A 55441-nucleotide genomic window follows, 5' to 3' on the forward strand; every position below is an offset into this window, starting at 1 on the left:
TTATATTTCTGATCGATCACTTTCTGGAATAGCGCAGTCAGCTCTTCCTTCGAGCATTGCACCCGCTGTGCCGCGGTTACTGCTGTCTCTATGGCTTCCATAACAGCCTCCAGCCGATGGCGATCCAACTCCTGCTGCTCAACGCGCGCCACATAGGTTCCTGTTCCTTGCCTCGTTCGAAGCAATCCCTCCGATTCCAGATCCTGATAGACACGCCTAACGGTGATCACACTGCATTTCAGCATTTGTGCAAGCTCTCGAATGGAAGGCAGCAGCGCACCCTCTTCTAATTGCCCACTCACAATCAGCGATCGCAGTTGTACTTCAATCTGATAATAGAGCGGCTCAGCGCTTTGTTCGTTAATCTGTATCGGCAGCCACACGGCCTCACCCTCTTTATTAAAATGCTATGACAGCTGGTTAATTGAAATAGCTTCGTCTCTCAAGTCGTTTCCTGATAGCCGCATATCCGGCAACCATCGATATCCCGCAGAAGAGAGTAGAGGCTGCTGTATACCACCAATGCCCGGCTTGCAGCTGATTGAGTACTCCATGCACGAAGCTCACGCCTGTTAGCTTCAATACGATGATTATTATGGCAAACACAGGGATGATCGTATAGCAGAATAATGAGTAGTATTTACCCGAGTAGCCAAGCTCCCAATACACATATATCACAGCCATGCCCAATGCATAGAAATACCAGAATAGTCCGAACTCCACATATACTGCTGGCGGTACTATCTCTCTCATATTGGCCATCGTTGCATATTGCACTCCAAAAAAAATAATCATGACAGGAGTAAGAATGATAACAAGCTGTATAAGTCTCCCGAGCGTCAAATGATTCAATGGAATAGGCATCGCACGCCATTGCGCCAGCTTACCGCTAATCGTATCCTCACGCCACATCCGGAATGTAGTCCGGTTCATGACGAACGCTAAGCTCGGGAACGTCATGACAAATATCAAATCCAAAGCCCATGTTGTCGCCGCAGCCAATGACTCATCATCGAAGTCATATACACCTGTTGTGATAATAGAAATATATAAGCAGAACAGCAGCGTGAATATGAGTCCGAACTTATCTCTCTGCAGCTCATGCTTCGCTATATGCCAAGCACCTTGCCATACATTCAACAGTAACCACCCCTTCCAGCCAAGTCATTATACTGTATATATCTTTATACACAGTATAGTCACACCTATTTGAGATGTCAACAACTTCCATGGAAAAAGCTTGCGGCTGCCCCGGAGCTCCATCCTACTCGTAATGCTGACTATTGTGCAACATTACGCGGGTTCCAGCGCTCCTCCAGCTCATAATGTTGACCTTTTTGCAACATTCAGCTGGTTCAGGGGCTCCTCCAGCCCATAATGCTGACTTTTGTGCAACATTATCGGTGTTCCAGCAGTCCTCCAGCTCATAATGTTGACCTTTATGCAGCATTCGGCGGGTTCCGAGAGCAGGTTATTTATGATTTAGTGAAACTACAGGGTGTGAGCCTAAGCGGTTTTGGAACTACTTTTATACCCGTCCCTGCCCTGGTCCTAACAAAAAATCACCCTACGACAAATCGCAAGGTGATTGCTTAGCATCTCTTCTATTACAATCCAAATATCGCATCAATCATGGGCTTCGTATGACCGCCCGGATACATCAAATAGAGCAAGATATAGACGGCAACTCCTGTAATGGCAGTGAAGAACCAGATGACAGAGGTCACGCGTCCCCACTTCATATGCTTAGCGAACTTGCTCTTGAAGCCGAGAGTGAGCGTTGTAATACCGAATACAGCAGCAACAGTCGCGAGCGTAATATGGAACAGTAGGAATGTTAAATAATAGGGCTTCAAGCTGTCTGGTCCACCCCAGGAGGTGTTGCCGACTAAGATCGTACGCGAGGAATAAATAATGAAGAAAATAATCGCGGCTATCGCCGCGGCAATCATCATTTTCTTATGTGCGTCCAGCCTACGTTTAATCGCAAGTCTCCATCCGAGTGCAACCAGTATGGCGCTGATGACAATAAAAGATGTGCTTACTGTTGGGAAAATCATATACATATCCAACTTCTATCCCACCCATATCCAATAGTTGATTATCGTTATACCGTGCTAGTATTCGGATTCGAATCTCGCACATCATCATCCTTATGCTCGCGTTTGAACCACTGGGAGAAGATATAAGCAAGAATAATCCCATACATCAGCTCTTGCACCAGCTTCATCACAATTCCTCCAAGCTGCTGGTCCTCTACAGCTTCCATCAGGTTGAAGAACTGAGGCCCTTCGAATAGATCCAGCAATCTCGAAGGATCACCAGATACACAATAACCCATTGCCTGCACCCATACTAGTGGATCACTATAGGTTGCATACATTGGAGCAGATGCAAAAATAATTAATGCGCAGGCCGGCGTCAATAGAACTCCATTAGCGAACACATAGGCCATTCTCTTCAGATCAGTTAATCGATTCCACTCTGGAACCGGACAAGCAATCTGCCACCACATCATGACTGATGTCACGAGCAGAATGAAATAGTAGAGACGATGAACAGTGAAATTCGTCATCACGTAATCATGTACGACTGGCACATGATAGATTGAGAATAGTACATTGAACAGCACTAGTGTCACGATCGGATGCATCATGAATTTAAGCTTGGACCACCACTTGGCAGCGAACATCTTCCTCCAAATAAACGCTGGAACAGACAGCAGCAGCATTGGCGGTACAATTAAATACGATACCGACATATTAACCATATGAAAAGTAAACATCATATGACCAAGCATGCTGGAAGGCCCTCCATGCACGAAATAGAATAGAAATGCCGCTGAGACGAACATTACTTTTTGCAGGAAAGTAGCCTTCTCCTCACCCGGTGCATGCTTCTCTCGCCATGGTCCAATTAAGTAGAAATAGAGAATAATTAACGCAATAGTTCCGAATAGGAACCATGGTGTCCACAATTCTTCGAAGCTGAAATATTGTAAACCAAGCATTTGTGGAATCTCCTTTCAGATATCTGCAAAAGAGGAGGGACCCACCTGGGGGACCCTCCTCTTTTCAATTGTAAGACCTTGTTACCACCATGTCCAATACTCTGCCATAATGACGCAGGTGAGTACAATGAATACGCCAAACACAATACCGATAATAGCGAATGCGTGACCGCGGTCTTTCATGTGCATCCAGAACGCCATTTGTACGAATACTTGCAGTACCGCACAGCCTAGCAGAATCAGGTAAATGAAATCCTTATTGATCTCGCCGCCTGCTACTGCAGCGAACGCGATTACCGTCAGAAGAATCGACAGGATAAAGGATATGATATGCTTCTTCGGTCCTTCAACCTTATGACGGACTGGGTTTTGTTCTTCCGTAGAGACATGATTGCTCGACATGGATTAAACCACCTTTCCCATCAAATAAACGACGGTGAAGATAAACACCCAAACAACGTCGATAAAGTGCCAGTATAACCCTGCTACATAAGCTTTGGGAGCTGTTACGACCGTTAGGCCCTTCTTAGCCAGCTGCCCGATTATGAGCGAGATCCATACGATACCTAAGGCTACGTGAGCCCCGTGGAAGCCTACCAACGTGTAGAAAGAGGAGCTGAATGCGCTCGTTGTGAAGCCATGACCTTCGTGAACATAGTGCACGAACTCATAAATTTCAAGGACTAGGAAGCCTAAACCTAACAGTACGGTAACGGTAAGCCAGCCCATCAAGGCCTTCACATTATGCTGGTGCAGCGCTTGTGTAGCGAACACACTTGTAAGGCTTGAAGTTAACAATATAGCTGTTGCTGCTCCTACAAGAGGCAATGAGAATAATTCATGTGCCGGTGGTCCGTCAAGAACCTGGTGGCGGAGTGCCAGGAACACTGCGAACAGTGTTCCGAACAATACCGTTTCACCACCAAGAAAGAGCCAGAAACCAAGTACTTTATTGCGCCCCTCAAGGGTCGCCTTTTCGGGCTCATGAGGCAGTTGCCCTTCTACATGCGAGTGTGCACTCATGCTTTTACCCCCTTGTCTTGCAATTCTTCCGGCTCAATATGGAAGCCATGATCATCGAACAACGAACGTAGAATCATACATCCGAACGTAATCAGCAAGCCTAATCCACCAACTACATATCCTGTATCAATACCTGCAATCTTGCCCCACTCGCCGTGAGAGTACATCAGGCCGAAGCCCGTGATGAACAGTCCAACTGACATAAAGAATGGCAGTATGGAAGGCGATGGCATATGAATCGATCCGATTGGCTCTGCAGGAGTCATTCCTGTGTTGCCATCCATCTTCTCTTTCCAATAAGCATCATAACCGCGAACGAGCGGTGTTTGCTTGAAGTTATATTCTGGTGCAGGAGATGGAATTGTCCACTCCAGCGTACGGCCATCTTCCCATGGATCATTAGCAGCATTCTTCTCTCCGAAGGCCGTAACGACGACGTTCAGCAAGAAGATAATCGTACCAACACCCATAAGCATAGCTCCGACTGTACTGATCAGGTTCATTTCATTGAAGCCAAGTCCATCCAGATACGTCCAGATACGACGCGGCATCCCCATCAGACCAAGGAAATGCTGGATGAAGAATGTTAAGTGGAAGCCGATGAAGAATGTCCAGAACGTCCATTTGCCAAGCGTTTCACTAAGCGCACGGCCGAACATCTTAGGCCACCAGTAGTGTAGACCAGAGAATATACCAAGGACCAGACCCCCAACGATTACGTAGTGGAAATGGGCAACTACGAAATAGGAATCGTGATACTGGAAGTCAGCAGGTGCTGCTGCCAGCATGACACCGGTAACACCACCCATAACGAAGGTTGGCACGAAGCCTACAGCGAACAGGTTCGCAGATGTAAACTTAATGGATCCGCCCCACATCGTGAACAGCCAGTTGAAGATCTTGATACCTGTTGGAACTGCAATTAGCATCGTTGCAATGGAGAATAGCGCATTCGCAACGGGTCCAAGACCTGTCGTGAACATGTGATGCGCCCAAACCATGAAGCCAAGGAAGCCGATTAGGATGGTAGCGAATACCATCGAGCTGTAACCGAACAGTCTTTTACGCGAGAAGGTACTGATAACCTCGGATATAATACCGAAGGCCGGCAGGATGAGGATATAAACCTCAGGATGCCCGAATATCCAGAAAATATGCTCCCATAGTACAGCGTTACCGCCGCCAGATGGGTCGAAGAAGTTAGCTGCGAAGATACGGTCGAACATCAATGCCGCAAGGCCAACCGTCAGCGCAGGGAAAGCGAACAAGATGAGCGCTGATGTAATGAATGCGGACCATGTGAACATCGGCATACGCATGAAAGTCATACCTGGTGCACGCATGTTGATGATCGTTACGAGGAAGTTAATTCCCCCAATTAGAGTACCGATACCCGCTATCTGAAGACCAATAACATAATAATCTATCCCGTGGTCACCGTTATAGGTTGTTCCTGCCAGCGGCGCATATGCGGTCCAGCCTGCATCAGGAGCACCTCCTGTGAACCAGCTTATGTTCAATAGGACAGCTCCGAAGAAGAATGTCCAGAAGCCTAGTGCGTTAACAAAAGGAAAGGCTACGTCACGTGCGCCAATCTGCAGCGGGATAATCGCATTCATAAGCGCGAAGATCAATGGCATAGCTGCAAGGAAAATCATTGTCGTACCATGCATAGTCAGTAGCTCATTGTATGTATTCGCGCTAACGAAGTCATTGAGCGGTTTCCATAGCTGAACCCGGATGAGGAGCGCTTCCAGGCCGCCGACGAGGAAGAAGAACCCCCCGGCAATTAAATACAAAATACCGATTTTTTTATGGTCAACCGTTGTCAGCCAATCCATCAGGCCGGAGTAACGTTTAACCGCATGTCCACTAGACAAGGTAGGTACCTCCTTTAAACACCGATGATTTATTGTTCATAGTCAAGCGTCAATTCTGACAAATATTTGGATATGCCTTCTAGCTCTTGTTCTGTCAAGTCAACAGTAGGCATTCCATTGCCTGGTTTGACAGCTTGCGGATCTTCAAGCCAACGATACAGGTTGTCATAAGTCGAACCTTCGTTGGAATATTCCGGATCATCAGTATTAACGAGAATACCACCGACAGTCTGACGGCTGCCGATACCTGTCAAGTTAGGATATGCCGGACCGCCTTGATCGCCTACAGCGTGGCAAGTCAAGCATTTGCTTACGAATGCTTCTTTGATCGCAGGATCGCTAGGGAGCGATACTGGCGCCCCAATAGCCGCTGTCCAACGGTCGAACGAGGACTCGTCCACCGATTTCACTTTAAAGTCCATAAGTCCGTGAGAAGGTCCACAGAGCTCTGCGCATTTACCCAAGTAAACGCCTTCTTTTGGAGCTGAGAAATACATCACATTAACGTTAGCGCCAGGGTTTGTATCGATTTTGCCTGCGAGCGACGGAACCCAGAAGGAGTGAAGAACGTCTGCCGATTTGGCTTCAATCGAGATCGTCTTGCCCGTTGGAATAATTAATTCCTGCGCAGTCTTAATACCAAGCTCAGGGTACTCGAATTCCCACCAGTACTGATGTGAAGTCACGATAACTTTAACCGCATCTGGATCTTTAGTGTAATCCTTTGATAGATTAAATACCGATTGCACTGTAGGAACACCAAGAATGATAAGCAGAATTATTGGAATAACAGTCCAAATAATTTCAAGCTTATGGCTTCCTTCCACTTGTTTGGGAATCGTTTTGTCTCCAGGACGTCTACGGAAACGAATTATTACATAGAAGGAAATTGCAAACACGACGACAATCACGATTAACATGATTGAGATCGCCAGCTTCATCAGTCCGAACTGCTCTTCCGCTACAGGACCTTGGGGATTCAGCGTGGACAAGTCTTCGCGTCCGCATGCCGATAGCACCAACACCATCAAGGCCAGAAGCGGCGTAAGCCGTTTTAAAAACTGCCACCGATTCATCAATAATCAACCCCACTTTTGACTTTTTCGCAGCTTGTGAATATCGCGTGAAATTGCGGCAAACTGCGTGTTTTCACAGATGTTCTTTTACAACTCCTGCTAGTTAAATCACTTAATTAAATATAAAGTTGAACCCCTTATTTGTCAATGTTCCACAGAGAGTTCACAAATTGTTCGCAAAGCTGTCAAAAATGCTGTTTTTCAAGGGTTTTGAGCTCGCTTTGGCTTTCCATCTTTCGACTTCTATATCCTACATTGTGCACCAAATACATGGTCAATTATGTATGCCCTCCAAAGAGTATATTTCAGCGCTCCTGACAAACCCTATTCCTATATAACCGCTCGAATGGAGGCTGACACTAAAATGAACAAACGAGCAATAGCAGCATTACTTCTTTCCTTTACATTATTAGCTGTATCACCAGCCTGTAACTATGAACAACGTGTGCAAAACAGTGACCTTGACTATGGAAGCCGGGAAGCCGGCGATCCAAAGATGCTCAGCGGCAGGATGTATGGCTCGTCTTCCGCTCACCCTAATCCTAAGCAGCATGACAATCTTTTTTTTGAATACAGCAACAAGGTGTCCAATAAAGTGGCCGATCTAGGCGGCATCGCCTCCGCTATCGTTATGCTAACTGACAAGAATGCCTATGTCGCTCTGATGCTTGATTGGACGGCAGTCGGGACAAAAAGCTCTGGCGGTACAGATGAACAAAATAACGGAGGGATGGGAGCAGGTGTGTATAACCACGCCACAGGGAGCTCACACTGGGACAATCGTCAGTTAGTTACACCTTATAATTCATACTTCTCCGTCAATGACCACAGTCAGCTGTCAGAGGAGCTCAAGCAGACGGTTGCTATTCGTGTTAGGGAGCTCGCTCCTATGGTCCAAGAGGTTCATATTTCGGCGAATATGGATTATGTGAATCAAATGAACGAATACGCCAAGCAAGCTTGGATGAACCATTCTCTAACGCCGTGGGTAGAGGATTTCAACAACCTGGTCAAATACCATTTCTCCAATGGACAAATCATGCCTGCCGAGATCGAGAAGTATGAGAAATTGCGTGCCCAATACAAAAATGGACAGTCCATTATTCCGACGCATTGAGATAGAAAAATACAATCAAAAAAAATCTCTTCCTATTATATAGGAAAATAATTAACTACTATTAAAAGGGGACCGGGCTGCGCTTATCATCAGCTCGATCCCCTTGTTATGTAGGCTCCCTAAATCTAACGCATAGGCGCGAATCCACTTATTTCAGATAAAATAGTATCGGCACGAGCAATCACATCAGCTGTCAGCACGAGATCAACCGCTTTCAAATTTTCCTCGATTTGCGAAATGCGGCTTGAGCCGATAATAGCAGAGCTGACGTTCGGCTGACGCAATATCCATGCAAGGGCGAACTGTGACAAGGAAGCATTGATCTCAGCCGCAAGGCTCTCTAGCTTCTGTACACACAACAGTACATCTTCGCGCAGGTAGCTGTTAATTACACCATTCGTTCGATCATTCGCGGCGCGGCTATCTTGGGGAATAGCTTGTCCTGGCTTGTACTTGCCTGTAAGAACACCTTGCGCAAGCGGAGAGAATACGACTTGTCCCAGTCCCTCTCGAACACTTACCGGAATAACCTCCTTCTCAATATAGCGCTCAATCATGTTGTAGATGGGTTGATTAGATACGAGCGGCCGAAGGCTTAGCCGCTTGCTGATACCTGCTGCCTCAGCAAGCTGAGCCCCTGTCCATTCACTCACGCCAGCGTACAGTACTTTACCGGATGCTACGAGATCATCAAGCGCACGAAGCGTTTCCTCAACTGGCGTCTCCTCGTCAAAGCGATGGCATTGATACAAATCAATATAGTCTGCGCCTAGACGCTTCAGGCTCGCATCACATTGCTCCATAATATGTTTGCGCGACAAGCCACGATCGTTAGGACCGTCTCCCATTGGAAAATAGAGCTTCGTAGCCAGCACGTAGCTGCTGCGGCTATACTCCTTCAGGACAGCTCCCATTACCTTCTCTGCCTCACCGCGGTTATACGCATTCGCCGTATCGAAGAAATTGATACCGCTCTCATAAGCGAACCGAATACAATTCTCTGAGGTTTCCCTAGCTGTTGCATCCCCATAAGTCAACCAGCTTCCTAGACCGAGCTCGCTGACCTTCAACCCGCTTTTACCCAATTTTCTATATTTCATTGTATCGTTCCTCCTCTACTTCATTCGGGTGTTATGCAGATGAGCATAACTCTAGTGTAAAGGAGTTGCCGACGATTTAGAAGAAGAAATTGGGTGTTCATTCGACTTAATTTGGTTTCATCGCTGTTTTGAGCTGCTCAATGGCTTGCCTATAATCATATTTATCATCATTCGCCGCGAATCGCTCCATTAAATGAAGCTCAGCCTCATATTGAGCGAACAGCTCTTGGATGTAATCCTTCGGCTTCGTCTGCTTGGGCCCTTCGAAGCTTGCCTTGCCGGTCTGCACAGACAGCTCACCTTTGGAATCGATTTGCGCGAGCAATACGTCCTTGCACTTCATCTGCTGCTTGCTAAGCTCTTTATTCAGCCAATTCAGATCCTTACCCGATACTTCTAGGGCATGATTCATGATCTGTCCATCCATGATTACAGTCTGTGGCTCATTCTCCTTAGGCAGCTTCCACCCAAGCATTTCAGCAGTTATAGGCTGATGTTCCTTTTTGAGCAGCAGATTAATTTCCCCGCTCTGCTCCATGATAGCGAATTCCACATCCGCAACCCGGTACACATCTTTTTTACGCAGCTGCTCGAGCAGTTCATCAATTGTAATTCGCTCTTTGCGAAGATTCTTTTTGGAGAGCACTCCTTTTTCTATTAAGACCGTTCCACGTCCATCTATGACATCCCGAATTTTTTTGCTCCGCAGCGTTATGAATTCAGCCCCTACAGACACAGCAACCCACACAATAAGGGAAACGAAGCCCAAATACCATTTGCTATCCAAATCCAGTGAAATATAGCCTGCAATGTTCCCCATCGTGATGCCTGTTATATATTCAAATAAGGATAACTGCGAGATTTGGCGTTTGCCAAGCAGCTTCGTTATCGTGAATAAAATAACGACTGATGATAAGGTTCTTAGTGATATCTCAATCCATTCTGGCAACTTCATTCTCCCCTTACCTTACCTGACTTTTTAGATCTTCTTCACCTATAGTCTCCAGTTACCTTAAACTCATTCGTATGACTGTTTTTTCCTTTTACTTGCTTTCTTCATCTAAAAGAGTTATACTAATGACATTGTGTTATATTTAACCCCTGTAATATCCCTCATAGAAAACTCAACGTTTTCCTCGGATTTTGATTTTCTTTTCTGTTAATTTCCAATCCTATTCGTGCAGTAAGTTCTTTGATTCACACTGGCGCGGTCATCGGAGCCGCAAGGACGGAAGAGAGGTAGGGCTTTCGTTGTTTTAGAGGTATGCTTACGAACCAGCTTTGTCCACGTACAAAGCACTAGAGTGCAAGATAATGCGATCTTGCTACAACAATTAACAAGGGATATTGATGAACGTCCTTCCTGTTGCTGGAAGGAACGGTTAAATATACGTTACACAACCAACGGCATCCGCTAATCGGATGCCGTTATCCAATTCTCCCCCTTACACTCATACATCACTGACAGTAGTCTTGCTGTATTCTCGCAGACATAAATAGACACAGAGCAGTAGGAATAGTACATACAGCAACGCGCTTGTACTCCCATATATTCCTCTTAGATGTCCGAATATAGAACCAAAAATGATGGATGCAGAGCAGCCGGCTATTGCGAGCCACACTCCTTTGCCATAACCGCTCCCTGTTCGTTTTTCCTTAATCAGAGGGGTCTTCCGCTTGTGTAAGCTGCTCGCGATCAGCAAGCTTAAGAAGTAGATAAGCTGTACCGTGAAGGTGATCGGGATGAGTCCATAATTCGCGAACTGCGTAACCTCGCCCGAATTATTGAACATAATATCTGTGAAGATCGCCATAGCTAAGCCCGTTAGAACATTCGCGAAATTGTAGCTTTTATGCTTCGTATAGGACGCAATGCCTGTAAGAATTGCGAAATAAATCACAGCAAATTTAATCAATATCACAGGAATATACATAGACATGATGATCAGGTCGACCCGGTCCAGGAAGTCCGTAATATGAATCTGCTGTACGAGTATCCATCCAATATAGATCAACCGTGTTGCAAGAATGGGATTGATGACACTTATAATCGTGAATATCCATACTGTTAGCAGAAGAGCAGACAGAATGACACCCACTTTGACCGCAAAATAGATATCCCTTGGCTTCTTCACATGATGAAGAAATGCACCAATTGCAATTAAGTCCCCGAATGAAGCGGTCGCCATTATACCACTCTTAAGCGGCGGCATAATACCGCTGCTAAAAAGAGGCTCCAGGTTATTAATCCCAATCTCATTCAACAGCAATGCCGGCAGAAATATGTATGAAGCAAATAGGGTAATCAGAATCACGTTCGCTCTCGCCAAATGCTCCATTGTCCCACTTGCGAAATAGATAAGCAGAAGCACCGTCAGCAGAACAATATATTCAGGCGGGGTTTTCAGAAGTATGGAAGAGCTGAAGAAATCACTGAATAAGCGTAAATTCGTGATTAAATCTACACTCAGGTATACAATTAATAGTAAATTCAGTAGCCCCCCCGCAAAATGACCGAGCAGCGAGTGAGACATGTCGAATATATTCTTCTGAGGATTCGCCCGCGCTAATCTATAGAACAGGTAAGCAAGTCCAATGCCATAAGGAATCGGCATAAAAAAAGCGAACCATGCATCCTGCTTAGCAACCTGCGTAAGCCCCATAGGTAAGCTGATCATATTAGACGCAGCAAGCATCGAGGTGACAAGCATCGTGAGCTGAAGGGTTGAGATGGTCATATTGTCTTTCACTAGCCCGTCATCCTTTCATTAACCTCGTGATGGAAGAAACTATTCGATATAGGGCCATGCTTTCTATTAACGATAATTCGGTACTCATTCCGTACAGCACTAATCCGCCTGAACACAGACAGATTAGTGCGAAGAATATCATTTTACTGCGAATGCATTTCATGTTCTTCCAATTCATTATAGCTGTAAAAACCATTAGCGATACAATGAGGATCACATAAGAATGGTCCATCTCTATTCCCCCTTCTTAGCTAAGTTCTGATTACTCATACCTACACGGTATAGGTTCGCTGAAGCCTCAACTTCGAATGTCGCTTTCTCGAATACACGCTCCCACTCCTCCTTCCACTTGTTTTTCCAGTGATCAGGATATGCTCTATTGGCATATTGTCCGAAGCCGATAGCATCACAGTTATATTGCTGCATGATGGCAAGGGTGCTCTTGATGTCCTTTATTACTTTTTTTTCTAATTGCTCCTCTATATATCGTCTCTGCCCAATATCATCGTAGTTCCGCTCCATATCTGCATCTTCATTAATGCTTGACTTAATATCGGCATTAATGTGGAAGCTAAGCTCATCATTATCTTTGAGCACCGGCTTGATTACAACTTTCGCTTGATTGATTGCGACGCTAATAAAGGTGTCATCCACCTTCAAGCTTTGACGTACTGGTCTGAACTTGCCGCTGAGCAGCTTGATGCCAATGGCTTCGCCATCCTTGGCAGTTGTAAGCATTCTGCCCTCATGGGTTAGCGCGAACCCCGATATCTCAATATCATCAGACTCATGTCCCTTTACTCTAGTCTTTATCTTTTCAATATAGGGGATGATCGCATCTGAGCCGACTGTAATGACTTCGCCTATTACATCCTTGATCGATATTCTTATACTCGTCTCTGATTGGAGCAGCTCCCGTATCGATTCAGCAGAAAATCTCTCCAGTCTGGTATCTGCAGTCAGAACATCAAGAGCAGGGCCTTTGGTAACCGCAACAAGTGCCGTTAACCGATTCTCTGGCATCCTCGTGACGCTATCCATAATCAAAGAGACATTCTGTTTAGCTAGAGACTCCCCGATCAGAATGACACGACGATGCCCGTAAAATAACCGCCTAGGGAGCCGCCTCTGCAGCTTGTCATTAGCCTCGCGTACATTGTGACCTGTCTCTGTTTTAATCGTGAACGACTTGGTTCCCCCTTCTGTCCCCCCGCCGCTCCCCCCTGATCCTGTCCCCATATTCCCAGGAAGAGGAATTAGGACACTCATACGGACCCCTTCTTTGTCCAAATCAACGGCGCTTGCTACAACGAACGCAACATCATTGATTTCGGTGCGGTCCCAGCAGCCGGTCAACAGTATCGACATCGAAAGCCAGATTAGAAGTACAGCTGTACTTCGCTGTGTTTTCATCATCTCGAACCCTCACCTGCTCTCTTCGATGTATCACTCATTCGATTCTGATCTTCAGGAGAAATATAAGTCGGTCTGCGACGCATCTTCCACAGCGGCGCACGCAGCAGAATATCCTTCCAATCCGCGAGAGACACTGGTGCTACGGGAGCCAGATAAGGAACGCCGAAGGAAGTAATTCTAGATACATGGCTGAGAATCGCAATAAAGCCGATAACGATACCCAGCAGACCGAAGACCGATGCAAGCAGCATCAAGGGAAAGCGCAGCATACGCACAGCAATGGCAGCATTGTAACGCGGTAGCGTGAACGAAGCTATTCCGGTTATAGAGACGATAATAACCATTGCAGCTGACACGATACCTGCCTGAACAGCTGCCTGTCCGACAACCAGCGCCCCTAGAATACTTACTGCCTGACCAACTGTCCGGGGCAGCCGAATGCCTGCTTCACGCAGCGCTTCGAATGATATCTCCATGATCAGTGCTTCAACAACCGCCGGAAAAGGGATGGCTTCCCGCGATGCCGCGATACTCAGCAGTAAGCTAGTCGGAATCATCTCCGGATGATAGGTCAAAGCGGCAATGTACAGGGCAGGAGAGAGCAATGCTATGAATAAGGACATCAACCTCAGCAAGCGCAAGATAGAGCCAATCATGAACTGCTCATAATAGTCCTCACTCGCTTGCAGCCACTGCCAGAAGCCGAATGGGGCAATGAGTGCGAAAGGTGTTCCATCAACTAAGATACAGACACGCCCTTCGAGCAGAGCTGCGGCCACGACGTCCGGACGCTCTGTATTCTGAAGCTGGGGAAAGGGGGACAAACCTTTATCTATAATGAGCTCCTCGATGTACCCACTTTCCAGTATTCCATCGATTTTAATCGCACTAATCCGCTCTTCCACCTCAGTGACAAGCTTCTGATTAGCGATTCCTACGATGTAAGTAACAACAACGTTCGTGTTAGTCTCGGTTCCAATGACGAATGATTTCATCTTCAGACGAGGCGACTTGATTTTCCTTCTAATTAGCGCTGTATTTGTTCTTATGCTTTCAGTTAGGCCTTCTCTTGGTCCCCTAACAACTGTCTCGGTGGTTGGCTCCGATACGGATCGATGCTCAGCAAATCGTTGGCCCATGCATACCGCTGTTTTGTTGCCATTAATGAACAGAGCACAATCACCTGACAGCATATTAACAAGGAGCTCAGAGTAATGCTGAACTTCCAGCGTCTGCGCTACAGGCAGCGTCTGCGCGAGTATGCCATCGATCGTACTGGCGTTGCCCTCAAGTACCATGAGTGCCTTCATTGCAGCTTCTACAGCGAGTGATGAGGTTAATCCATCAATGAAGCATAACATTGCCTTGGGACCATTCTCGATCTGAAAATCACGAATAACCATATCAGAGCTGTCGATGAACAGCTCCTCCATCATCTTGCGATTCACTTCTACGTTCGAATCAACCGGAACATTCTTGAACTGATTGATCGTATGATTGTCTAACCGTTCTTCTCCCCGTCGCTTCCCCTTCGCACGCATAGCTGTTACCTCCGCTCATCGTTTTAGGTTAGATTTTCCTTCACAGCCGAAAATATGCATGCCAAAAAGGACTGTCCTCGCATAGAGGAACAATCCTGACTATATTCACTATCTTTCTTTCATTTTTTCACCTATGCTACAATTGTTGAGAAGGAGTGTGTGAATAATGTATGTCTTATCGATTGTCCCGGCAACAGATGCGGATCTGCATGTCCTTATTAAGAAGCTGGATGTTGAATTACTGGCGAGATATCCTGCAGAAGAAATATTCGGAGTGGACTTCCATGACCCGTCGGTGAAGGAGATGCTGTTCGTCGTCGCCTACGACGGAGACCTGCCTATTGGCTGTGGCGCCCTTCGTGCATTGGATGCTTCCACAGCTGAGCTCAAGCGCATGTTCGTCGATCTCCATTACCGGCAGAAGGGCGTCGCTTCAGCCATACTGCGGTTTCTTGAGGATCAGGTACTCGCACAGAATTACACCGCCATCCGTCTTGAGACAGGTGCTCCGCAATATGAATCCATCCATTTGTACACGAAGCGCGGCTATGAGCCTATTGATAGATACGGTGAGTATGTAAGTAATGAGTCCAGTCTTTGCTATGAAAAAGAATTAAGCTAATTATTTTTTTGAATTATTAGACAATTCACAATTTAGACATTGTTTTTTTGTCCAAAGTCGCATATGATAATAGCAGTTAAACATTGTGAATCATTTCACATATCTGCATTGGATTGTGAAAATAATCACATATTAGATTGGAACACAGCAGTCATGCTATATGAGTTACTCATTACATGCGAGAGCAATATTCTACCTGAAGCAGAAGCTGCTTCACTAAACCTCAGGAGGCGTCCATTATGAAAATTGTAGTCATCGGTTGTACACATGCAGGAACAGCAGCTATTACCCAAATGGCCAAGCTTTACCCAGAAGCACAGATTAATGTCTATGAAAGAAACGATAATATCTCTTTCCTATCGTGCGGGATTGCTCTTCATGTTGGGGGCGTCGTCAAGCAGGCAGAGGATTTGTTCTACTCGTCGCCAGAGAAGCTGGCTGCGTTAGGTGTTAACACTTACATGCTTCATGATGTAACAGCAATCGATACGGATGCCAAGGAACTGCGGATTCGCAATCTCAATACGGAAGTGGAATTTACCGATACCTATGACAAGCTCGTTATGACGACTGGCTCGTGGCCGATTATACCGAAGATGGAAGGTATGGAGCTCGGCAACATTCTTCTCTGCAAAAACTACAATCACGCTCAGACCATCATCGAGAAAGCGAAATACGCAAGCAACATTGCCGTTATAGGAGCAGGCTATATCGGTATTGAGCTAGTGGAAGCGTTCGAGGAGCTCGGCAAAAAAGTGACCTTGATCGATAATATGGATCGTATCCTGTTCAAATATTTAGACCGTGAATTCACGAATATGACTGAGATGGCTCTCGCTGAACGTGGTATTAAGCTGGCGCTGCGCCAGACTGTAACAGCATTCAAGGGAAATAACGACGGCGCTGTTGAACGTATCGTAACGAATCATGGTGAGTACATGGCAGATATGGTTGTCCTGTGCATTGGCTTCCGTCCGAATACAGAGCTGCTCACAGGCCAAGTTGATATGCTTCCGAATGGCGCTATCATTGTCGACGAATATATGCGTACGAGCAAGCCCGATGTGTTCGCGGCTGGTGACAGCTGCGCAGTGAAGTACAATCCGACTGGCGAGCATGCTTATATTCCTCTCGCGACCAATGCAGTCCGAATGGGCACACTGGTTGCCAAGAATCTGGTCCAGCCGAAGGTGAAATATTTGGGTACGCAGGGCACATCGGCTATCAAAATTTACGATTATAACATTGCTTCGACCGGTATGACCGAAACAGCTGCAATTGCTGCGGGATTGCTTGTGAAATCTGTCACAATCGAAGAGAATTATCGTCCCGAGTTTATGCCGACCTATGAGAAGGCTACACTAAAGGTCGTCTATGAAGAGGCAAGCGGAAGAATTGTCGGCGCGCAGGTACTGTCGAGAGCAGACCTGACCCAGTCGATTAACACTCTCTCGGTCTGCATCCAGAATCAGATGACGATGGATGAGCTCAGCTTCGTCGACTTCTTCTTCCAGCCGCATTACAACAAGCCTTGGAATCTGCTTAACCAGGCTGGCTTGCAAGCCATCTAATTACAATAGTCCCAAGCGATGCTGCTCCTAGCACATCACTTGGGACTATTGTTGTTCATCCTTATTATTGCTCAGGGCAGCCGCTGACTTCACCGACCAAATGGCCGGAACGATTAATCTTGGTCTGCAAATATTTCTGGTTGTATTCGGACACATCGCCCCACAGCGGTATTCTTGCCGTTACATCAAGCCCTGCATCACGCAATGCATCCAGCTTCTTCGGGTTGTTCGTAATCAGCGTAACGGGCTTCTTCCTGAGGGTACCGAGCACTCGGATGGCATCGCTATAGTTGCGGGAATCATCCACGAAGCCCAGCTTCAAGTTAGCCTCCACCGTATCATAGCCATCCTCTTGCAGCAAATAAGCCATCGCTTTGCTGAACAATCCAATGCCTCTGCCTTCATGGTTAGCCAAGTAGAACAAAGCTCCTGCACCTTGATCGGCTATCATTCGCAAGGATTGATGGAGCTGGAATCCGCAGTCACATCGCTTGCTGCCGAAGATATCTCCCGTATGACAAATACTATGCATGCGGATGAAGGCCTCCTCCGACTGTTCGAAGTCCCCATACACGAGAACACTGGACTGCTGCATCTCTGCCAGATTAGCCTCTGACAGCTTGTCGATAATCTGTTCCAGCTGATCGGTGTCCTCTTCACATAGAAGCCAGCAATACCACTCGAATATGGCTGCCTCCTCCTCATCTAATTGGATCGGAAGCCGGATAGGCCCCACCAGGTAGATTTCTCCTGAATCACCGTGAATATGACGGATCTTGTCCTCCAATATCGACCTTACTTTATCGTTCACGCACATGCTCCTCTGGTATCATGGTTGAGCATAGTTTACGTCAGCAGCTGCGTTGTTATGCTAGGGTTGCCTCATAGCAAGAATCAATCGATGGCGACTACGAATGGTACGATGAAGCTTGTGCCATTGCGTTGGAATTGCCCCCAGATTTTATAGACGCCCGCTTCTGGGAATGTCGTCATGAACGTCGCATTCGGGCCGCTTCCCTTCTCATCCAGCGGATGAACATGCAAATACTGCTCTAGATCAGCACTCACAATGACGACATGTCCGATTGCGCCCAAGTAGGGCTCTAGATCCTGTATTGGCTCACCGCTTGCTTCCTCAGTGAATTGGAAGGTCAGGGCAGACTCTTCACCCGCGGTAGTAGAGGATAAGGCTAGTGTAACCTGATTCCCGCTCTTCGATTGGACAAGCTTACTGTCGGGCGCTAAGGTCACCTCATCAGCAGCAGGTCCCTTTACTTCAACCTGTGTATTTAATGTCGTGGAGCCTTGTCCTGTTGGAACGAAATCCGCAAACAGCTTATAAGCTCCTCCCGCGGGGAATGCTATTGCTGCTGTGAATTTGCCTCCGCCTTCATACTCGGGATGTATATGATTGAAATAGCTTAAATTGCTGCTGACAGCGATGAGATGGAGCTTCTTCTCATGACTGATATCGAAGCTCTCGATCGGCTTGCCGTCTAGATCCGTAATGGTAAGCTCCAATCTCGTCGTCTCTCCCGCTTGCGGCTTGCCTGATGGATAGCTGAAGCTAATCGCCGCGTCGGAGCTCTCTTCAGCAGACTCATGATTGCTGTGCTCGTTATACTCATGCTCATCATGCCCTTGCGCAATTGCAGGCTCGGAAGCGGCTATCTCCCCCATCTCATGACTCCCATGCTCCGTATTCCCACTCGCGCCGCAGCCAGCGGATAGGATCACGATTCCAAGCAGTATAGCTGCTGAAGCTAAGCTTTTTTTCCATTGCTTCCCTGAAGACATATTGGTTAATCCTTCCTCATGCAGTTTTTTACTACTATACCCTAATGGCAATTGGCATAATCCCTGATAGCTGTTGTAGAGTGTACAAAGGCTGCCCCTACGTTCCTGGGACAGCCTTCATTAGATCCTTATTGAACGATGTCATAGCCCTGCTCTTCAATTGCTTCTTTGATGCTGTCCAAAGAAACCTTCGCCTCGTCATACTGCACCGATACTTTACCGCCTGCAAGATCGACAGATCCTGTTGCCCCCGCACTAGTCAGAGCCTTCTCCACCGAGCTCACGCAATGGCCGCAGGACATACCCTCTACCTTCAATGTAACGTTAGTCATGTTATTAATCCTCCTCAAATTGTTATTTCATTAGCTTATTAACCGTTACGAGCAGCTCATCAATAACTTCACTCTCACCGGCTTGAATGCGCTCCATCACACAGCTCTTCATATGCCCCTCCAGCAATAGCTTGCCAACGCTGTTAAGCGCAGATTGCACAGCTGCTATCTGATTCAGCACATCATCACAATACGTATCCTTCTCAATCATCGCCTTCACACCTCGAACCTGTCCTTCAATCCGGTTCAGCCTCGAGATAAGACTAGATTTCATTTTATCCGAATGATGACTTTTTCTTGCCTCCGCAGGCTGTCCTTCTCCTGCAACGCTTGCATCATGACAAGTGGGACCTGTTAATTCATTCGCCATAAAATACCTCCAGGGGGTATATTATTTATAACCCTATCCTATCATACCCCCATAGGGTATGTAAAGAGGGCATTGCTCATACTGCCGTTTTGACGCTGCGCATAAGCCTATTGTACAATAGTACCCGACATTTCTTGTCCAGTTATTGGCAGCTGATAGCTGAGAATGACATGACTAGCCTTTTCATTTTTTTGTTGATATTAGGCTAACAATCGTTCGGTATAGTTACTTTATTACATATGACTAATAGAAGAGAGGAAGAACACTCATGACTAAGCTTATCAATTACGCACACAGAGGTGCTTCCGGCTATCGGCCGGAGAACACAATGGCTGCATTCGAGCATGCCCTCGCGCTTGGAGCTACAGGGATCGAGACGGATATCCAGATGACCAAGGACGGCAGACTCGTCCTCATTCACGATGAGAGCCTGAAGCGTACAGCTGGATTAGACGCATTAGTGGCTGCGGTGGATTATAACGAGCTGCAGCAGCTCGATGCTGGAGGCTGGTACGCTCCTGAATTCAGTAAGGAACGTGTTCCTGCGCTGGAGCAGCTGCTTGAGCTTGCCCAAGGCACCGATACGATCCTGAATATCGAGCTTAAGAATGGCATTATTCGTTATCCAGGCATCGAGCAGAAGATTATAGATACCGTGCGTGCATACGGTATGAGTGAACAAATCATTTTGTCCAGCTTCAATCATTATTCCTTAGCAGAGTGCCATCAGCTTGCTCCGGAGATTGCTACTGGCATTCTATATATGGAAGGGCTGTATCGCCCTTGGGATTACGCGCGAACAATCGGAGCTACTTATCTTCATGCGAATCATTATGCCGTCATTCCGGAATGGGTCACTGAAGCTTCACAGCACGGCATTCACTACAACCCGTTCACCGTCAATGAAGAGCAGACCATGAGCCGTCTCATTGCCATGGGAGTCGCTGGTATTATTACCGATTACCCGGATCGTCTGGCTGCCTTGCTATAGGAGATTCAGGAGAGGAGCTTGTCATTCATGAAAAAAACGTGGCTGCTTGGCTTCGGATTTTTTAGCATCAGCATTACTTGGGCTCTGTACAATGCATTCGTACCTTTCTTTCTAGATAAATTTCTAGCGAGCACCGCATTAATCGGCTTCATGATGACAATCGATAATTACTTCGCCCTGTTCCTCCAGCCATGGATCGGCAGCCGCAGTGACCGTTCGGACACCCGCTTCGGCAAAAGAATGCCCTACCTGCTCATCGGCATGCCGCTCGCAGCGGTATTCGGAGCACTAATTCCCTGGTATACCAGTCTGCTGACGCTTGTGTTGTTCATGGTACTGATGAATCTCTCGATGAGCCTCTATCGTTCGCCTACTGTCGCGCTAATGCCCGACATTACACCGGAGAGCAAGCGGACACAGGCGAACGGCATCATTAACTTCATGGGCGGCATCGGCTCCATCATTGCGTTCGGAGCAGGATCTATGATGTACCAAGCACATCCTTCGCTCCCTTTTCTAGCAGCTTCGATTCTGACATTGCTGTGTCTGTTCATCTTACTGCGAACCATCAAGGAGAAGAGAGATACCCTCTCCTACAGCGTCTCGGATAAAACCACATTCTCCCTCCGGGGAGAATGGAATCGACCGACGATATTCCTGCTCGCGGCGATCTTCTTCTGGTTCCTGTCCTATCAAGGTGTAGAGGCCTTCTTCACCTTATATGGCAAGCATCATTTGGGGCTGTCTGAGAATGACTCGGCATTCTCGCTTGCTTTTTTCTCACTGGCGTTCGTACTAGCAGCTATTCCTGCTGGCTTACTCGGCAACCGTTTCGGCAAAAAAGCAATCATCGTATGCGGTGTGGCTGGCTTAATTATCGTATTCGGCCTCATTACTACAGTAGAGTCGCTGTTAACGCTGCGACTAATGCTATTGGCAGGCGGAATCTGCTGGGCGCTTATTAATATCAATTCCTATCCGTTCATTATTGGCCTTGGCAAGCCAGACAGCATCGGCACACGCACAGGCATGTATTATTTCATCTCGTCCCTTGCAGCAATCGCTTCTCCACCGCTGATGGGCAGATTGATCGATTTATTTGACTATTCGATTCTATTCTACTGCTCTACTGGCGGTATGGTGCTCGCTCTGCTGCTAATGATAGGTGTCAATGATAGTGGACGCACGAAGGCCATTCCTCCGCAGGAGCAGGCTTCGAGCGTGTAATCGAACGCACAAAGGTCAACCAGCATAGCTCGCTGGTTGACCTTTGTGTTATACGATGAATTAATGTATTTCTTTCTTCGCAAAATTGCCGCCTAGTACGTCCGATACATGCTCAATAGCAATGAACGCCTTCGGATCGATATCATGTACGATGGACTTCAGCTTCGCTACTTCAAGTCGGCTGACTACGCAATAGACCATCTGCGTTTCCTCGCGTGAGTAACCGCCTCTTGCTTGAATGAAGGTCGTGCTGCGGCCCAGACGCGTCATAATCGTCTCGGAGATTTCATCATACTCTGGAGAAATAATCGTGACCGACTTCGATTCCTCGATACCTTCTACGACAATGTCCATGACCTTGGTCGCTATGAAATAAGTGACCATCGAGTACATCGCAGAATCCCATTCGAACACAAAGCCCGATAGAATGAAAATAAATACGTTGACGATCATAATAATCTGGCCGACAGGCATCTGGAATTTCTTCGATGCTAGAATCGCCACGATCTCTGTACCGTCGAGTGATCCGCCGAAGCGGATAACGAGGCCTATGCCTCCACCGAGTATAATTCCGCCGAATAAGACAGCAAGCAGCTTCTCATCGGTGAACACTTCAACATGATGCAGCATCTGAGTTGTGAATGACATAACAACGATACCGTATAAGGTCGATATAGCAAAGGTTTTACCGATCTGCTTGAAGCCTAAGAACAGGAATGGCAGGTTGAGAATAAGGATAAAAATACTGATTGAGGTTCCGAGCAGCTCTGCTGCCATAATGGAAAGACCGGTAATTCCTCCGTCAATAACGCTGTTCGGTACGAGGAATAGCTCCAGTGCAACACCCATCATTATAGCACCAATAGTAATGAATAAACCTCTCTTTAAAATCTCTAAAACTGTTAACTTCTTGTGTGCCTTTGCCATCCTTAACCTCCGTGCTTTTTTAATTAGACTAGCACAATAATTCATCTTTTTCAAAAGTAACATGAGGATAAAAGAGGCAAAAGCAGAGTAAAGCGCTTTCTATTTCTTCACCGTTTAGAGGGGTTTCCCCCTCTATCTGCAGTACTCAAGTGGAGCTGGAGATGCTATTGATTTCTACAGCTGTAATGGAATCTGCGTCAGTAATCGCATCCAGCTGCTTCGGCAGCTTCTTGCGCTGCATCCAGCGGATCGTAACGAGCAGTGTGCGATATGCCTCATCCAGCAGCAGTCCGGCGAGGACGCCGATAATGCCCCAGTCGAACACGATAGCGAATACATAGGAGCCTCCAACAGCGAACAGCCACATCCCAACGAACGTATTCACAGCCACGAATTTCGCTTCCCCCACCGAGATCAGCGAGTTCGTAATGGCGAATGTCCACGTCCGCATCGGCTGCCATACGATACACAGAGCGAATAATGGAAGCGCTGCGGCTATAATCTTAGCATCGCTTGTGAATAAACGCAGCGTCGCTTCACCCCATACATATATCGCAGCGGACAGTGCCAACACGACTCCCATACCGATAAGCGAGCCCTTGAAGGGCGCTCGGAATACGGTGTTATACTTCTTAGCACCGTACAGCTGACCGACTTGAATCTGCACCGCCTGACCTGCCGATGAACCAAGCATCCAAGGGAACTGCTGGATGACATTCATATAGGTGTAGGCGGCAAGTGCTGTCGCCCCGAGTGAAGAGACGATAGATAGCAATACAATTTGAGAGTACCCCCATGAAGCGGCAGTTACTGCTGCTGGCAGGCCGATCGCAATCATCTCTCGAAGCACCGGAATATCGAAGCCGCGAAGATCGAGCCTTCCCAGCATAGGCTGGAAGGAATGTCTCAGCAGCCATAGGCTGGATCCAAGCGCAATAAGCCTGCTGATAATAGTCGAGATACATACGCCTAGCAGTCCCAGCTTCGGCATACCTAACGCTCCGAATATTAAGCCATAATTAAGAATGAGATGAATAATATTCATCCCTACTGCAATCAGCATAGGACTTTGGGTATTGCCCGTATTGCGGACAATGGAGTTAGCCGTCATATGCAGAAGCGTCACCACCATTGCAGCCCCTACAAGGCTCAAATAGGTAACCGCATGCGGCAGCACCTCCTGTGGTGCGTTCATCAGCTTCAGAATCGGCTCCGCAGCGAAGAATAAGACCAGACTTAGCAAGGCGCCGGCTGCTGCATTTATTTTCAACGTCATGATCGCTGCGATCCGGGCCTCCGCCAACTTGCCCGCCCCCCACTTGCGAGCGACTACGACACCTGCTCCCCCATTCACAACGACGAAGACCGTCATAAGCGTCTGTATCACTTGGTTGGATAAGCCGACTGCCGATACGGCATTGTCGCCAACTCTGCTCACCATGATCGAATCGGCGGTGCCCATTAGAACCTGCAGCAGCATCTCCACTGCAATTGGCCAGGATAAATGCCATAGCGATAATGGTCTTGCACTTACACTTCCATCTGTTTGTTTATTACGCATGCTCCGCCTTACTCCTCCTAGTTGAATCTTGCTCGATTGTGCTGTATTCTTCTCAATATATACGTCCTAACTGCCTAAGTCTTAGCTATTCTTGTTATATATTGGTCCAATCTTGCTCTAATAGAAGGAGTAATCGGTTACATGCGTGACAGTCTATGGGAGGATACGAAGCTCGTTGACCTGGGCTTTCCTATTAACGTCTTCGAAACGGAATTTACGGGGAATCAATTTCTGCCCATGCATTGGCATGAGCATTTTGAGCTTATCCTCATTGAGAAGGGAGAGGCGCTGTACCAGATCGGAGGTCAGCATATACACGCCTCGGAGGGTGATCTGCTGTTCGTTAACAGCGGGGAGCTTCATGCTGTTCATACGAAGCAGCCTCAGCATGCTTTCAAAATATTCGCCATTGTATTTAATCCAGCCCTCCTAGGACATAGAAGCTCTGATCCACACGCCATTGATCTTGTAGCCCCGTATACGGAGGGCAAACAGCTGATCGCCAACCAGATCGACCGCGGGGACGCTCACTATGAGCTGTTCATACGAACGATACGTTCGTTAATCGAGGAATTTCAGGGGAAGCAGCGAGGCTATGAGCTTACTGTTCGTGCCTACTGCCAGCTCATATTCAGCTGGCTGCTCCGTCATTATACCGTCAAGCAGCGCAGCAGCAGCGAGATGCTCGAGTACGACAAGCACGCCGACTCCTTCAAGAGCCTGCTGCTGCATATCGAAGAGCATTACATGGAGCGGATAACGGTGGAGCAAGCGGCGTCATTCGTGCATTTGAGCAGCTATCATTTTTGCCGGATGTTCAAGCGCATGACCGGGCAGACGCTCGTCCAATTCGTCAACCGCTACCGGATTAATCAAGCCGATTATCTGCTCAAGCATACCTCATTATCCATTACCGAGATCGCTGACCAGGTAGGCTGTGGCAGCATCAACCGCTTCTCCAAGCTGTATCGGCAGCTCAAGGGATGCTCCCCCAGCAGCGTCAGGCATGAGCCGCAATAACTCTCCCCCTGCTCCAGAGCATCCCGTGCATATTCACAGAATTGAAGCGACGCCTCCACATCAAGCATCCGCTTGCGCAGCAGCAGATACCTTCCGAAGGTTGTCGCTCCCTGCCGCAAGCAGGGTACGGTGGCTGCTGTGCAAAATGCGGTATAAATAAAGCAGAAAAGGCGGTACAGGAGCTATTCCTGTACCGCCTTTGTGCTTTTGCAAGAAGAGAAAAACTGCGATTGTACCTTCGTTTATTTCTCAATCTGTCTTTGGTCAGATTTAACTGCGAAGATGCATTCTTTCGCTCGGCTTCCCTCTTATAGAGGCATTACAAGCCTAAATAACTGCATGATCGGAGGTTTATCCTCCACATCTAACCAAAGCATAGAAAATAACTGCATATTTGTATTCTTCTAAGTAAACACCCTTATTCAGCCCTACTTCAACTTCCACAAGGACGGTACGTTCGCCGGTTCCCAGCTAACTATCGAAGTGTGACTCTGTAGGCATACATAAGTACCGCCGTTGTAGGTTACCTCATTGCCTACTGCATAGGCCACTCCTGGCGCCCATGCTGCTGCCGTGCTTCCACCGCCTGAAGAGACAGCACTTGTTGTTGCTGTGACAGCTGTGCTTGCAGCAGATGAATTCCCAGCTGCATCAACAGCCTTCACCGTGAAGGAATAAGCCGTTGATGCTGTTAAGCCGCTTATCGTCGCTGTCGTTCCTGTAACACTCAACATTTGGCCGTTTCCATAGGAGATAACGTAGCCGGTTACGCCAGCATTATCTGTGGACGCTGTCCAGCTTAGTCCTATACTCGTCGCTGCCATACTTGTCGTCTGCAGTCCAGTTGGTACGCTTGGTGCTGTCGTGTCTGGTGTCGCGCCTCCAGTGCTGCCGCCGCATTCACCGATATATTTCCATACGCCCCATTGACCGCTTAGATCAGGCCGATCGCCCTGCGTCCACCAATTTGCTTCGTACAGCTTGCCGTTGTAAGAGACCTGCTGACCTCCTGTGAATACAGCAGTTGCTGTCCAAGCTGTTGCAGAGCATCCAGCGACAGCATCTGTTGTGGCCGTGACTCCACTGCTTGCCGCCGATACATTGCCTGCTGCATCCTTTGCTTTAACCGTGAACGTATAGGCCGTTGATGCCGTTAAGCCGCTTACTGTCGCAGTCGTTCCTGTTACATTCAAGGTCTGACCGTTGCCATATGTCACCGTGTAGCCGGTTACGCCAACGTTGTCCGTGGACGCCGTCCAGCTTAAGCTTACACTCGTTGCCGTCTTGCCTGTCACCTGTAGGCCAGTCGGTACGCTTGGTGCCGCCGTATCTGTCGACGCTGCATTGGTCGTAACAGCCACACTACCGCTCGCCGCCGACACATTGCCTGCTGCATCTTTCGCCTTGACTGTGAATGTGTAAGCCGTTGATGCCGTTAAGCCGCTTACTGTCGCTGTTGTGTCTGTCACGTTCAAGGTCTGGCCGTTGCCATAGCTCACCGTGTAGCCAGTTACACCAACATTATCTGTCGACGCTGCCCAGCTTAAGCTTACACTCGTTGCTGTCTTGCTGGTTACCTGTAGGCCAGTCGGCACGCTTGGTGCTGTCATATCAGCAGGCCCCGTTCCACCGCCTACCTGCAAATCCGTTCCCAGCTTATTAAGCAGAACCTTCTGGCGATCTCCGCTGAACTCCCAGAACATCGCCCCTCCTAGCCCTTTGCTCTTAATAAAATCCGTCTTGTAGCCGAAGGATTCTGTGTCATCATACGAAATGAATACGCCATTGCTAGGGTTATAGAGGAATGGCACCTTCGCGACATTATTCCAATAGCGGGTGTAGCCGTTTTTATTAATATAATTAGCTTCAAGGTCGTAATAATCGAAGCTGCCTTTCTCCCATGTCCCAATATTCGCTGTGCCCGTGCAGCCCTGATATTGTCCGTTGCCAGTCGCTGCACAGCCTGTCCATCCGCGTCCATAGAATGGCATGCCAAGGACGATTTTGCTTGCAGGAACGCCTGCCGCCAGATGCCCGTTCACCCCTGCCTCCACGTTAAACGAGGCTGCATTCGGGATACCCGCCGCGGCTGCAGCTGGATCAGCGTACAATGGAGCATTATGCCCACTGATAGATTGCCAGCCTCCGTTGAAGTCATACGTCATAATATTGATCCAATCCAGAATATTCGCCACTGCCGCAAGCTCCGTGTTTGTTACATAAGAAGGTCCAGCGCTGGATGCGATAGTCAGCAAGTACGATTTGCCATCCACTACGCCTGCTGCATCCAGCTTATCGCGGACTGCCTGTAGCAGGAGTGTGAAATTCTGCTTATCCTCTGGTCGCACACTGTTGCCAGCAAGCCCGCCTCCAACGGGGTACTCCCAGTCCAGATCGATGCCGTCGAATTGATAGCTGCGCAGGAAGTCCACCGCCGAATTCGCGAATGTCTCCCTTGTAGCCGCACTTGCAGCCACATCCGAGAAGCGGTTAGACCATGTCCATCCACCGACGGAGATAATCGTTTTTAAGTGAGAATTCGCTTCCTTGAGCTTAATCAGCTGCTTGAAATTGCCTCGCAGCGGCTCATCCCAGGTATCTCCGGGGTTGCTTTTTTGCGCATCAATCCAAGGGTCACCCATAACTATTGTGCCATTCGGAGCATTGATCGTGCCTACCTCATCCTGACAAGTCCATGTCACTGGGTTCGGCCCTGTTGGGTCTGGATTGCCATGTATTCCGTTCCAACAGATGTCTGCGAACGCATAATTGATGTGAGTTACCTTCGATACATCCATGTCATACACTTGATAATTGCGCCCATAAGCTCCCCATGATGGATAATAGCCAACAATTTTGTAGTCGGTCGCCGCCTCTACTCTACTAATTCCTAAGCCAGCGATAGAAAGAAAGGATAATAGCATAGACGTGAGAAGACTAGCAACAACGAGCGTACGGATAGATTGCTTAGCGTTCTTAATCAATTCTCTTCCTCCTCTTTATTAGCGAATATTTGCTTTCATTTACCATTTTCATAAAAAAGTAATAATTAAAAAAGGATAATATTCATGTATATCAGGGGTACTTTCATCTATGTAATATATTTCCATGCCAAAAGGCATAAAAAAACAAGCCTCCCATCACCACCTTCGCGAAAAATAATTCTTCCGAACTAATCGCTAGTTTGATGACTTTCGGCCTGCTGTGATAGAGAAATAGTCTTGGTTGGGGGTGGGGGCAAAAAGAAAGACCTTGAGGAGTAGACGCCTCAAGGTCAAAGTTTTAATTTGTTGATAAAATCACCAAATGAATTGCAAATATAAACGTCTTCTATTCCATCATTTGAACAAGGTCTGCATAAAGCTATCGAAGGTGTATTCCCTCGACGATAATCGAATATTTCAAAAATTAATTAATCATTTAATCCCTTTCCATCGAGAATTTGCTGCATATATTTTTCAACCCTTGACTCTCGAGTTTTAGCTTGTTTAGGATCAGAGAAATAAAGAATGTACGCTCTTTGCCGTCCGGGCGTCAATGCTTCAAAGGCAGTTTTCAAGGCTGGGATTTCATCCCATTTATTTTGAAATTCTTCAGGAATTTTATATTCTGCATGCTTTTTAAAATCCACTTCCAAACCAGCTTTCTCAACTTCAATGGCTTCAACAATATAGGCTTTCAAAATATCTTCCATTTCAACTATTTGTTGAACATTGGTGAATCGAATCTGGCGTCCCGCCTGTACATTCTCCGTTTGTTGGACTAGGATACCGTGAGCATCTTTTAGCAAGGCACCTTTGTGAAACAGAAGCGCACAGTATTCTTTGAATCCATGTATTAAAACGATGTTTTTATTCTGAAACGTATAACAAGGATGCATCCACTTAAATTCTTCAGTCAGCTCACAGTCAAGAACAATATCTCTTAGCTTTTCATATTCCTCTTTCCACTTCTTAGATTTGCTTAAATATTCATCAACCTTAGAATTCGTTCTAGTAGTTGTCATCAAAGAATCCCCCTCTTCATCATGCGATTCTTACACGGTATTCGAATCTTCACTTACCTTATGTATTTAATTCTATATATCGTTCATCATAACCAGGTTGTAAGCATGTATATACGGGTTTTGACATCTCATCCTCACAATCATTTTCCCATATCACTGTTAATTTTCTCTTTATGTTTTCCAGTTAAATCTGTTTGATAAACCGCTCCCCTTCATCTGATAAATTAGTAAAAGTCCGTGTGTGTACGGTGATGCAAGAGAAATATCATAAGGGGTGATGAGGATAAGTTCTTTCGGGAAGTGCCGACTTATTCATTCCTTACTGGGGATAAAAGAAAAGACCCGGTCAAAGTAAAATAATTAAACTATTCCAAGCATTCCTTTATCTACAGGTTTAAGATGCTTAAAATACCCATCCTCATAAAGCCTAGATATGATTTCCTTGATATTTTCAGTGTTTACTTCAGTCACTAACACTAAATTAGGTTCAGTAGAATAGTACCCATACTCCTCAACTTCACTTTCAAAATCCTGTTTCAATTTAATAATGTCATATATTCTGGGGTTGTAATAATCTTCTTGAATCTTCACAAAAACATCAAGCCGATATCCCTTACTTACTGCTTCATATTCGGCCAACTCGGTATTTTCTATAAAAAAACTGAGAACTTCTCCATACTTTCACCCCTCCTTAATTATCTTGTTACCCAACTTCTCAATGAGAATTCCCCGACCATTTCTTTACCGTCCAGACTTACTCAATAAAGGTTTATAGTTTCTTCTACTAAAATTCTTTTATCCAAACTACTTTCTATTTATTGCATATTTATTTTGAGATAGATATTTTACACAAAGGAAGTATGGAGCATGGATATGAAAAATGAGTTGAGTAATGTGAAAATTATCCAATGATTTCTCCTAATCCAATTTATGCGCTGATCCTAGACCTGAAACATCCGTATGCAATATTTTCTGGAGCTGATCATCTATATTATTCGATTGTGTTACAATCGGTTGTTTTGTATACTATTCTCCGTTTTTTATAATTCCTTCGCACGATAAAATGAGCGATGACTGTTTGTGTACAATCGCAACACGTTTCTATAAGTATATCATGCCACCATTATACTGGATACTATTGGAAATTTATACGCTTATTTATTCCAGATAACAGATGACGTTAACTAGCTTCCATATGATACTGACAACCGCTAATACAAAAAGATAACCACATGTAGTTGTTCACTCACATGTGGTTATAGCTATGATTACTCTGATCTAATATGCAATCCATTGCTCTTGGATTTCAATTTGCTTACGTGTGGGTACATTGGCTGACTGTATAGCCTACTACAATTCCGAGCAGTATCAATGGACGTTAAAAAAGATGACCCCGACGAATTCAGAGGTCATCTCATTACTGGCTAAGCCTAAGGCTGTCTGTTATAAGGTGTTCACTAATAGGGGCATCCTCAGATAATGCCTCCATTAACTCTCACTCTAACCGCGCGCACGAAACCTCTCCAGCTCTGCACGAACTTCCTCTACCGTGTCCAGATCAAGTACTCGCGCTGCCAGCTCCGAGCATTCCTTGCGGCTTAGTCCCGTCACAACCTCCTTGATTCTACCCATTGCTGTAGGAGCCATGCTCCATTCATGCAAGCCGAGACCTACCAGAAGCGGAGCTGCTAGCGGATCTCCAGCCATACTACCGCACATACCCGTCCATTTGCCCGCAGCTTCCGATGCATCGATAACCGTCTTAATAAGACGCAATACAGCCGGGTGGAAATAGTCATACAATCCTGCAACCCGCTCATTCATTCGGTCAACTGCAACGGTGTACTGAACCAGATCATTAGTGCCAATGCTGAAGAAATCAACTTCCTTCGCAAAACGGTCCGCCTGGACAGCTGCCGACGGAATTTCCACCATGATGCCAACCGGCACATGCTCCGCCATCGCCGCCCCTTCCGCTGCAAGCGAGCTGCGCGCTTCTTCTAGAAGTGCTCTAGCTTCCCGCAGCTCCCGCAGACCCGATATCATCGGGAACATCACATGAACGCTGCCGTGTGCGCTAGCTCGCAATATCGCCCGCAGCTGCGTCAGGAACAGCTCCTTGCGGTCCAGACAGAGCCTAATGGCACGGTAACCAAGGAAGGGATTCAGCTCATGAGGCAGCTCCAGATAAGGAAGCTCCTTGTCACCGCCAATATCCAGCGTCCTAATGACGACAGTCCGCCCCTTCATCGCTACGGCAGCCGCCTTGTAAGCCTCATACTGGGTCTCTTCATCCGGCATCTCCTTGCGGCTCATGAACAGAAACTCCGTCCGATACAGCCCTACCGCTTCCGCCCCCAGCGCAATCAGCTCCGCCGCTTCCTCAGGCGTCCCGATGTTAGCTGCTATTTCAGCCTTGAAGCCGTCAACCGTAATGGCTTCACGCTCTGCGAATACCGATAGCTTAAGCTGCTCCTCCGCAAACGCCTCAATCTGCGTCCGATAGGCAGCCAACGTTTCCTCGGACGGGTGCAGCGCACAGGCTCCGCTTTTCCCATCAATGGCGATCAGATCGCCCGACTCGATGGAGTCGATGATATCGCCTGCCCCCAGAACAGCCGGAATGCCCAGCGAATTGGCCAGAATAGCGGTATGTGATGTTTTGCCACCGACACGTGTTACGAATCCGAGCACAATCTTCTTGTTCAGCTGTACCGTATCCGAGGGTGAGAGATCGTCAGCGATCAAGATGACCTCTTCATCAATGTCGGAAAGCTTGCCACCGCCCTCTCCACTGAGATGCATCAGCAGACGGCCCGCCACATCACGGATGTCAGCAGCTCTCTCCCGCATATATTCACTAGCCATACTCTCGAATATCGCAGCCGTTTGCAGAGCAATCTGGCGTACAGCCGTCTCTGCCGTACAAGCTTCAGAAGCAATGGTCTGTTCCATACGAGGATAGAAGGAGGGGTCAGCCAGTATGCTGATCTGTCCCTTCAGAATGACCGCTTTTTCTTCACCGGCCGTCAGTGCTGTATGCTCAGCCAGCTTCTCCAGATCCTCCAGCGCACAACCCTTGGCTGCTGCAAGCCGCTGCTCTTCAGCTGCGGGGTCCTCGCTTTTGCCTTCCTCTATGTTGTCTATCGTGATCGGCTTGTATACAAACGCCTTCGCGATTCCAGCACCCTCCGAAACACCCAGCCCTGTAAAAACAACCTCCGCAGCGCCGGCTTCGATGCCTTTGGTCATATCTGCCGCCTCCTTTCATCCTCCATGCTGCCAGTCAAATGCAGACTATGCTTCTCCAAAACCGGTTTCCACCAAGCCTGCCAGCGCTGCAATAGCTTCCGCTTCATCCGGGCCTTCAGCGGAAATGATGATTTCACTGCCTTTTGCAAGTCCAAGCGTCATCAGCCCAAGTATGCTTTTGCCATCTGCAACCGAATGCGGCTCTTTCACTGTAATCGTAACGGTTGAGCTGAATTTCGCCGCCTGCTCCGTGAACAATTGGGCGGGCCGGATATGAAAACCGCTTTCGTTAACAATCTTAATTTCTTTAGTCATCATCGTCTGTCAAATCCCTTCTTATCGTGAAATGTTCTCTTCGTTAGCGGCGCTCTAGATTGTTCCCAGCAGCTCCAGCAGCTCAGCCGAGCTGTTCACAGCCATTAGGCTGTTGCGGAAATCCTCATCGATCAGCTTGCGTGAAATTGCGATCAGAAGTTTCAAATGTTCGTTGCCTGCCGCTTCCTCCGGCACTGCAATCATGAACGCCATGTGTACAGGCTCGCCGTCAAGAGACTGCCAATCTACCGGAGCACTGAATTTGGCAAAAGCCAGTCCCGGCTTCGCTACACCCGCCGACTTGCCATGAGGAATGGCAACGCCAAAGCCGATGCCCGTTGAACCTGTTTGTTCACGTACATGCAGAGCCTCTATATAAGCGGCTTTGTCCGTTACCGTGCCGCTCTCGGCAAGTGCTCCGGCTAATGCCTCAATAGCTGCATTTTTATCAGTCGCATCGAGTGGAATTAGAATGGTTTGTTCGCTTAACAGGTTTGTAATGGTCATGGTCGTTACCTCCAGTATTTGGGATTATATTAAACAGCGAGTGGTTTCTTTACAAATTTCAAGGAAATAGCCGTAACGAGAGCGCCGATCACGATAGCAAGTGCATATAATCCAACATGGCCGACCGCATTAGGTATGAGCAGTACGAACGCGCCTCCGTGTGGAGCTTGAAGCGTCGTATGGAATACCATCGACAGGGCGCCCGTTACCGCCGAGCCTGCCACCAGACAAGGAATGACACGCAGCGGATCGCTTGCCGCGAATGGGATCGCACCCTCTGTAATGAATGAAAGTCCGAGTACCCCTGCCGATTTGCCGGCATCATGCTCTTCTTTCGTGAATTTCTTCGAAGCAATTACTGTTGCCAGCCACAGGCCAAGCGGGGGAGTCATGCCAGCTGCCATTACAGCCGCCATCGGTTCGTACACTTGACTTGCCAGCAGGCCTACTGCGAATGTGTAAGCTGTTTTGTTAACTGGCCCGCCCATATCAATCGCCATCATGCCGCCAAGCAGCAGACCAAGCAGTACCGCATTGCCCGAATTCAGCGATTGGAGCCATAGCGTGAGATGATCCATAACAAATTTAATCGGTTCGCCTATCACATAAATCATCAGAAGTCCGGTAACGCCGGATGCAATCAGAGGAATGAGAAGAATCGGTTTCAGACCTTCAAGGTTGCGGGGCAGCTTGATGAGCTTCTTCAGATAGAGTGCCACGTAACCTGCCAAAAATCCTGCCAATATTCCGCCCAGGAATCCAGCTCCCAGCTGCGAAGCAAGCATACCGCCGATCAGCCCCGGTGCCATACCCGGCTTCTCAGCAATCGAGAACGCAATAAATCCGGACAGGATAGGAACCATTAACGCAAATGCGGCGCCGCCACCTATACTCATCAAAGCTGCAGGCAGAGTTCCTTCTTCTTCAAACGCTTTAATTCCGAAAATGAATGAGAGTGCAATCAACAATCCGCCAGCGACAACAAGCGGCAGCATCGCCGATACACCCGTCATCAGATGTTTGTAAAAGGGAGAGCGTGTTTTCGTTTTCACTGCACCGGCTGCTGACGCCTCAGAAGCAGAAGGCTTTTCCACTGTCACAGATGCCGTCGCTTCCATTGCGAGCGCTTGCTCAATTAAGCCTGAAGCATTACGGATCGCTTGCGCAACTGGCACCTTTACAACCAGCTTCCCTGCAAAACGTCCCTCCTCCACATCTGTATCGGCAGCCACAATAATCGCATGCGCCTCCGCAATTTCTTGCGCTGTAATCTCATTTTCAATACCGACTGCACCGCGCGTTTCAACCTTCAGCTCGATGTCCTTCAGCTTCGCTGCTTTAAGCAATGACTCGGCAGCCATATAAGTGTGTGCTACCCCAGTTGGACAAGCGGTAACCGCATATATCTTTTTCATCGTTATTTCCCCCTTAAACGGATGATGTACGTTCCGTAATCCTGCTAATCTGCACAGCAGCGAGCTTTGCTTCCACCTCCGGCAGGCTGCAGACATTTGTCCCCGGCTTTGAAGCGGTTATAGAGCCGGCTGCCGTCGTCCACCTTGCCGTTTCCTCCAAGGTCTTGCCATACAGCAAGCAGTGTGCGAGCGCAGCTACCATCGAATCACCGGCGCCTACCGTACTAAGCGGTACAATCGGGAACGGTCTGGCACGAACTGCTTCTTCCCCGCTGACCAATATGGAGCCTTCCGCACCCATCGACACGATCACATATCTGATGCCCTTGTTCAAAAGCCCCCTTGCCGCTTCCACGATCTGCTGATCACTCTCAAGCTTCTGCTCAACAAGTGCTTCAAGCTCGTGGAGATTAGGCTTTAACGCGAAGGGGTGAGCCTCAATTCCATTCCGGAGCGCTTCGCCATCCGCATCGAGTATCGTGCGAACCTTGTAGCGGGCTGCAAGCTCGATGAGCTGGCGGTACAAATCCTCTGGTGCCCCGGGTGGCAGGCTGCCTCCGAGAACGAGCACAGACGCAGATTTCAGTGCTTCCTCCATCTTTTGCAAAAAATCGTTCAGCAGCTCTTCCGTAATCACAGCCCCCGGCTCATTCAGCTCGGTCGTCTGCTTGGTGGACTCATCCACAATCTTTAGATTTGTTCTAGTCCGTCCCCATGCTTCCAGGAAAACAGTCGGTATACCATGCTGTTCTACCATCCGTCTTAGCAGCTGTCCCTCTTCTCCGGCCTGAATGCCCCATGCGGTTACGTTCTCCCCGAAGCTGATCAGTACCTTCGCTACATTGATCCCTTTGCCACCGGCATCCAGCCTAATATCCTTAATCCGATTCAGCCCTGCAATCGTGAACGTATCCACCGTAACCGTCTTATCCAGTGCCGGATTCATGCTTACCGTGATAATACTGTCTTTCATCATCATCGTTCCTTTGCAATTGTGACCTGTATGCCTTCGGCTTCCATTTCCTTAACAGCCTGTTCCTTGATGCCCACATCCGTAATACAGTGATGAATGTCCGAGAAATCAGCTACCTTCGCAAAAGATACCTGACCATACTTGCTGTGGTCTGCAAGCAGAATCACTTGTTTAGCCGAATGGATCATACGCCGCTTTGTTTCTGCTTCGATAAGATTCGGTGTCGTTAATCCGTTAACCGGATCAAAGCCGTTAATCGCCAGAAACAACTTATCTACACGAATGGAGCTGATCGCGCGATCTGCGAATGGCCCCACCATCGCTTGTGTCTCTTGCCTTAGAGCACCACCGGTTAACATAAGCTCAATGTTAGGCTGATGATGAAGCTCCTGCACAACCATGACCGAGTTCGTGATGACCGTCAGTTTATTGAAAGCATGAAGCCGTTCAGCCAGCTTATTGGTTGTCGTTCCCGAATCGAGAAAAATCGTATCCCCGACTTCGATCAACTTCATTGCCGCCTCTGCAACCGCTTCCTTTTGTGTGTTGAAGCGATCACTCTTTTCGATAAAGGAAGGCTCCCGGTTATCCTGGATACCCGATGAGACTGCACCGCCGTGGGTCCTGCGCAGCAGCTTCGCTTCTTCAAGATCCCTGAGATCCCTTCGTACTGTAGACTCAGATACCTGGAACTGCTGTGCCAGCTCCGGTACTGAGGCTCTTCCTTTCTGCTGCACATATTCCGTCATTTCACGTTTGCGTTCTTCTTCAAATAGCAAGCTCATCAGCTTCCTTCCTGATGTGGCGTTATGTTATTATCCCCGCTCATATTAGACTGATTCATGATTTTTTGTTGATATTTATGATTATATATGATCATTTATAACTTGTAAAGCGATTTCATGGATGTAATGATCATACTTGAGCGCGAATGAGCACATCATGCTTAGATCTACTAAAAAAGGCCCCCATCTTCTGGACACTTCTAATAGAAGTGTTCAGGCTATGAGGACCTTAGTGCCGAAGCAATCGTCTAACACCTTACATTTTATTTACTCGCCATCCGCAGGCGTTACAGCCCAGTGCAGCTCGGTCTCGAGCTCTTCCGCATTGGCTGCGCTAGCTTCCTCGGACCAGCCGAATTGCTCGGCCATGAAGGCGTGAACGCCTTCTTTCCATTGCAGGACACGGTTGCGGTCGAACAGCAGATTGCCTGAACGGCGAATCCAGAAATCGACCGGCTTGTTCGTCATTTCGTAGCGGATCGCGAAGATCAGCTCAAGCAAGAGTGCGAGTGGAAGTCCCGTACGCGTCGATTCTTTCTGGCCTTCAGGAACAAGCTCCAGAATCGTCTTCATGTTCGTTCCGAAGCGGCGTGCAAGACGCTCAGCATCGGCTTTATGAAGGCCCGCTTTCGCTCCCTCAGCCGTTTTCTCCTTGACGAATGCTTCATAACGGCTTGAACCGCCAACGTCACCGCCAGAGATCGGCAGGTTCTTCGTCTGGCTCGGTCCGATTCCAGCACGGCCAGCTGCAGTCAGCTGCTCCGCTACCTTGTTCACGACCATCTCAGCCATTTTACGATAGCCCGTCAGCTTACCGCCTGCAATAGAAATCAGGTCAGAATCCGATTGGAAGATTTCATCACGACGCGAAATTTCCGAAGGGTCCTTGCCCTCTTGGTGAATCAGCGGACGAAGTCCTGCCCAGCTGGATTCCACATCCTCTGCCTTCAGCTTCAAGCTAGGGAACATTCCGTTAGCCGTCTGCAGAATATAATCCAAATCCTTAGCCGTCATACGTGGATACGCAATATCGGTTTTGTAGTTCGTATCCGTTGTTCCGATATACGTCTTGCCATCACGCGGAATGGCGAACAGCATACGGCCATCCGGAGCATCGAAGTAGATCGCTTGCTTCAGCGGGAAGCGCTTCTGATCGAACACGAGATGCACACCCTTGGTCAGATGAAGCGTTTTGCCTTTTTTCGAGCCATCCTTCTCACGAAGGGTGTCTACCCAAGGTCCTGCAGCATTAACGATTTTCACGGCATGCACTTCGCCCGCATTGCCAGACAGCAGATCGCGCACGTTAGCTCCAACGACCTTCCCATTGTCATAGATGAAGGACTCTACCTTCACATAAGGAATCGACAGCGCACCGAGCTCAACTGCTTTTTTCATAACCTCAATCGTAAGTCTTGCATCATCCGTGCGGTATTCGACGTAGTAGCCGCCGCCCTTCATGCCTTCGCGCTTCAGAAGCGGCTCACTGCTCATGGTTTGATCTACGCTGAACATTTTGCGACGCTCGCCGCGTTTGACGCCTGCCAGGAAATCATAGACGCGAAGTCCTACCGATGTGCTGAATTTACCGAATGTACCGCCTTGATAGAAGGGCAGCAACATCCACTCTGGTGTAGTAACGTGTGGGCCGTTCTCATACACGATTGCCCGTTCCTTACCAACCTCGGCAACGACACCGATCTCCAGCTGCTTCAAATAGCGAAGTCCACCGTGAACGAGCTTCGTCGAGCGGCTCGAAGTTCCCGCAGCGAAATCTTGCATATCCACTAGAGCTGTACGCAGTCCACGCGTCTGTGCATCAAGTGCAATACCCGCCCCTGTAATTCCTCCGCCAATAACGAGCAGATCAAATGGCTGTTCCTGTATTTTATTGAATAGATCATTCCTGTTCAGAGCATTAAATCGACCGTCATTCTTGTTGTTAGTCATTCCTGTCCACCTCATTCTATAGTATTAGGAAATCGAACACAGAAAAACCGCGAACACCTCTCACTATGCAAAAAAATGCATAAGGAAAGGTTCTCGCGGTTTCTCCCGATCTCCGACCATGTATTAACTTAATCGCATCATACCATAATATGCTGTTGAAGGAAAGCCCCTCGTTCTTCTTCCAATCTTAGCTTATCTGAACGCCATAGCCGCTTTAACGGCTTTCTTCCACCCCGCATGCAGCTCGTCGCTCCGCTCCTGCTCCATCGCCGGATGGAATTCCCGCTCAGACTTGCGCAGCGCGGCGATCTGCTCGCGGCTCTCCCAATAACCGACGGCGAGCCCCGCCAGATAAGCAGCTCCAAGTGCTGTCGTCTCGCTCACAGCTGGACGCTGTACCGGTACGCCGAGCAGATCACTCTGGAATTGCATCAGCATATCGTTGCGGATCGCACCGCCATCTACACGAAGCGATCTCAGCTCCACCTCAGCTGATTGCTCCATCGCATCCAGAACATCCTTCGCCTGATAAGCAATCGCTTCAAGCGTTGCCCGGACAAAATGCTCCCGCTTCGTTCCGCGCGTCATCCCGAACGCTGAACCGCGAACCTCGCTGTCCCAATAAGGAGTACCCAGGCCTACGAATGCAGGCACGACATATACGCCATCTGTCGAATCGACTGAGGAAGCAAGCAGCTCGCTCTCCTCCGCCGTTACAATCATCCCAAGGCCATCACGCAGCCATTGGATTGCAGAGCCAGCCACGAAGACACTTCCCTCAAGCGCATAAGTCACTTGACCATCAATGCCCCAAGCAATTGTAGTCAGGAGTCCATGCTTGGAATGGATCGGCGTGTCGCCGGTATTCATGAGCATGAAGCAGCCTGTTCCGTACGTATTCTTCGTATCCCCTTCTTCGAAGCAAGCATGCCCGAACAAGGAGGATTGCTGATCCCCTGCTGCGCCTGCGATAGCGACTGATCCGCCAAACAGCTGCGCCTCTGTAGTGCCGTACACCTCAGAGGACGAACGAACACTCGGCAGCATGGAAGCTGGAATTCCAAGTATATTCAGCAGCTCCTCATCCCACTTAAGCTCATGAATGTTGTACACCAGAGTACGCGATGCATTGGAGAAGTCCGTCACATGTGCCGCGCCGCCAGTAAGCTTCCAGATCAGCCAGCTATCTACGGTACCGAACAATAGCTTGCCTGCCTCCGCTTGCTCACGCGCACCCTCGACATGATCCAGAATCCATTTCACCTTCGTACCTGAGAAATAGGGATCGATGAGCAGACCTGTTTTGCTGCGGAACAGCTCTTCATGGCCTGCTTCCTTCAGCTCTGTACAGATTCCCGCCGTCTGGCGCGACTGCCACACCACTCCATTGTAAACAGGCTTTCCTGTCTCCTTATCCCATACAACCGCGGTCTCACGCTGATTCGTAATGCCGATAGCTGCGATCTGCTCCGGCTTCAGCCGCTGCTTCGCGATCACTTCCCGAATAACATGAAGCGAGGTTTCCCACAGCTGCTCAGCATCGATCTCTACCCAGCCCGGTTGTGGGAACAGGCAAGTGACATCCGTCTGCGCCACCGCGCATGGCACCCCTGAATGGTTGAATAGAATCGCCCTCGTACTGGTCGTTCCTTGATCCAGCGCTAAAATATAGGTTTCCTGATGCATAATCATAATATGATGTCCTCCTCTAGATTGTCCTATAACAAGATCTACACTCTATGCTAAGCTTGTGCGTAATTTTTCCACAGATCCTTGCGGGAGGTCGTAACGGCAACTGCCCCTGCAGACAGCGCCAGCTCCACATCATCTCCGGTTCGGATCAAGCCTCCTGCAAGTATGGGGGTGTCTGTCCGCTCATACACTTCCTTAATGATATGCGGCATGATCCCCGGCAGCACCTCGATATAATCCGGCTTGGTGCGTCCGACGAGCGCGATGCTTTTCTCCAGTGCATTCGTATCGAGCAGGAACAGACGTTGAATGGCGATTAAGCCATTCTGCTTCGTCTTCTGAATCACGACCGATCTCGTCGATATGATTCCGGCAGGCCGAACATGCTGACATAGAAACTCAGCTGCATATTCATCATTTTTGAGCCCTTCAATCAGATCCGCATGAATGAGCATTTTTTTGCCATGCCTAGATGCCTCATCCACCGCGCCCTTCAGCTGTCCGATATGGCTGTCAAGCAGCACCAAATACTGATATGGCGAAGCTACCAGAGCCTCGAAGTCCTTCCAGCCGCGCACAGCTGGCACAATCTTTTGTCCAAAAAATGACATATGCTCGCCTTCCTTCACCCGTTCCTATTCGTTCCTGCCTGCTTGCAGCTGCTTCTAATCGTCAGACTCGTAGGTAGTATCACTTTCTTCGGAATATCCCGTTTGGTCGTCAAGCGCTCCGCTAGCAGCTCAACCGCTATCTCTCCCATGTACTCCATGTGAACCTTCACCGTCGTCAGCGGAGGCTGGACGAATTCCGACATCGGCATGTCGTTGAATCCGATCAAGGACACCTGACCTGGAACCTCAATTCCCGCTTCATACAGCGCACGCAGAGCGCCAACGGCCATGGAATCATTTTCGATGAAAAAAGCAGACGGAAGCCGCTGCTCCTCAATCGCACGATTCATCAGCATATAGCCATCCTCGGAGAACAGATTGTCTCCGGTGAAGATGCAGGCCGGGTCCAGCAGATCTTTGTCTGCCATGTACTCGCAGAAGCTCTTCTCCCGCTCATCGCGGACTGGCTTGCCGTCCACCGTATTACGCCCGCCAATGTAGCCAATGCTGGAATGCCCCAGCTTCACTAGATAATCGAGCGCTTCCGTCACCGACTTGCGCAGGTCGATCACAACCGAATCGAAGCGCTGCTCGTCTGGGGAGCAATCGACGAATACGATTTTGTCCATATGAACCGGGAACTTGCTCAAGTCCTCCTGCTCGAAGCGGCCAATCGCAATCAAGCCATCCAGCTCTCCGACCCATTCGCTATAATAGGAGCCATTGCCAAGCAGCAGCTTAACGACTTCCATTCGGCGCTTGTAGGCTTCCCTCTCAACACCAAGCCTCACCGCCATATAATAAGGATCGAGCATTTCTTCCTGATCGGAATACCAGTTCACAAGTCCAATCCGGTAAGTCTCCTTGGTATGCCCGTTCCCGGCGCTTCTCTCTCGAAGCGTTCTATAATTCAATTCCTGTGCGACCTCGAATATGCGCTTGCGCGTATGCTCGGCTACAGATAAGGTGGAGTCATAATTGAGCACCCGCGACACGGTAGCAATCGATACGCCCGCTTGCTGTGCAATATCCTTAATGGTTGCCATAAGTATAAGTAAGTCCTTTCTTGAATGACCACTTCCTAAGCTTCTGTGGAAGCGTTTGCGATTCTTTATTCAAATAATAGTATTAATTTTACTTAAAGTCTAGCGATATTTTACTTAAAATTTTACTTATTCTACGGCAGTTACTGTATTCGGCCATGGCACTGGCACTCGCACTGGTACTGACTTGACCAGCCAAATGTTGCACTAAGGCTATTTTTTCTTAAGCTAATGATTTTATTTCCTTCCATTGTCGTTGATCTAGCCTCTGCCAGCCTTAACCCCATCTGCTGCTGCTATTATTTCCTTATTACGAAATGAAGTTCTCCTGTTACTGTTATTTCTTCCTATCATTGATGAAACACCATTCTGCGCAGTAAATAGAGAAATAAGTTGCTTAACGACAGAAAATTTGAGGTTAACGGTAGTGTGCGCAGCTTTGCAACCCCATTTCACTTGTGGAGGGAGTCGAGCTGCCTAATCTTTTTATACGAAGCAATCCTTAATCCTCCTTATATTTCCCCTTCTTCTCTAATACCCTATATGTAGGAATGCAACAACTCTCTATACATCGTCCATTAAGCTCTATCAATAGATGGCTCGCCACCCTATTCCATTCTTAGAAAGGGGTATAATCATGGATCGTACAGAGCTGTATCGTAAGCTCATGCTGAGGATTTCTGGCAACAAGACTGTAGAGAGCTTGTCTTTGAAATTCGGGAAGCGGCTGGCGGGCAAGTTCATCGCAGGCAGTACGCTGAGCGAAGCGCTCGATGAGATTGAGGTATTGAATAAGAGAGGCATTATGGTCACCCTCGACCATCTAGGCGAAGGCATTCAGCAATTGAAGGAAGCTTCCGAGTATAAGGAGGAATATTTGCGGCTGGTGGATGGCCTTGCAAGCAGGAAGCTGAACGCCAACCTCTCGTTGAAGCCATCCCAGATGGGACTCGCGCTCGACAAAGAGGCTTGCTACAGCAATATCAAAGCGGTCGTATGGCGGGCCAATAAGCATCAGCTGTTCGTGCGAATCGACATGGAGGATTCCTCGTTCACCCAAGCGACGATTGATATCGTTCACCGCCTGCATTCTGGAGGCTTGAAGAACGTTGGCACCGTCCTCCAAGCCTACCTTCATCGCACGGAGAATGATGTGAAGCAATTGATGCAGAAGAACGTAAGTCTGCGGCTTGTCAAAGGCGCCTATCAAGAGCCGAGTACGATCGCTTATCAGCAGAAAAGTGAGGTGCTGAGCAACTTCAAAGCGATCATCAAGCTGCAGCTCGACCAAGGGGTCTATACCGCCGTCGCTTCGCATGATGACCGAATCATTGATTGGGTGAAGAGCTATACGCGTGCCAAAAAAATCCCCAAAGACGCGTTCGAATTCCAGATGCTGTATGGTCTGCGAATGGGCGAGCAGGAGAAGCTGGCACAGGAGGGCTATCGCATTCGCTGCTACGTCCCTTACGGCAGCATGTGGTATCCCTATTACACGCGCCGGCTTGCCGAGAAGCCCGCAAATCTGATGCTCGTACTCAAAAATATATTCAAGGCTTGAACTTCAGCTGAAGAGCAGCCCTTAGCGTTCGCATAGCGATCTCCTCGCTAATATAGAGCTGCTCTGCCTCCGCATGCGCAATAAGCTCGAAGCGCAGCTTGTCACCGGGCTTAAGCTGTGCCAGCAGCGGAATATCGACTGAGGCGACCTGCGCTATTCGCGGATACCCTCCCGTCGTCTGACGATCAGCCATCAGTATAATTGGATTGCCAGCAGGCGGCACCTGCACCGTGCCTATCGCTACAGCCTCTGACAGCAGCTCCAGCGGTGAAGATAACTGCAGCTCTGAGCCGCCATCCAAGCGATAGCCCATGCGGTCAGACTGCGGACCGATCCGATACGGCTGCTCGAAGAAGCTGGCTCTGGCAGCAGCTGTGAACTGCCCGTTATGCGTACCAGGCATGACGCGAATGACGGTCTCCTCCTGCCTAGCACGGCTCTCTATGGGATACGCATGCCAAGCAACTGTCGACCACTGCGCCCCGCTATAGCCGCTGCTGCTTAGCTGGCTCTCTATGCGCATGGACAAAGCCCCCGCTTCTCCTGCAGTAACCTGATCGCCCGCACGAAGAGCCCGGCCTTCATAGCCGCCAGCACCTCCGCGAATATAAGTGCTTCTGCTGCCCAGCCATACCGGAACGTCTACCCCGCCCGCAATCGCGACATACGCTCGGCAGCCTTGGATCAGGGCGCTGAACTTCATAACGGAGCCTCCGTTTATAAGAACTGGACGCCATAGTGGAACGCGGCTGCCCGTTACCGTTACGAGCATGTCCGCTCCGCAGATGGCAATGAGCATTGTCCGTTCAACAAGCAGCTCGGCACCAGAGAGGGTCAGTTCAATAACGGCTGCTCCCTCCCTATTTCCGATCAGACTATTCGCGACTCTCGCCGCTCTCTTATCCATCGCCCCGCCAACGATGACTCCATACTTCTGGTACTGATAACGTCCCAGGTCCTGAATCGTTGCCAGCAGTCCTGGACGGATCACTTGGAGGCTCATCGCAGCTTCCCCTTCGCTATGTCATCGAATTGCTCTCTGTTAATGGCAGTGAATCGGACAGAGTCGCCAGCTTGCAAGAGGCTCGGCGCTTCCTCCTCCAGCGGGCGGAACAGCGCCAGCGGCGTCTGACCGATGAGCTGCCAGCCGCCTGGCGTCGGAACCGAATAGACGCCTGTCTGTCCACCCGCAATGCCTACGCTTCCTGCGGGAATAAGGGGGCGCGGCGATCCTCTCCGAGGGGCTGCAATTCGCTTTGACATCCCTCCCAGATAGGGGAACCCGGGAGCAAATCCAATCATGAACACGGTATATACAGCACTCGTATGGATAGCGATGACCTCTTCCTCATCAAGTCCATTATGCTGGGCAACATAGGACAGGTCTGGCCCCAGCTCATCGCCATAGCATACAGGTATTTCTACCATTCTAGGTGCAGGTTGTTCTCCAACTGAAGGAACAGCGTCTACTGCAGCACTTAAATAGGAGCAGACTGTCTCATACACCGCAGTCTTGCTCGCAAGACCCTCCACGCGGTGGCATGCCACGACAAAGGGATCATAATGGACCGTCACAGCTGCAAAGGAAGGTACGCATTCAATCATTCCTGCGAAGGGCTCCTGCTCCAGTGTGCCTAGCAGCGCGTTCACTCGAAGATGAATATCCTCATGAATCATTTGCTCGAATCTGACGATGACGGCGGAGTCGCCGAGCGGCAATAGCTCATATTCATGCTCCCTCAAGATTCTCATCGCCTCTCCTCCCCCTATACTCCAGCTCTCTTCACTTGTATGCCAGCCTGACTCAGCGCTTCTCTCAGCCTAATCACCTGCTGAAGCGCATCCTTCGTATCGCCGTGAATGCATATCGTATCGGCTCTGAGCGGAATGTCTTCTCCTTGCCTAGAGCGCACAGTTCCATGCTTGATTAATCCAATCACTTGCTCAATCGATCGTTCTGGCTGATGGATCACTGCCCCTTCAATGCTCCGTGGAGTAAGCGATCCATCTGACTCGTAGGTGCGGTCAGCGAACGCTTCATGCATCGTCTTCAGCCCGATCGCTTCTCCTGCCAGAGTAAGCTCACTGCCCGCAAGACCGAACAGGATAAGCTGCGGATCGAAGCTGTGCACCGCCTTCGCAATAGCAGCTGCCAGCGGCCTGCTCCCAGCAGCCATATTATAGAGAGCGCCATGCGGCTTAACATGCTCAAGCCTTCCCCCCGCAGCACATGCGAAAGCATAGATCGCCCCGATCTGATAGAGCGTCATATCATAGGCTTCCTCAGGTGTAATCGCCATTGCCCGTCGACCGAAGCCAGCCAAATCCGGCAGACCGGGATGAGCGCCGATTGCGACGCCGCACTCCAAAGCCAGCTTGACCGTCTTGCGCATCGTAGACGGATCGCCCGCATGAAACCCGCAGGCGATATTCGCAGAAGTAATGTGACGCATCAATTCCTCGTCGTCACCTGCTCGATAAGCGCCGAACCCTTCTCCCATATCGCCGTTCAAATCAACGGTTAACCTCACTATCGCAGCCCCCTTCCAAGCTGGTGGGCAGCTAAATTAAGTCCCGCTGCCCAAGCCCAAGCTTATCAATGCTTTCGGATAGCTCGTCAGCACCTCTACCGAGCCGTCCTCCTTAATATAGACATCATCCTCAATACGGACGCCGCCGATGATATCATCATAAATACCCGGTTCAATTGTGAACAGCAGTCCCATCTCAATCAACGTATCATTGCTTCCCGATACGGAAGGCTGCTCATGCACCTCCATGCCGAAGCCGTGCCCGACACGATGAGTGAACAATGGGCCATATCCGGCATCCGTAATGACATCACGCGCAGCCTTATCGACAGCTGCCAGCGGAACTCCGGCACGAGCAGCTTCAATGGCCGCCATATTGCCAGCGAGCACAGTCTCATACAGCTTGCGCTGCTCCTCAGTCGGCTCGCCCATGATGAAGGTACGCGTAATATCAGAGCAATAGCCTCCCGCCTCAACCCCAATATCAATAAGGACGAAATCCCCTTCCTCGATCGGATACGGACCTGGCGTACCATGCGGCAGCGCCGTGCGAGCGCCAGTCAATACAATACTCTCGAAGGCTGGTCTGTCCGCTCCCAGCTTACGCATCTCATACTCAAGCTCGGCTGTCAGCTCAAGCTCAGTCATGCCAGGGACCGCAATCCTTGCCGCATGAGCAACGACCTTCTCGACGATCTCTACAGCGCGGCGAACCTTCTCGATCTCTTCCTCGCTCTTCTTCATTCGCAGAGATAGAAGCACTTCCTCCAGATCAACAAACGCCACATTCGCGAAGGTATCCATCAGCTTCTCCGCTTTCGCTAAGGAAATCGCATTCTTCTCTACTCCGAGCTTCAGTAGGGATTGCCCCGTATGCTGCTTCAATAGCTCATAAGCATCCTCGCCATCAGAGATGGGCACCATATTGTGCACAATCGCAGATTCCTTGGCGGAAGCCAGATCAAGCAGCGGCATGTACAGATTCTCCACTCCACTCTCAGCTTCTATGGATAGAGCAAGGAACCGCTCATGAGGATTGCACTGAAATCCGGTCAAATAATAGACATTAGCAGGAGACGTAATGAGCGCGGCATCGATGCCATTCTGTCTCAAATAATCCCTCACATATTGTTTGCGTGCTTGCCACACATTGCTCATTGTCCTACACCTCTTCATTAGTCTTGTTTATTGATTATATAAGATTAGCATACCTAGGGGAAACTCCATGAACGGATCTACAAGCGACCTTGGTATTTCCTGAGCATCCCATTACAATAGATAGATAAGGTTGAAGCTGTACCTTTGTCACAGCGCTGTATACGAAAGGAATGATCGATTCATGTTAACTTTTGAACAGAAACTGAACAACTATGCTGACATTATTGTAAAAGTCGGAGCAAATATTCAGCCCGGGCAATCCGTTATTCTAACCGCAGCCATTGATGCGGCAGAGCTTGCGCGGCTCGTCATTAAGAAAGCGTATGAGGTCGGCGCTTATCAGGTTAAGGTGAACTGGACGGACGATGCCGCTTCAAGGATCAGATTCGATCTCGCTCCTCTTGAATCTTTGTCGGAAGAGCCCACCTATGAAGCGGCGGAGAAGCTGGAGCTCTCCAAGAACGGCTCTGCATCGATCACCATTGGAACGTCGGATCCTGATCTATACAAAGGCATTGCGATGGATCGCCTTAACCGCGCGAACATTGCCATGCGCAAAGCTACTGCCGGCTACCGCCAGCGGAATCAAGCGTTCCTCAATAGCTGGTCTCTTGCAACCGCACCGTCTGCTGCATGGGCAGCCAAAGTTTTCCCCGATCTGCCCGAGGAAGAGCAGATTGCTAAGCTGTGGGATACGATTTTCCGTATGGTTCGTGCCGATCAGCCAGATCCGATTGAGGCTTGGAAGAAGCATACGGCTGAGCTCAAGCGGCTTGCCCAATATCTCAATAACAAGAGCTATAAGCAACTGGAATATACCGCTCCCGGCACCAACCTGACGATCCAGCTTCCAGACAACCATCTGTGGCTGGGTGGAGCGAAGAGCAATGAGCAAGGCGTCTGGTTCGTTCCCAACCTGCCTACAGAGGAAGTGTACACAGCACCATTCCGTACAGGCGTTAACGGTACAATAGCAAGCACGAAGCCGCTAAGCTACAACGGCAATATTATTGATAAGTTCTCGTTCACCTTCAAGGATGGTCGGGTCACAGACGTCAGTGCCGAGCTGGGAGAGGAAGCTCTCCGCGGCTTGATCGACACCGATGAAGGCTCACATTATCTAGGCGAGGTGGCGCTAGTGCCTCATCGCTCCCCGATCTCTGATTCCAACATCCTGTTCTACAAAACGATTTTCGATGAGAATGCCTCCTGTCATCTTGCTGTCGGCAGCGCCTATTCCTCCTGTATTGAGGGAGGCTCCAAGCTGTCCCAAGAGGAGCTGCTGGAGAGAGGCATCAACACCAGCCTCGCTCACACCGACTTCATGGTCGGCTCCGCAGAGCTGGACGTATACGGCGTTACCGCAGATGGAACCCGGGAGCCTGTGCTTATAGAGGGCAATTGGGCATTCTAGAATAAATAAGCTCTTTCTAATAGGTGGTCAAGCCCCAATATTGTAGACAATGAAAAAAATCTAAACTATTTAATGACAAAGCGGCGGACCAAATTTTGGTCCGCCGTTTCTATCATTGAACTATCGTTGCCCTTTACGTAAAAGCTGTTGTTCCAAAAGAGCAACCAACACCGCCGCGGTTTCTTTTAAGCGACCTTTGGCATTTTTTGAATCTACAGGCTCTAACCAACCAAATCCGTCAGATTCGTAGCGTGGGAAGACGTGCATATGATAATGGGTTATATCATTAAACGTTCCGTTATTCTGAAGAATAGTAATGCCTTGTGGTTGAAAATGTGATTTTAGAAGCATGGTGAGGAACCTTGATGAACGCATAACCTCAATTGCAGTTGCCTCATCTAAGTCATCGACATCGCGAAAATGTTTCTTTGGCAGGATTAGCATGTGTCCCTCATTTAGAGGGGCGATATCTAAAATGCACGTGACCCTATCATTTTCATAAATAATATTGGCCTCAATCTCTTTATTGGCTAATTGGCAGCCAAGACAAGTACTCTCGGACATTTTCCTTCCCCTAGTTTATGGCAAGTCGCACACTCCGTTTACACACAGCATAGCTACCTTCACATGATATTTACATTATATTCTTAATAATTTTAGGATCAACATAAGGTATGACCGAAATGCACTTATCCTTATGAGGGCAGGGGCATGACCAATGAAACTCCTGTAATGGGATCCCAGGAACATTAGAAGAAATTCTTACTCTACGTCACTCACACCATTACTTGATGGCCCGCATGTTTCCATACGTTCTAACTTTAGACCCGTACATTCGGAAGTTCGTCAGTTCCAAAAAGAAATCTTTGAACATTCTTACCATATCAAATATATTTCGTTATCCTGCCCTTTGCTTCAGCAACAAACCGGCAGCGTATCTCTGATCTGTTGCCGGTTTGTTGTTTTAAACTAAAGTCTCCCGTTAGCTGAACGCTCTACCCAATTCGGTATATGATGTGCAAAATATTGTCCAACCTTGGTTAGTTCTTTCATAACGAAAGTAATTCTCTTTTCGTCAAGAAACCAATTATCTTTGTTAGTTCCAGTCTTATCAGTTACAGGGGTTACCATAAAAGTAGTTTCATTAAAATCAACCTGATAAGTCAACAAGGCTCGTCTTGCATGATATGATTTACAAACTAGTATCGCCTTAGAGGGGCGAACCCCCTTTTGTTGAAGTACATGTCTGGAAAATCTTGAGTTTTCAAAGGTGTTGGTTGCCTTATCCTCACGGAGGATTGCATTTTCGGGTACGCCTAGTGCTATTCCAATATTACGAAGAAATTCCCATTCCGTCGTTTTTACATTCGGTGTCGAACCACCTGAAGGCAATATGTATGGCGCAAAACCCTGATGAAATAATTCAGCTGCTTTTTCCATCAGCTGCGGATGGCTTCCTCCGGGAATCATGATGACATCAGCGGGTTCAATATATGTTTCAAAAAACATAAACTCTGTAATACAATCAAACGGATATGACATTCAAGTTCCTCCCCCATTACTACACACCATTATATTACCATATATTAGAAGTATTCTGCCCTTTAGTTGAGAAAACGGCAGCTCATCATGTGTGAGCTGCCGTAGTGTCTTTATTGAGCTAATGTTCCTCGTTAGCTTAATGCCGTGGCGCATAAATACGGTCAGTATCGATATCAATTACAACATCTGACCTAACATCTATTTCGTGTGAAGAAGGTAGACGCTCAAATTGAAACATCCTACAAAAGATATCTGTAAATTCATTTATGTTTGTACAATGGTTTTTGGCTGTTTCATATTTCTTTCTTAATTCCAAGATAGAACATGTCTTGCCGATAATAAGTGCATTATGGAAATAACCATCAATTTCAATTATCAAATTCATCACCGCCGGTTGCTAACCAGCCTGTAAGCTCAAATGTAATGATATATAAGATTGATAACGACAGCTCTTAGTTAGACTAAAGTTCCCCGTTAGCTCAATTTTGTTCATCAATACTAACTGATAAAATTGAGTAATGTGAGGAGTTAATCTGTTTCAAAACTTCCAATGCAGCAAGTTTTCGATACTTCATTCCTGCCTTCCAAGATTCAAGTGCAAATTGTTCTGCATAACTTGATTCAATAATACCTAGTGCCAAAAGTGCTCTTCTTTTTACATACTCGTCTGAGTCTTCATAATACTTAACAATAATCTCTTCTGCTTCCGGCAACATCAATGCGATGTGCGAAAGGTAATGTGCCAGCTGCCATTTGGTTTCAGCATCAGGATATGATACTCCCTGCTTCGCAAGAAACAGTAAATTTTCCGGGGTATCGGTCAATTTATGAACCAAGAATTCACACTCATTATCCCTCCCGATAATATATAACAAATTATTTATTGTTCTTTGATCCCAATCACAATAAGTTGTGGTGTCTATTAAAATATCAAATATCTTATTTAGTAGTTCCCAGTTGTGATACGTTGTTTCCCACTCAAATTCATGCTTTATAGTCTTAGACCACTGCCAAAAAGCATCAATTTGCTCATCAAGTTTCTGATAAATATCTTTATTTGGATCGTGAATTATCTTGTACAAATCGTCCATAAAACACCACCAAGAGTTTATTCTGATAATACCACATATTGGAACTATCCTGCCCGTTAGCATAATAAAATGAGCAGGCCACCTCAGTGCCTGCTCATCCATGTGTGTGATTCAACTAACGTCTCCCGTTAGCTAAATCAAAAATCCTCATTCCATAGTCTTATCACCTCTTTTAGTTCTAAATTTTCAAAACTTAATTTATAAATGATTTAAAAAATCCAATCCATAACTTGAATCAAAATAATTGATCATCAAAGTCATTACAAGTCCATGTGTTCCCATAGCTATTTTTTTCCCAGAGTGCTCTTTTAATATGTTTTTTATCACTGATATCGATCTATTCTGGCAATCAGAATTAGACTCTCCACCCGGCAAAGAATAATCAAAATCATAAAATTTCTCTCTAATAACAGACATTAAATTTCCAATAATTTCTCCCGCAAAATGCCTTTCCCTGAGATCTTCAGATGTTTCGATATCTAGTCCCAAGTTTTGTGCTAATCCCTCAATACTCAGAATTGCTCGGTTATATGGGCTAGATATAATAATATCTATTCCTTCTTCTTTAAGAATTTCTGTAACTTTTTCAACATCGCCCTTGCCCTTTGTGGTGAGTCCTCTTGTTCTTTCAGTTCCTTCATCGTATGGTGATTCAGCATGCCTAACCATATAGATGATGGTGTTCATATAATCCTCCTTTAATTGTTAATTTATTATATTACTGTGATTTCACATAACGTGATATTCAAAGTTCGTGAATATTCCCTCTCAAAGTGTATTCGCGAAGTCATCTAGCTAGCGTGCCCTTTCGTAATGAAGAGCTACCACAAGGTAGCCCTTTCGCTACTCAACTATCGTTCTCCGTTAGCTCGATGACAATCTCCCAGCAGACTCAAGCTGCTTACGGAACTCACAGACCTTAACCGTGTTAAAAGTCGTGTTGACGCATTCTAACGGAACGGTAAGCCCTTATGTATCCAAATAGCCACTGCTCACCGTCGAAACGGTGCAAATAACGGCGACCCGTTCCATTAAACGCCACATACCACCTGAAATATAGGAATAACGTCTGTGAGTTCCATTAGGTTTCTGCAACTTAGTCATTTAATAAAACTGCCCGTTAGCGTAATGAAGAGCTACCACAAGGCAGCCCTTTCGATGTTCAACTAGCGTTTCCCGTTAGTTCAATCACGGTTGGTAATCACTTATGGACCAATATTCATCCGCTTCACTTAGACTTTTTAATGCCTTGTATGCAACTTTATCGTAAATATTACCGAACAAGTTAAATTTGTCATACCTAAACCAATTGTCCTTATCTCCAATCCTTTTTCTATTTTTAAGATTCAAATCATATGGGGTTACTTTGTTCGGCGGGAGTTTTTCTCCCCAATGATGAGTATGGCCCGCTGGAGAACAAACGGCTACTTCAATGATGAAACCACCACCATATTTATCAAACTGAAATGTTAGGAGGTCTATTTTCTTTTCGGTTACTCTTCGAAAATGCGGAAATGTACCTTTGAACCCACGCTCGCGCAAGCTGGGAATAACGATGTTTTTAAGTGAGTTCAGCATTTTATCTCTTTCTACTGACAACTACAATCACCCCAACTTTTTCTTTGCCCGACTAGATATTAGGATTCGATAATTCGTTGCATTATCCTGCCAGTTAACGTGACAAAGCTGCCGATAATGCCGGCAGCTTTGTCGTAAGTGTATATGGGTCTATCGTTTCCCTTTAGCGTATTAGCCTGACTTATAATTTATGTCACCGCTCATCGTAATGTATCTAACAGTTAATGATTTTTGAATAAACAGTTAGTATGAAATCACTTTCTGTTTCGTCATCATTTAAGTTTGATTCATCCGTCTCGATAATCGTAATACCATCAAACTGTGCTTCCTCTTTGTATTGAATCAGTACGTTCTCTATGTTACTTACCTTGTTCAATGTACAACCAAACGGTAACTCTAACCCCTCGTAATAGGAAACAACTGATAACCTAATCGCAGGTATTTGAGAATCTCCCCAAACGTAAAAATGAAACGATTTCCCCCTAAAATGCTTATTCAAATACATCAGCCATGAGTTTTCAATATAGAGAAAAACCTTTTCTAACTCATGAATTGAAACACTGTCTTTCTTAATTAATTTGTTTAGCTTCTGTATGGTGTGAAGATTATAATTAGCTTCCGCATTATATTGACCTCTATCATTAGAAAACAAGAGGTCTGGTTGTTCTGCTATCTGAACAATTTCGTTGTATGCCTTAATTCCTTTGTTACTTAGAAAGTCAATCATTAAACTGTTATCACCACTTTCAAAAAAATTATTCTCTATCACCAGTTCTGTTGTTTTGAACTAATGTTCACCGTTAGCTTAGTCCATGATCTTCGTCAATTAACCATGAGAACTCTTTTGCAATGGCGGTAGCAATATCAGCTATGGTCTGCTCCAGAATATCATCAATGTATTTGGGTAAATCAATCTCAATTAAATTAACTTCTTCTATCGCATCCAGTGAATCGAACCCATAGTTACCATCGTTATCAGCAGGTATTCCTCTTATCTTGATACGCTCTCCATTGATTTCTTTGAAAAATGTTAGGTGACTTGCCTTTTCGAATTCCAAAATATGAGTTAGGTATTGCTCTAGAACCTTTGACTTTACTTTTTTCGTGTAATCATCAGAATGGATACTAATGTAGTAATACATTAATTTCACCTCGCATGTCTTATATATCTCTAATTCGTGACATGCCAAATGTATCCCTTTAAGCAACGGTTCATTAATGTAATCTGCCAGTTAGCGTAACGAAGGGCTTCCGTTTGGCAGCCCTCTTGAAATTGAACTATCGTTCCCAGTTAGTTCAACGCCCTATAGTAATAAAAGGTCACATTTTTTGTTCAGAGCAGTTAGAAAAAGACTTCGAGCCTTTTTTCATCTACGTGAAGCACAGCAATAATGTAGCTCCCATCTGCTCGTTTCTTTGTTAGTATACTGAATTGAGGTTGAACCTGCCACGTCTTTAAGAGCTAATTAAATCATAGCGAAGCCCACATTCTGATGACTAGGTGTGGGCTATTTTACGCTTACTTATATAGACGAAACAAATAAGGCACAGCGTGCGTTTATACGGAAGAGAGTAATATCCCTATTTGCTTCAAGTCATCCGGCCATCGTTGAAGTTCTATTGCCGTTCAACCCGTGGTCCGACGTATTACCGGCTGCCTCCGTCTCTACGATGTGATCATCGCAACTCCCGGTGTTTTTATAAATGCGTTTTATAAAGAGAGGGGATGTTAACGCTCTAAGATGCTCTCTATGACACAAACCATTGAGTTATTAAGATGGTTACCTCATCTTCCCTTTGAATTCCATATGGCTCAGTTATATACATCATAATTTAATGAATGATCTAACCTAAGGAGGAAATGTGATGAAGAGGACCAAATCTGCGATTGTTTTTTTAGTCCTAATTTGTATCTTTATGATTTTATTGGGATGTAAGCCATCTGAGGATTTGACTCAATTAACAAGTGAAGAACAATTGGATTTCCCGATTGATCATTCCGTTAGTATTGATAAGGATTCTAACCGGCCTGAAAATTCAATACCTACAGCGACGAAAAATGATCAACCGCCTCAGTACATCGATGAAAGTAAATATGAAGGTGATGAATTAGGGATTGTAAAGACATTAAATAACATAGTGAAAGCTTTTTACGAGAAGGACATTGATGCATATAATTCATTCATTACAGGAGATATGACTCCAATTAAAGGGAAGCTTGATTTTAAAAAGCAGTTTTTAAGTATCGATAAATTAGATTTCACGGTGAAACCTGACCTTACACCTCCTGATGGTGCTAAACCTGTTTGGGTAGAATATACAGAGAAGATCGATGGTTACGAGGAAATTGAAACAGATAAGCAGATGTTTGTGTTTCAGCTTGAAAATAATGTTTGGAAATTACTTTATATAACTGATTCGTGGCGGTGGTAAGAATGATTCCGCTGACCTGCCGCGTCTTTAAGAGCTAATTAAATCATAGCGAAGCCCACATCCTGATGACTAGGTGTGGGCTATTTTACGCTTACCTTTTTCCTACCACCCTCTAGCATAATGTTCCAAGCGGTTGTTGCATTAAACTGCCCGTTCGTATTATGAGATCAACCATTTCTTTCTGGTTGATCCTTTTTGCATTTGCTTCGAGGATTAGAGTAGCCGGGTCGAACGTACCTGCCCGTGGGACTTG

General features: G+C 47.4%; 52 protein-coding genes and 1 pseudogene (1 of these 53 running past the window's edge). 9 read left to right on the plus strand and 44 right to left on the minus strand.

Annotation, left to right across the window (positions count from 1 at the left end; translation table 11 throughout):
- From AC6ESP_RS20630 to coxB, 8 genes are all read right to left on the minus strand, one after another.
- Nucleotides 1-383, minus strand: the 5' portion of a protein-coding gene (locus tag AC6ESP_RS20630; RefSeq protein ID WP_497098624.1) for a GntR family transcriptional regulator. 10 nt of this gene lie to the left of the window's left edge; 383 of the gene's 393 nt are visible here — the first part of the coding sequence; the start codon lies at nucleotides 381-383; its stop codon lies beyond the left edge, outside the window.
- Between the two features lie 37 nt (nucleotides 384-420).
- A complete protein-coding gene (locus tag AC6ESP_RS20635) occupies nucleotides 421-1140 on the minus strand; it encodes a hypothetical protein (protein WP_497098625.1) in 720 nt (239 codons plus the stop codon).
- Between the two features lie 467 nt (nucleotides 1141-1607).
- Entirely contained in the window at nucleotides 1608-2072 is a 465-nt protein-coding gene (locus tag AC6ESP_RS20640) for a DUF420 domain-containing protein (RefSeq protein WP_497098626.1), read from the minus strand.
- Between the two features lie 35 nt (nucleotides 2073-2107).
- Nucleotides 2108-3010: a cytochrome c oxidase assembly factor CtaG gene (gene ctaG, locus AC6ESP_RS20645; protein ID WP_497098627.1), complete on the minus strand. Its 903-nt coding sequence runs from the start codon at nucleotides 3008-3010 to the stop codon at nucleotides 2108-2110.
- An 81-nt stretch (nucleotides 3011-3091) separates the two neighbouring features.
- Entirely contained in the window at nucleotides 3092-3412 is a 321-nt protein-coding gene (locus tag AC6ESP_RS20650) for a cytochrome C oxidase subunit IV family protein (RefSeq protein ID WP_497098628.1), read from the minus strand.
- Nucleotides 3413-3415: 3 nt separating this feature from the next.
- On the minus strand, nucleotides 3416-4033 hold the full coding sequence (locus AC6ESP_RS20655) for a cytochrome (ubi)quinol oxidase subunit III (protein WP_497098629.1): 618 nt from the start codon (nucleotides 4031-4033) through the stop codon (nucleotides 3416-3418).
- A complete protein-coding gene (ctaD, locus tag AC6ESP_RS20660; RefSeq protein WP_497098673.1) occupies nucleotides 4030-5874 on the minus strand; it encodes a cytochrome c oxidase subunit I in 1845 nt (614 codons plus the stop codon). Before ctaD ends, AC6ESP_RS20655 begins: the two co-directional genes overlap by 4 nt.
- 68 nt (nucleotides 5875-5942) lie before the next feature.
- Nucleotides 5943-6992, minus strand: a complete 1050-nt coding sequence (gene coxB, locus AC6ESP_RS20665; RefSeq protein ID WP_497098630.1) for a cytochrome c oxidase subunit II — start codon at nucleotides 6990-6992, stop codon at nucleotides 5943-5945.
- Nucleotides 6993-7353: 361 nt separating this feature from the next.
- Here coxB and AC6ESP_RS20670 point away from each other — a divergent pair, with 361 nt between their 5' ends.
- The gene (locus AC6ESP_RS20670; RefSeq protein ID WP_497098631.1) at nucleotides 7354-8106 is read left to right on the plus strand and encodes a hypothetical protein; all 753 of its coding nucleotides are present in this window, start codon (nucleotides 7354-7356) and stop codon (nucleotides 8104-8106) included.
- 125 nt (nucleotides 8107-8231) lie between these two features.
- Here AC6ESP_RS20670 and AC6ESP_RS20675 read toward each other — a convergent pair whose 3' ends face one another.
- The 5 genes from AC6ESP_RS20675 to AC6ESP_RS20695 all read right to left on the minus strand — a co-directional run bounded on the left by AC6ESP_RS20675 (nucleotide 8232) and on the right by AC6ESP_RS20695 (nucleotide 14913).
- Nucleotides 8232-9206, minus strand: coding sequence for an aldo/keto reductase family protein (locus AC6ESP_RS20675; protein WP_497098632.1), 975 nt, complete (start codon nucleotides 9204-9206; stop codon nucleotides 8232-8234).
- A gap of 106 nt (nucleotides 9207-9312) precedes the next feature.
- A complete protein-coding gene (locus tag AC6ESP_RS20680) occupies nucleotides 9313-10155 on the minus strand; it encodes a DUF421 domain-containing protein (protein WP_497098633.1) in 843 nt (280 codons plus the stop codon).
- A 502-nt stretch (nucleotides 10156-10657) separates the two neighbouring features.
- On the minus strand, nucleotides 10658-11956 hold the full coding sequence (locus tag AC6ESP_RS20685; protein ID WP_497098634.1) for a GerAB/ArcD/ProY family transporter: 1299 nt from the start codon (nucleotides 11954-11956) through the stop codon (nucleotides 10658-10660).
- A gap of 234 nt (nucleotides 11957-12190) precedes the next feature.
- Nucleotides 12191-13372 (minus strand): Ger(x)C family spore germination protein, encoded by a 1182-nt coding sequence (locus AC6ESP_RS20690; RefSeq protein ID WP_497098635.1) that lies wholly within the window; start codon nucleotides 13370-13372, stop codon nucleotides 12191-12193.
- Nucleotides 13369-14913: a spore germination protein gene (locus AC6ESP_RS20695; protein WP_497098636.1), complete on the minus strand. Its 1545-nt coding sequence runs from the start codon at nucleotides 14911-14913 to the stop codon at nucleotides 13369-13371. The genes AC6ESP_RS20690 and AC6ESP_RS20695 overlap by 4 nt, the downstream gene beginning before the upstream one ends.
- 166 nt (nucleotides 14914-15079) lie before the next feature.
- On the opposite strand from AC6ESP_RS20695, the gene AC6ESP_RS20700 reads away from it, so the two are divergent.
- Nucleotides 15080-15535 (plus strand): GNAT family N-acetyltransferase, encoded by a 456-nt coding sequence (locus AC6ESP_RS20700; RefSeq protein WP_497098637.1) that lies wholly within the window; start codon nucleotides 15080-15082, stop codon nucleotides 15533-15535.
- Between the two features lie 239 nt (nucleotides 15536-15774).
- Nucleotides 15775-17106, plus strand: a complete 1332-nt coding sequence (locus AC6ESP_RS20705) for an FAD-dependent oxidoreductase (RefSeq protein WP_497098638.1) — start codon at nucleotides 15775-15777, stop codon at nucleotides 17104-17106.
- Between the two features lie 64 nt (nucleotides 17107-17170).
- On the opposite strand, the gene AC6ESP_RS20710 is transcribed toward AC6ESP_RS20705, so the two are convergent.
- The 4 genes from AC6ESP_RS20710 to AC6ESP_RS20725 form a co-directional block, all read right to left on the minus strand.
- Complete coding sequence (locus AC6ESP_RS20710; RefSeq protein ID WP_497098639.1) at nucleotides 17171-17923, minus strand: GTP cyclohydrolase II; 753 nt, start codon at nucleotides 17921-17923, stop codon at nucleotides 17171-17173.
- A gap of 77 nt (nucleotides 17924-18000) precedes the next feature.
- Complete coding sequence (locus AC6ESP_RS20715; protein ID WP_497098640.1) at nucleotides 18001-18903, minus strand: DUF8832 domain-containing protein; 903 nt, start codon at nucleotides 18901-18903, stop codon at nucleotides 18001-18003.
- A 128-nt stretch (nucleotides 18904-19031) separates the two neighbouring features.
- Entirely contained in the window at nucleotides 19032-19235 is a 204-nt protein-coding gene (locus tag AC6ESP_RS20720; protein ID WP_497098641.1) for a cation transporter, read from the minus strand.
- Nucleotides 19236-19257: 22 nt separating this feature from the next.
- On the minus strand, nucleotides 19258-19605 hold the full coding sequence (locus tag AC6ESP_RS20725; RefSeq protein WP_497098642.1) for a metal-sensitive transcriptional regulator: 348 nt from the start codon (nucleotides 19603-19605) through the stop codon (nucleotides 19258-19260).
- Between the two features lie 268 nt (nucleotides 19606-19873).
- On the opposite strand from AC6ESP_RS20725, the gene AC6ESP_RS20730 reads away from it, so the two are divergent.
- The gene (locus tag AC6ESP_RS20730; protein ID WP_497098643.1) at nucleotides 19874-20596 is read left to right on the plus strand and encodes a glycerophosphodiester phosphodiesterase; all 723 of its coding nucleotides are present in this window, start codon (nucleotides 19874-19876) and stop codon (nucleotides 20594-20596) included.
- A gap of 27 nt (nucleotides 20597-20623) precedes the next feature.
- Nucleotides 20624-21823, plus strand: coding sequence for an SLC45 family MFS transporter (locus AC6ESP_RS20735; RefSeq protein WP_497098644.1), 1200 nt, complete (start codon nucleotides 20624-20626; stop codon nucleotides 21821-21823).
- Between the two features lie 60 nt (nucleotides 21824-21883).
- Here the strand turns inward: AC6ESP_RS20735 and AC6ESP_RS20740 are convergent, their stop codons facing one another.
- Both AC6ESP_RS20740 and AC6ESP_RS20745 read right to left on the minus strand, forming a co-directional pair.
- The gene (locus AC6ESP_RS20740) at nucleotides 21884-22750 is read right to left on the minus strand and encodes a YitT family protein (RefSeq protein WP_497098645.1); all 867 of its coding nucleotides are present in this window, start codon (nucleotides 22748-22750) and stop codon (nucleotides 21884-21886) included.
- Between the two features lie 145 nt (nucleotides 22751-22895).
- Nucleotides 22896-24311 (minus strand): MATE family efflux transporter, encoded by a 1416-nt coding sequence (locus AC6ESP_RS20745; RefSeq protein ID WP_497098646.1) that lies wholly within the window; start codon nucleotides 24309-24311, stop codon nucleotides 22896-22898.
- 141 nt (nucleotides 24312-24452) lie between these two features.
- Here AC6ESP_RS20745 and AC6ESP_RS20750 point away from each other — a divergent pair, with 141 nt between their 5' ends.
- The gene (locus tag AC6ESP_RS20750; protein WP_497098647.1) at nucleotides 24453-25331 is read left to right on the plus strand and encodes a helix-turn-helix transcriptional regulator; all 879 of its coding nucleotides are present in this window, start codon (nucleotides 24453-24455) and stop codon (nucleotides 25329-25331) included.
- Nucleotides 25332-25391: 60 nt separating this feature from the next.
- On the opposite strand, the gene AC6ESP_RS20755 is transcribed toward AC6ESP_RS20750, so the two are convergent.
- The 14 genes from AC6ESP_RS20755 to AC6ESP_RS20820 all read right to left on the minus strand — a co-directional run bounded on the left by AC6ESP_RS20755 (nucleotide 25392) and on the right by AC6ESP_RS20820 (nucleotide 41883).
- Entirely contained in the window at nucleotides 25392-25544 is a 153-nt protein-coding gene (locus tag AC6ESP_RS20755) for a hypothetical protein (RefSeq protein ID WP_497098648.1), read from the minus strand.
- Nucleotides 25545-25759: 215 nt separating this feature from the next.
- Nucleotides 25760-28255, minus strand: a complete 2496-nt coding sequence (locus AC6ESP_RS20760; RefSeq protein ID WP_497098674.1) for a glycosyl hydrolase family 18 protein — start codon at nucleotides 28253-28255, stop codon at nucleotides 25760-25762.
- A 488-nt stretch (nucleotides 28256-28743) separates the two neighbouring features.
- Nucleotides 28744-29337 (minus strand): YdeI/OmpD-associated family protein, encoded by a 594-nt coding sequence (locus AC6ESP_RS20765; protein WP_497098649.1) that lies wholly within the window; start codon nucleotides 29335-29337, stop codon nucleotides 28744-28746.
- Nucleotides 29338-29697: 360 nt separating this feature from the next.
- Nucleotides 29698-29976, minus strand: a complete 279-nt coding sequence (locus AC6ESP_RS20770; protein WP_497098650.1) for a hypothetical protein — start codon at nucleotides 29974-29976, stop codon at nucleotides 29698-29700.
- 861 nt (nucleotides 29977-30837) lie between these two features.
- Nucleotides 30838-32589 carry a phosphoenolpyruvate--protein phosphotransferase gene (gene ptsP / locus AC6ESP_RS20775; protein ID WP_497098651.1) on the minus strand — a complete coding sequence of 584 codons (1752 nt, stop codon included), beginning with the start codon at nucleotides 32587-32589 and terminating at the stop codon, nucleotides 30838-30840.
- 45 nt (nucleotides 32590-32634) lie between these two features.
- Nucleotides 32635-32907 carry an HPr family phosphocarrier protein gene (locus AC6ESP_RS20780; RefSeq protein WP_497098652.1) on the minus strand — a complete coding sequence of 91 codons (273 nt, stop codon included), beginning with the start codon at nucleotides 32905-32907 and terminating at the stop codon, nucleotides 32635-32637.
- A gap of 51 nt (nucleotides 32908-32958) precedes the next feature.
- Nucleotides 32959-33411, minus strand: a complete 453-nt coding sequence (locus tag AC6ESP_RS20785; RefSeq protein WP_497098653.1) for a PTS sugar transporter subunit IIA — start codon at nucleotides 33409-33411, stop codon at nucleotides 32959-32961.
- A 29-nt stretch (nucleotides 33412-33440) separates the two neighbouring features.
- On the minus strand, nucleotides 33441-34826 hold the full coding sequence (locus AC6ESP_RS20790; protein ID WP_497098654.1) for a PTS fructose transporter subunit IIC: 1386 nt from the start codon (nucleotides 34824-34826) through the stop codon (nucleotides 33441-33443).
- Nucleotides 34827-34839: 13 nt separating this feature from the next.
- Complete coding sequence (gene pfkB / locus AC6ESP_RS20795) at nucleotides 34840-35805, minus strand: 1-phosphofructokinase (protein WP_497098655.1); 966 nt, start codon at nucleotides 35803-35805, stop codon at nucleotides 34840-34842.
- On the minus strand, nucleotides 35802-36584 hold the full coding sequence (locus AC6ESP_RS20800) for a DeoR/GlpR family DNA-binding transcription regulator (RefSeq protein ID WP_497098656.1): 783 nt from the start codon (nucleotides 36582-36584) through the stop codon (nucleotides 35802-35804). The genes pfkB and AC6ESP_RS20800 overlap by 4 nt, the downstream gene beginning before the upstream one ends.
- 267 nt (nucleotides 36585-36851) lie before the next feature.
- On the minus strand, nucleotides 36852-38534 hold the full coding sequence (locus AC6ESP_RS20805) for a glycerol-3-phosphate dehydrogenase/oxidase (RefSeq protein WP_497098657.1): 1683 nt from the start codon (nucleotides 38532-38534) through the stop codon (nucleotides 36852-36854).
- A gap of 192 nt (nucleotides 38535-38726) precedes the next feature.
- The gene (gene glpK, locus AC6ESP_RS20810) at nucleotides 38727-40220 is read right to left on the minus strand and encodes a glycerol kinase GlpK (protein WP_497098675.1); all 1494 of its coding nucleotides are present in this window, start codon (nucleotides 40218-40220) and stop codon (nucleotides 38727-38729) included.
- Between the two features lie 56 nt (nucleotides 40221-40276).
- The gene (locus AC6ESP_RS20815) at nucleotides 40277-40837 is read right to left on the minus strand and encodes a glycerol-3-phosphate responsive antiterminator (protein WP_497098676.1); all 561 of its coding nucleotides are present in this window, start codon (nucleotides 40835-40837) and stop codon (nucleotides 40277-40279) included.
- Between the two features lie 14 nt (nucleotides 40838-40851).
- A complete protein-coding gene (locus tag AC6ESP_RS20820) occupies nucleotides 40852-41883 on the minus strand; it encodes a LacI family DNA-binding transcriptional regulator (RefSeq protein WP_497098658.1) in 1032 nt (343 codons plus the stop codon).
- A gap of 634 nt (nucleotides 41884-42517) precedes the next feature.
- On the opposite strand from AC6ESP_RS20820, the gene AC6ESP_RS20825 reads away from it, so the two are divergent.
- A complete protein-coding gene (locus tag AC6ESP_RS20825) occupies nucleotides 42518-43441 on the plus strand; it encodes a proline dehydrogenase family protein (RefSeq protein WP_497098659.1) in 924 nt (307 codons plus the stop codon).
- On the opposite strand, the gene AC6ESP_RS20830 is transcribed toward AC6ESP_RS20825, so the two are convergent.
- From AC6ESP_RS20830 to AC6ESP_RS20845, 4 genes are all read right to left on the minus strand, one after another.
- Nucleotides 43431-44444 (minus strand): 5-oxoprolinase subunit C family protein, encoded by a 1014-nt coding sequence (locus AC6ESP_RS20830; RefSeq protein ID WP_497098660.1) that lies wholly within the window; start codon nucleotides 44442-44444, stop codon nucleotides 43431-43433. The genes AC6ESP_RS20825 and AC6ESP_RS20830 overlap by 11 nt on opposite strands.
- Nucleotides 44441-45193 (minus strand): 5-oxoprolinase subunit PxpB, encoded by a 753-nt coding sequence (pxpB, locus tag AC6ESP_RS20835; protein ID WP_497098661.1) that lies wholly within the window; start codon nucleotides 45191-45193, stop codon nucleotides 44441-44443. Before pxpB ends, AC6ESP_RS20830 begins: the two co-directional genes overlap by 4 nt.
- A 14-nt stretch (nucleotides 45194-45207) precedes the next feature.
- The gene (locus tag AC6ESP_RS20840) at nucleotides 45208-45942 is read right to left on the minus strand and encodes a LamB/YcsF family protein (protein WP_497098677.1); all 735 of its coding nucleotides are present in this window, start codon (nucleotides 45940-45942) and stop codon (nucleotides 45208-45210) included.
- Between the two features lie 66 nt (nucleotides 45943-46008).
- Nucleotides 46009-47130: a M24 family metallopeptidase gene (locus AC6ESP_RS20845; RefSeq protein ID WP_497098662.1), complete on the minus strand. Its 1122-nt coding sequence runs from the start codon at nucleotides 47128-47130 to the stop codon at nucleotides 46009-46011.
- Between the two features lie 181 nt (nucleotides 47131-47311).
- Here AC6ESP_RS20845 and AC6ESP_RS20850 point away from each other — a divergent pair, with 181 nt between their 5' ends.
- The gene (locus AC6ESP_RS20850) at nucleotides 47312-48544 is read left to right on the plus strand and encodes an aminopeptidase (RefSeq protein ID WP_497098663.1); all 1233 of its coding nucleotides are present in this window, start codon (nucleotides 47312-47314) and stop codon (nucleotides 48542-48544) included.
- Between the two features lie 120 nt (nucleotides 48545-48664).
- Here the strand turns inward: AC6ESP_RS20850 and AC6ESP_RS20855 are convergent, their stop codons facing one another.
- The 7 genes and pseudogenes from AC6ESP_RS20855 to AC6ESP_RS20885 all read right to left on the minus strand — a co-directional run bounded on the left by AC6ESP_RS20855 (nucleotide 48665) and on the right by AC6ESP_RS20885 (nucleotide 53897).
- Complete coding sequence (locus AC6ESP_RS20855) at nucleotides 48665-49108, minus strand: HIT family protein (RefSeq protein WP_497098664.1); 444 nt, start codon at nucleotides 49106-49108, stop codon at nucleotides 48665-48667.
- Between the two features lie 405 nt (nucleotides 49109-49513).
- Nucleotides 49514-50086, minus strand: coding sequence for a YdcF family protein (locus tag AC6ESP_RS20860; protein ID WP_497098665.1), 573 nt, complete (start codon nucleotides 50084-50086; stop codon nucleotides 49514-49516).
- Between the two features lie 479 nt (nucleotides 50087-50565).
- Nucleotides 50566-51279, minus strand: a complete 714-nt coding sequence (locus AC6ESP_RS20865; RefSeq protein ID WP_497098666.1) for a HEAT repeat domain-containing protein — start codon at nucleotides 51277-51279, stop codon at nucleotides 50566-50568.
- A 35-nt stretch (nucleotides 51280-51314) separates the two neighbouring features.
- Nucleotides 51315-51864: pseudogene (locus AC6ESP_RS20870) on the minus strand (histidine phosphatase family protein).
- A gap of 501 nt (nucleotides 51865-52365) precedes the next feature.
- A complete protein-coding gene (locus tag AC6ESP_RS20875; protein ID WP_497098667.1) occupies nucleotides 52366-52776 on the minus strand; it encodes a DUF4304 domain-containing protein in 411 nt (136 codons plus the stop codon).
- 193 nt (nucleotides 52777-52969) lie between these two features.
- A complete protein-coding gene (locus AC6ESP_RS20880) occupies nucleotides 52970-53524 on the minus strand; it encodes a hypothetical protein (protein ID WP_497098668.1) in 555 nt (184 codons plus the stop codon).
- 31 nt (nucleotides 53525-53555) lie between these two features.
- Nucleotides 53556-53897 (minus strand): hypothetical protein, encoded by a 342-nt coding sequence (locus AC6ESP_RS20885; RefSeq protein ID WP_497098669.1) that lies wholly within the window; start codon nucleotides 53895-53897, stop codon nucleotides 53556-53558.
- Nucleotides 53898-54621: 724 nt separating this feature from the next.
- Here AC6ESP_RS20885 and AC6ESP_RS20890 point away from each other — a divergent pair.
- Nucleotides 54622-55188 carry a hypothetical protein gene (locus tag AC6ESP_RS20890; RefSeq protein WP_497098670.1) on the plus strand — a complete coding sequence of 189 codons (567 nt, stop codon included), beginning with the start codon at nucleotides 54622-54624 and terminating at the stop codon, nucleotides 55186-55188.
- Nucleotides 55189-55441: the final 253 nt, after the last annotated feature.

Source organism: Paenibacillus xinjiangensis (genome assembly GCF_059686975.1).

Excerpts from the sequence above, each read along its gene's own strand:
- AC6ESP_RS20885 (WP_497098669.1), bottom strand. The coding sequence starts at position 53,897 with ATGTATTACTACATTAGTATCCATTCTGATGATTACACGAAAAAAGTA.
- AC6ESP_RS20710 (WP_497098639.1), bottom strand. The coding sequence starts at position 17,923 with ATGTGCGTGAACGATAAAGTAAGGTCGATATTGGAGGACAAGATCCGT.
- AC6ESP_RS20720 (WP_497098641.1), bottom strand. The coding sequence starts at position 19,235 with ATGACTAACGTTACATTGAAGGTAGAGGGTATGTCCTGCGGCCATTGC.
- AC6ESP_RS20690 (WP_497098635.1), bottom strand. The coding sequence starts at position 13,372 with ATGATGAAAACACAGCGAAGTACAGCTGTACTTCTAATCTGGCTTTCG.
- AC6ESP_RS20695 (WP_497098636.1), bottom strand. The coding sequence starts at position 14,913 with ATGCGTGCGAAGGGGAAGCGACGGGGAGAAGAACGGTTAGACAATCAT.
- AC6ESP_RS20705 (WP_497098638.1), top strand. The coding sequence starts at position 15,775 with ATGAAAATTGTAGTCATCGGTTGTACACATGCAGGAACAGCAGCTATT.
- AC6ESP_RS20860 (WP_497098665.1), bottom strand. The coding sequence starts at position 50,086 with ATGTCATATCCGTTTGATTGTATTACAGAGTTTATGTTTTTTGAAACA.
- AC6ESP_RS20730 (WP_497098643.1), top strand. The coding sequence starts at position 19,874 with ATGACTAAGCTTATCAATTACGCACACAGAGGTGCTTCCGGCTATCGG.
- AC6ESP_RS20805 (WP_497098657.1), bottom strand. The coding sequence starts at position 38,534 with ATGACTAACAACAAGAATGACGGTCGATTTAATGCTCTGAACAGGAAT.
- AC6ESP_RS20670 (WP_497098631.1), top strand. The coding sequence starts at position 7,354 with ATGAACAAACGAGCAATAGCAGCATTACTTCTTTCCTTTACATTATTA.
- AC6ESP_RS20825 (WP_497098659.1), top strand. The coding sequence starts at position 42,518 with ATGGATCGTACAGAGCTGTATCGTAAGCTCATGCTGAGGATTTCTGGC.
- AC6ESP_RS20865 (WP_497098666.1), bottom strand. The coding sequence starts at position 51,279 with ATGGATGAGCAGGCACTGAGGTGGCCTGCTCATTTTATTATGCTAACG.
- AC6ESP_RS20840 (WP_497098677.1), bottom strand. The coding sequence starts at position 45,942 with ATGGGAGAAGGGTTCGGCGCTTATCGAGCAGGTGACGACGAGGAATTG.
- AC6ESP_RS20890 (WP_497098670.1), top strand. The coding sequence starts at position 54,622 with ATGAAGAGGACCAAATCTGCGATTGTTTTTTTAGTCCTAATTTGTATC.
- AC6ESP_RS20760 (WP_497098674.1), bottom strand. The coding sequence starts at position 28,255 with ATGCTATTATCCTTTCTTTCTATCGCTGGCTTAGGAATTAGTAGAGTA.
- AC6ESP_RS20855 (WP_497098664.1), bottom strand. The coding sequence starts at position 49,108 with ATGTCCGAGAGTACTTGTCTTGGCTGCCAATTAGCCAATAAAGAGATT.
- AC6ESP_RS20850 (WP_497098663.1), top strand. The coding sequence starts at position 47,312 with ATGTTAACTTTTGAACAGAAACTGAACAACTATGCTGACATTATTGTA.
- AC6ESP_RS20785 (WP_497098653.1), bottom strand. The coding sequence starts at position 33,411 with ATGACCATTACAAACCTGTTAAGCGAACAAACCATTCTAATTCCACTC.
- AC6ESP_RS20830 (WP_497098660.1), bottom strand. The coding sequence starts at position 44,444 with ATGAGCCTCCAAGTGATCCGTCCAGGACTGCTGGCAACGATTCAGGAC.
- AC6ESP_RS20815 (WP_497098676.1), bottom strand. The coding sequence starts at position 40,837 with ATGTCATTTTTTGGACAAAAGATTGTGCCAGCTGTGCGCGGCTGGAAG.
- pfkB (WP_497098655.1), bottom strand. The coding sequence starts at position 35,805 with ATGATGATGAAAGACAGTATTATCACGGTAAGCATGAATCCGGCACTG.
- AC6ESP_RS20650 (WP_497098628.1), bottom strand. The coding sequence starts at position 3,412 with ATGTCGAGCAATCATGTCTCTACGGAAGAACAAAACCCAGTCCGTCAT.
- AC6ESP_RS20700 (WP_497098637.1), top strand. The coding sequence starts at position 15,080 with ATGTATGTCTTATCGATTGTCCCGGCAACAGATGCGGATCTGCATGTC.
- AC6ESP_RS20790 (WP_497098654.1), bottom strand. The coding sequence starts at position 34,826 with ATGAAAAAGATATATGCGGTTACCGCTTGTCCAACTGGGGTAGCACAC.
- AC6ESP_RS20845 (WP_497098662.1), bottom strand. The coding sequence starts at position 47,130 with ATGAGCAATGTGTGGCAAGCACGCAAACAATATGTGAGGGATTATTTG.
- AC6ESP_RS20765 (WP_497098649.1), bottom strand. The coding sequence starts at position 29,337 with ATGACAACTACTAGAACGAATTCTAAGGTTGATGAATATTTAAGCAAA.
- AC6ESP_RS20715 (WP_497098640.1), bottom strand. The coding sequence starts at position 18,903 with ATGTCTTCAGGGAAGCAATGGAAAAAAAGCTTAGCTTCAGCAGCTATA.
- ctaG (WP_497098627.1), bottom strand. The coding sequence starts at position 3,010 with ATGCTTGGTTTACAATATTTCAGCTTCGAAGAATTGTGGACACCATGG.
- AC6ESP_RS20655 (WP_497098629.1), bottom strand. The coding sequence starts at position 4,033 with ATGAGTGCACACTCGCATGTAGAAGGGCAACTGCCTCATGAGCCCGAA.
- AC6ESP_RS20745 (WP_497098646.1), bottom strand. The coding sequence starts at position 24,311 with ATGCGTAATAAACAAACAGATGGAAGTGTAAGTGCAAGACCATTATCG.
- AC6ESP_RS20675 (WP_497098632.1), bottom strand. The coding sequence starts at position 9,206 with ATGAAATATAGAAAATTGGGTAAAAGCGGGTTGAAGGTCAGCGAGCTC.
- AC6ESP_RS20750 (WP_497098647.1), top strand. The coding sequence starts at position 24,453 with ATGCGTGACAGTCTATGGGAGGATACGAAGCTCGTTGACCTGGGCTTT.
- AC6ESP_RS20740 (WP_497098645.1), bottom strand. The coding sequence starts at position 22,750 with ATGGCAAAGGCACACAAGAAGTTAACAGTTTTAGAGATTTTAAAGAGA.
- glpK (WP_497098675.1), bottom strand. The coding sequence starts at position 40,220 with ATGCATCAGGAAACCTATATTTTAGCGCTGGATCAAGGAACGACCAGT.
- AC6ESP_RS20820 (WP_497098658.1), bottom strand. The coding sequence starts at position 41,883 with ATGGCAACCATTAAGGATATTGCACAGCAAGCGGGCGTATCGATTGCT.
- AC6ESP_RS20725 (WP_497098642.1), bottom strand. The coding sequence starts at position 19,605 with ATGGCGAATGAATTAACAGGTCCCACTTGTCATGATGCAAGCGTTGCA.
- AC6ESP_RS20800 (WP_497098656.1), bottom strand. The coding sequence starts at position 36,584 with ATGAGCTTGCTATTTGAAGAAGAACGCAAACGTGAAATGACGGAATAT.
- AC6ESP_RS20735 (WP_497098644.1), top strand. The coding sequence starts at position 20,624 with ATGAAAAAAACGTGGCTGCTTGGCTTCGGATTTTTTAGCATCAGCATT.
- ptsP (WP_497098651.1), bottom strand. The coding sequence starts at position 32,589 with ATGACCAAAGGCATCGAAGCCGGCGCTGCGGAGGTTGTTTTTACAGGG.
- ctaD (WP_497098673.1), bottom strand. The coding sequence starts at position 5,874 with ATGGATTGGCTGACAACGGTTGACCATAAAAAAATCGGTATTTTGTAT.
- AC6ESP_RS20780 (WP_497098652.1), bottom strand. The coding sequence starts at position 32,907 with ATGATGACTAAAGAAATTAAGATTGTTAACGAAAGCGGTTTTCATATC.
- pxpB (WP_497098661.1), bottom strand. The coding sequence starts at position 45,193 with ATGAGAATCTTGAGGGAGCATGAATATGAGCTATTGCCGCTCGGCGAC.